Raw genomic sequence first — 56,532 nt, forward strand, 5'->3', positions numbered from 1 at the left:
AGTCAGCCCGACGAATTGCGGCAGGATGGTGGAACGGCGCGACCAGATCTTGATCACTTCGCTTTTCCCAGAGTCTTTCGCTTTCTCGGCCTTTTTCAGGACGTAAGCGTCAACGAAAGGGCCTTTCCAAACAGAACGTGCCATGGATCAGCGCCCCTTCTTCGCGTTGCGCGAACGGACGATGTACTTGTCCGTTGTCTTGTTCTTGCGGGTCTTGTTGCCCTTGGTCCCTTTACCCCACGGGGTAACCGGGTGGCGACCACCAGAGGTCCGGCCTTCACCACCACCATGGGGGTGGTCGATCGGGTTCATGGCCACGCCGCGCACCGTCGGGCGAACGCCCTTGTGGCGCATCCGGCCGGCCTTGCCGAAGTTCTGGTTCGAATTGTCGGGGTTCGACACCGCGCCAACCGTCGCCATGCATTCCTGGCGCACCATCCGCAGCTCGCCCGACGACAGGCGAATCTGCGCGTAGCCGCCATCGCGGCCGACGAACTGGGCATAGGTGCCCGCCGCGCGGGCCAGCTGGCCGCCCTTGCCGGGCTTCAGCTCGACGTTGTGGACGATCGTGCCGATCGGCATCCCCGAGAACGGCATTGCGTTGCCCGGCTTCACGTCGGTCTTGGCGCCGGCGACAACGGAGTCACCGATGGCAAGGCGCTGCGGCGCGAGGATATAGGCAAGCTCGCCATCCTCGTACTTCACCAGCGCGATGAAGGCGGTGCGGTTGGGATCGTACTCGATCCGCTCGACCACTGCCGCCATGTCGAATTTCGTGCGCTTGAAATCAACGATGCGGTAAAGGCGCTTTGCCCCACCGCCGTGATGCCACATCGTGACGCGTCCGGTATTGTTCCGGCCACCCGATTTCGTCAAACCCTCGGTGAGGGCTTTGACCGGACGGCCTTTCCACAGCTCCGAACGGTCGATCAGAACCAACCCGCGTTGGCCAGGCGTCGTCGGCTTATACGACTTGAGTGCCATGCTTTCTGTCTTCCGTCAGCTTGAGGGCCATTGCTGGCCCGGTGCAGGGCTCCGAAGATCCCCATGGATAAAATTCCACGGCCCCGGAAAACCCGGGGCCGCGAGATTCGCAGCGTTCTATCAAAGGCCGGTGGAAACGTCGATGCTGTTTCCAGCCTCGAGCGTGACATAGGCCTTTTTCTTGTCCGAGCGCACGCCGGGGCGGCCCTTGAACTTCTTGGTCTTGCCCTTGGTGATGGTGGTGTTGACCGCCTTAACCTTCACGTTGAAGATCGCCTCGACGGCTTCCTTGATCGCGGGCTTGGTCGCATCCATCGCCACCTGGAAGACAACCGCATTGGCTTCGCCAACCATGGTCGCCTTTTCGGTGATGATCGGCTTGCGGATCACGTCGTAATGTTCGGGTTTCACGGTCATTTCAGACGCGCCTCCAGAGCTTCGACACCCGCCTTGGTGATCACGAGCTGATCACGCTTGAGAATGTCATACACGTTGGCCCCCATCGACGGCAGCACGTCGATCCCTTCGATGTTGCGGGCGGCCAGCGCGAAGTTCGCGTCAACCTCCGCACCGTCGATGATCAGGACGCGCTTCCAGCCCAGTTCCTTGACGGCTTTCGCCAGGATCGAGGCCTTGGCTTCCGCCATGTTGACCGAGTCGATGATGATCAGTTCACCCGCCGCGGCCTTGGCCGACAGCGCGTGACGCAGACCCAGCGCCCGGAACTTCTTGGTCAGATCATGCGCGTGGCTGCGCGGGGTCGGACCCTTGACCACGCCGCCGTGCCGGAAGATCGGCGCCTTCTTGGAACCGTGGCGCGCGCCGCCGGTGCCCTTCTGGCGATAGATCTTCTTGGTCGAGTAAGACACTTCGGCGCGGGTCAGCGTCGAGTGGGTGCCGGCCTGGGCTTTCGCCCGCTGCCAGCGCACCACCCGGTGCAGGATGTCGGCGCGCGGCTCCAGGCCGAAAATCGCGTCGTCGAGGTCGATGGAGCCCGCAGTGCTGGCGTCCAGCTTGATCACGTCAGCCTTCATTGTTTTCGCCTCCGGTGGAGGGTTGTGCGGCAGCAACCAGACCCGCTTCTTCGACAGCAGCCTGTTCGGCGGCCAGCGCAGCGGCGTGTTCGGCTTCCGCGGCGGCAGCAGCGGCAGCAGCGGCTTCGGCAGCGGCATGTGCCGCGGCAGCAGCCGAGCGCAGGGCCGCAGGCATGATCACGTTGTCAGGAACCGGCTTCTTCACCGCATCCTTGATCGTGACCCAGCCGCCCTTGGAACCGGGAACCGCGCCCTTGATCATGATCAGGCCGCGGTCGCTGTCGGTCCGCACGACCTGCAGGTTCTGCGTGGTCGACCGGACGGCACCCATGTGGCCCGCCATCTTCTTGCCCTTGAACACCTTGCCGGGGTCCTGGCACTGGCCGGTGGACCCGTGCGAACGGTGCGAAACCGACACACCATGCGACGCCCGGAGGCCGCCGAAGTTGTGCCGCTTCATGGCCCCTTGGAAGCCCTTGCCGATCGAGGTGCCGGCCACGTCGACGAACTGACCCGCGAAGTAGTGGTCAGCCGTGATCTCTTCGCCCACGCCGATCATGCAATCCGGGGTGACCCGGAATTCCGCGATCTTGCGCTTCGGCGCGACATTCGCCTTGGCGAAATGGCCGCGCATACCTGCGGTCGTCCGCTTGGCCTTGGCCAGACCGGCGCCGAGCTGGACGGCGGTGTAGCCATCCTTGTCGGCCGTCCGCTGCGCCACGACCTGCAGGGCATCGAGTTGAAGAACGGTGACAGGAACCTGCTTGCCGTCTTCCAGGAACAGCCGGGTCATGCCCAGCTTCTTTGCGATTACGCCAGAGCGCATGGTCATGCCCTCCTTAAACTTTGATCTCGACATCCACGCCGGCCGCGAGGTCGAGCTTCATAAGCGCGTCCACGGTCTGCGGGGTCGGATCAATGATGTCGAGAAGACGCTTGTGCGTCCGGATTTCCCACTGGTCGCGCGACTTCTTGTCGATGTGCGGACCGCGCAGAACCGTGAACTTCTCGATCTTGTTCGGCAGCGGAATCGTGCCGCGCACTTGCGCGCCGGTCCGCTTGGCCGTGTTCACGATTTCCAGCGTGCTGGCATCCAGCACGCGGTAATCGAAGGCTTTCAGCCTGATACGGATGGTCTGTGTCATATGGTGCCCTCGGGCTTGGCGGGTAGCGGGGGCGATTTTTCGTAGAAAAATCGTGTCCCCCGCCCCTCTTCCAATTAAGCGATGATTTTCGAGACGACGCCTGCACCGACGGTGCGGCCGCCTTCACGGATGGCGAAGCGCAGTTTTTCTTCCATGGCGATCGGCTGGATCAGTTCCACGTTGAACTTCAGGTTGTCGCCCGGCATCACCATTTCGGTGCCTTCCGGCAGTTGCACGGTGCCGGTCACGTCGGTGGTGCGGAAGTAGAACTGCGGGCGGTAGTTGGCGAAGAACGGCGTGTGGCGGCCGCCCTCTTCCTTGGTCAGGATGTAGGCTTCGGCTTCGAACTTGGTGTGCGGCTTCACCGAGCCGGGCTTGCACAGCACCTGCCCGCGCTCGATGCCCTCGCGGTCGACGCCGCGCAGCAGCAGGCCGACGTTGTCGCCCGCCTGGCCCTGGTCCAAGAGCTTGCGGAACATCTCGACGCCGGTGCAGACCGTCTTCTTGTTCGGGCGAATGCCGACGATCTCGACTTCCTCGCCAACCTTGACGATGCCGCGCTCGATCCGGCCGGTGGCAACCGTGCCGCGGCCCGAGATCGAGAACACGTCCTCGACCGGCATCAGGAACGGCTGGTCAACCGCACGCGCCGGGGTCGGGATATACTCGTCGACCGCCTTCATCAGCGCGCGGACCGAGTCCTCGCCGATGTCCTTGCGCATGCCGATCATCGCCTGGTGGGCCGAGCCCTTGATGATCGGAATGTCGTCGCCCGGGTATTCGTAGGACGACAGCAGTTCGCGGATTTCCATCTCGACCAGTTCGATCAGTTCCTCGTCATCGACGAGGTCGATCTTGTTCATGTAGACGACCATGTAGGGAATGCCGACCTGACGGCCGAGCAGGATGTGCTCGCGCGTCTGCGGCATCGGGCCGTCCGAGGCCGCAACCACCAGGATCGCGCCGTCCATCTGCGCCGCGCCGGTGATCATGTTCTTCACATAGTCGGCGTGGCCGGGGCAGTCGACGTGGGCGTAGTGGCGGTTCTCGGTCTCGTATTCCACATGCGCGGTCGAGATCGTGATCCCGCGCGCCCGCTCTTCCGGCGCGCCGTCGATCTGGTCGTAGGCCTTGAACTCGCCGAAATACTTGGTGATCGCCGCCGTCAGCGTCGTCTTGCCGTGGTCAACGTGGCCGATCGTGCCGATGTTGACGTGCGGTTTGTTGCGTTCAAACTTTGCCTTTGCCATGATGGCCTCCTATTTTCGTTCGATGCGGCGGGTCGCCCCGCCCTACAGGTCTGGTAGGGCGGGGTTCACCCCGCCACACCGGTTAAGCGTATTTCTTCTGAATCTCGTCCGAGATGTTCTGCGGCACGGCATCGTAGTGGTCGAACGACATCGAGAAGTTGGCCCGCCCCGAGGACATCGACCGCAGCGTGTTGATGTAGCCGAACATGTTGGCCAGCGGCACCATCGCGGTGATGATGTTCGCATTGGCGCGGCTGTCCTGCCCCTGAACCATGCCCCGACGCGAGGTCAGGTCGCCGATGATGCCGCCGGTGTATTCTTCCGGGGTCACGACTTCGACCTTCATGATCGGTTCCAGCAGCTTGGCACCGGCCTTCTTCAGCCCTTCGCGCATCCCGGCCCGGGCGGCGATTTCGAACGCCAGCACCGAGGAGTCGACGTCGTGGTAGGCCCCGTCGATCAGCGCCACCTTGAAGTCGATCACCGGGAAACCGGCCAGCGGACCCGAATCCATCACCGACTTGATGCCCTTTTCGACGCCCGGAATGTATTCCTTCGGCACCGAACCGCCGACGACCTTGCTTTCGAACGAATAGCCCACGCCCGGCTCAGTCGGGGTGATCACCAGCTTGACGCGGGCGAACTGGCCCGTGCCGCCGGTCTGTTTCTTGTGGGTATAGTCGATCTCGGCTTCGCGCGAGATGGTCTCGCGGTAGGCCACCTGCGGCGCGCCGATGTTGGCCTCGACCTTGAACTCGCGGCGCATCCGGTCAACCAGGATGTCGAGGTGAAGCTCGCCCATGCCCTTCATGATCGTCTGGCCCGACTCGAAGTCGGTTTCCACGCGGAACGACGGGTCTTCGGCGGCAAGACGCGCAAGCGCGATGCCCATCTTCTCCTGGTCGGCCTTCGACTTCGGCTCGATCGCGATCTCGATGACCGGCTGCGGGAAGGTCATGGTTTCCAGCACCACCGGCTTTGCCGGATCGCACAGGGTGTCGCCCGTGGTGGTTTCCTTCAGACCCGCAAGCGCGATGATGTCGCCGGCAAAGGCTTCATCGATTTCTTCGCGGTTGATGGCGTGCATCATCATCATGCGGCCGACGCGTTCCTTGCGCTGCTTGGTCGCATTCAGCATGGCGTCGCCCTTCTTGAGCTGGCCAGAGTAGATGCGCGTGAAGGTCAGCGAGCCGACGAAGGGGTCGTTCATGATCTTGAACGCAAGGCCCGAGAAAGGCTGCGCGTCATCGGCGGAACGCTCGATGTTGCGGGTTTCCGTCTCGTCGCCCGGCGCGAAGCCGAGGTAGGGCGGCACGTCCAGCGGGGTCGGCAGATAGTCGATCACGGCGTTCAGCATCGGCTGCACGCCCTTGTTCTTGAACGACGACCCACACAGCATCGGAACGAACGAGATCGACAGGCAGCCCTTGCGGATCAGGCCGCGCAGGGTTTCCTCCGAAGGCTCGTTGCCCTCGAGATAGGCTTCCATGGCCTCGTCGTCCTGCTCGACAGCGACTTCCAGCAGGTTGTGACGCCATTCGTTGGCGAGTTCCTGAAGGTCGGCGCGGATCGGCTGGCGCACCCAGGAGGCGCCCAGATCGTCACCCTGATAGACCCACTCTTCCATCGTGATCAGGTCGACAATGCCTTCCAGCTTGTCTTCCGCCCCGATCGGAATCTGGATCGGCAGCGGGGTGGCCCCGGTGCGGTCCTTGATCATCTTGACGCAGTTGTAGAAATCGGCGCCGGTCTTGTCCATCTTGTTGACGAACACGATGCGCGGCACCTTGTAGCGGTCAGCCTGACGCCACACGGTTTCGGTCTGCGGTTCGACGCCCGCGTTGCCGTCCAGCAGCACCACGGCACCATCCAGCACCGCCAGCGAACGCTCGACTTCGATGGTGAAGTCCACGTGGCCGGGGGTGTCGATGATGTTGAAGCGGTATTTGTCTTTCGCTTCATGCACCAGGCCGGGATCGACCGTGCGTTCCCAGAAGGTCGTGGTCGCAGCCGAAGTGATCGTGATCCCGCGTTCCTGCTCCTGCTCCATCCAGTCCATCGTCGCGGCGCCATCATGCACCTCGCCGATCTTGTGGGATTTGCCGGTGTAGAACAGGATCCGCTCGGTCGTCGTGGTCTTGCCCGCGTCGATGTGGGCAATGATACCGAAGTTGCGGTAGCGGGTCAGGGGATATTCGCGTGCCATTGGGGTGCCTCAGGCTGAATGGATTACCAGCGGTAATGGCTGAACGCTTTGTTCGCGTCGGCCATCTTGTGGGTGTCTTCGCGCTTTTTCACGGCGGTTCCACGGTTGTTGCAGGCATCCGACAGTTCGGCGGCCAGGCGTTCTTCCATGGTGTTCTCGTTGCGCTTGCGGGCGGCGATGATCAGCCAGCGGATCGCCAGCGCCTCGCGGCGCTCGATGCGCACTTCGACGGGAACCTGGTAGGTCGCACCGCCGACACGACGCGAGCGCACTTCCACCGAAGGCTTCACGTTGTCGAGCGCCTCGTGGAACGCCTCGATCGGGGCGCGCTTCAGGCGCGTCTGAACCCGGTCGAGCGCATTGTACACAATGCTCTCGGCGACGGATTTCTTGCCGTCGATCATCAGGTTGTTCATGAACTTGGTCAGAACCCGATCACCATACTTGGCATCGGGCAGTACTTCGCGCTTCTCGGCGGCGTGACGACGGGACATCTGTCGCTCTCCTTATTTCGGACGCTTCGCGCCGTATTTCGAACGGCGTTGACGACGGTCTTTCACGCCCTGGGTATCCAGCACACCGCGCAGGATGTGGTAACGGACACCCGGAAGGTCTTTGATACGGCCGCCACGGATCAGGACAACAGAGTGTTCCTGAAGGTTGTGCTTTTCGCCGGGAATGTAGCAGATGACCTCGAAGCTGTTGGTCAGACGCACCTTCGCGACTTTCCGCATGGCCGAGTTCGGTTTCTTCGGCGTGGTGGTATAGACGCGCGTGCAAACGCCACGTTTTTGCGGGCAGGATTCCAAGTGCTGCGACTTGGACCTTTTCACGCGCGGCTCCCGCGGCTTGCGGATGAGCTGTTGAATCGTCGGCATCAGGTTCGCCCTTTGTTGCAACCCGTTCAATCGTCGCCCGTCAGCGACATTTCCGGGGGCATTTCGTTCGCAAGTGAATTGCGCGACCGCAAAACACCAAAACCGCATGCGCCCCCTTCGCAGGAGCGACGCGGTGGAATTACAGAGGATCGGGGCTTGCGCCCGGATCGTGACCACTTCGATTCTGAGACCCGAAGAACACAATGGTCCCCTCAGGTCGTGGCCGTATAGGGGGAGTCGCCGGGGTTGTCAACATGCGCCGGGGCCTTATCGGGAACGGCCTTGCTGCGGCTTGCGCCCGGTCAGCACCGCTCTGTGGTGCAATCGCTCCGGGTGCAGCAGCAGCGCGTAAAGCCCCAGCGCCACCGCGCTGACAAAGATCGCGGCAAAGGCCGTGTCCGACAGGAAATGCCGCCCCGTGGCGACCCGCATCCCCGCGCCGATCACCACCAGCGCGGCCAGCCCCGCCGCCACCTTGCGGCCGGGCCAAAGCCGACCGCTCCGGTAGGCCAGCACCACCAGCGCCGAGATCGCCAACGCCACCACCGCCGACCCTTCGCCCGACACGAAGGAACAGTTGCGCACGCATTGCCCGGTCCACTGCTGCACCGCCGTGAAGGGCAGCGCGCCGCCGAACTCGGTAACATCGGCGGGGCGCACCCGGCCCCAATGCGCCTTCAACACCAGGTTCACCAGAACCCCCGGCCCCAGAATGTATAGCGCCGCGACAAAGCCCCAGATCCGCGCGGGCAGGCCGAACACCATCCGCCCCCGCCACAGGCACAGCCCGAAGGCCAGCGCCGAAAGCGCCACCGTCAGCAGGCTGGCATCCCATATCAGATGCCGCAGTCGGGACAGCGGCCGACTATGTGTCAGCCAGAACCCGGCCTCGGGGTCGTGGAACAGGCCCGACACCCAAAGGTCAATCCCCGGCCAGGTTCCGAACAGCACAAGGCAGCCAAAGGCCACGGCAAGCAGCCAGAGCGACCAGCGCCGCAGGTCAGGGGCGGGCATCGCGGCAATCCTCGCTCAGCAGATACCCGGCCAGCGACTTGCGGGCATGTGCCCCGCCTGCGGTGTCGAACCGCACCACCGGTGCCAGGGGCGCACCCAGGCACACGGGGGCCGCCTCGCTGACCAGCAGCAGCGGGCCGCGTAGATCGTCCGGCAGCGGATGGGTCTGTTCATAGAAATTGCGCGGACGACCCTCGGGGCGCGGGGCATGGAAGGCAAGGCCGGTCCCTGCCCCGGTGTAGAACAGATCGGCCAGCAGGTCGCGGTTCTCCACCAGCACGGGCACCCCGCCCGCAGCTTGCGCCGCCGCAATGATCTGGCGGCTGAGGTCGGCGCGTCCCAGATACCGCTCCAGCAGCGGTGCGTCGCGGCCAAACCGCGCCTCGGGCATCAGGGTCAGCAACGGCAGCGCCAGCGCAATCGCCCCGTTCACCGCCAGCGACAGCCAGAGCAGACGCGGCGCCCGCGCGACAAGCGCCGGGACAACCACAAGAACCCCCCCGAAATAGGCCGCGACCGCCCAGTTGGCATAGGCTTTCTCCAGCAGCGCCTGCACGCAGACCACGGCCAACACCGGCAGCACGAAGGCCAGCAATGCCCGTTCGACGCCCGGGGCAGACCGCAGCGCCCGCCACAGCAGCGCGCCAAACAGCACCGGGCCGAAGACTGCAAACTGCGCGCCGAAAAAACCGGCCAGCCCCCCAAGGTTCAGCGCAGCACCGCCGCGCAGCCAGCCGACATTGTCCATCGTATGCTCGACCGTCGCCAGATCGTGACCAAGGTTCCACAGGATGTTGGGCAGGATCACCAGCCCGAAGGCCAGCAGCATCGCGCCCACCGCCCGCCACGGCAGCCGCATCGCCGGGCTGATCAGCGCCGCGAGCCCGGCCCCCAGCAGGAAATAGACCGCCGCATACTTCGCCAGAAACGCCAGCCCCGCAGCCGCCCCGGCCAGCGCGGCAAACCGCGCCTTGCCACTGTCCACCGCGATGAAATGGAACAGCAGCGCCGCGGCGAAGAACGGCGCCATGATCGTGTCGGTCGAGATCAGCAGCGACCCCACAGCAACCATCGGCAGCGTCACGTAGCTTGCCGCCACCCACACCGCCACCCGCGCCCCGTAAAGCCGCGCCGCCAGCGCCGCGAGGATCAGTGCCGTCACGCCGTGGAAAATCGCACCTGGCATCCGCACCCAGAACGCTGCATCCGACCCCGCCAGATCGGTCACCGCGCGGATCACCCAGGCGATCAGCGGCGGCTTGGAATAATAGCCGAAGTCGAGCGTCTGCCCCCAGAGCCAGTACTGGCTTTCATCGACAAACAGATCGGTGCCGTTGAACGCCAGTGCGGCCAGCCGCAGCACGGTGACGGCCCCCACCAGCAGCGCCGCAGGGAACAGCCAGCCGCTGTCAGACCGCTTCACGGGCTTCATTGCGGATCAGCCACAGGTTGCGCGCATAGATCACTACCCCCAGCGATTGCCCCAGGATGAACACCGGATCGGCGCGGTAGATCGCATACGACAGCAGCACCACCCCCCCCGCCATCGAGAAATACCAGAATGCCACCGGTATCACCGACTTGCGCACCCGCTCCGACGCGATCCACTGCACGATGAACCGACCCGAGAACATAAGCTGGCCGAACAGGCCAAAGCTGATCCAGGCCAACTCGGCAGGCGAGTCGACGTGGAAGATCGACATCAGTTTATCCATTGCGTTTCTCCGGCAAGGCCGCCGAAAGCTCGGCAGGATGGGCCTTCTTGCGCCGCTTCAGCAGCCACATCACACCGGCCAGATCGACGATGCCGACCAGCCCGCGCTGAAGGTTGGAATAGTTCGACTGCCCGGCGCCCCGCGCCCGGTGCGTCACGTCGACATGCGCCACCTGCCAGCCGTCGCGCGCGAACAGCGCGGGCAGGTAGCGGTGCATGTGGTCGAAATAGGGCAGCCGGAGGAAGGCCTCGCGGCGGAAGGCCTTCAGCCCGCAGCCGGTGTCGCGCGTGCCGTCGCCCAGCAGCCAGCCGCGCAGGCCGTTGGCAAAGCGCGAGGCCAGCTTCTTCGACCAGGTGTCCTGCCGCCCGACCCGCTGCCCCGCCACCAGCCCGATCGCCTCCGCCCCCGGCGCCAGCAAGGGCGCCAGCAGGCGGGGCAATTCTTCGGGCGGGTTCTGGCCGTCGCCGTCCAGCGTCAGCACCAGCGGCGCGGTTGCCGCCAGCACGCCCGACTGCACGGCGGCGCTTTGCCCGCCCGACCGCTCGTGCCGCAGCAGGCGCAGATGCAGCGCGGTCGCCATGCGGGCCTGCACAACGGCGGCTGTGCCGTCGCCAGACCCGTCATCGACCACGATCACCTCGTGCGCGCCGATGCCCGCCAGCGCCGCGTCGATGCCATCCAGAAGCGTGCCGATGTTTTCCGCCTCGTTCCGGGCCGGGATGACGACAGTGACAATGAACATCGGGGATACAGCCTTTTCGCCCGTCCGGGCCTTTTCACGCGCTTCTGTGTCGGAATTCCGTGTCAGTCAAGTGACATTGGCGGCAGCGCGATCACGCTTCGGCGGGGTTTGTTCCGGCGCGTGCGTGTTTCGCTTGATGGTGGGCATCGATTTCACGGGATCATGGGCAGTCATTTCGCGTGAAGCTGGGCACTGATTTCGCGGGATCGCGGGCAGGTCTGGTCGGCAAATTGAGGATAGTTGCGCCTTCAGGAATGAAGGGGTGGCTTGATGCCGACAGGACGATTGAACATGCGCCGGATACGAGATGTTTTGCGATTGAAGCTTGGGCAAGGCCTGAGCGAGCGGTCCATTGCCGCTTCCCTCGGTCTGAGCAAGGGGAGCGTCGGAAGCTACACCCAACGGGCGCGTCATGCCGGGCTCACGTGGCCCTTGCCGGAGGGGATCGATGACGACAGCCTTGAACTTCTTTTGTTTCCAGCCCCGCCCACGGTGCCGGACGCGGAGCGGCTTGTGCCCGACTGGGCGGAGATTGACCGCGAGTTGCGCCGCCCTGGGGTGACGCGGATGCTGCTCTGGGAAGAATACCGTGCCGCGCACCCCGGGGGTTTTGCCTATACTTGGTTTTGCACGCATTACGAGGCTTGGAAGGGTCGGGTGCGCCCGACGATGCGCCAGACACATGTGGGCGGCGAGAAGGTGTTCGTTGACTTTGCCGGCGACACCATCGACGTGATCGACCCCACGACCGGCGAAGCGCGGGCCATGAAGCTGTTCGTGGCGGCAATGGGGGCATCGAATCACACCTATGCCGAGGCGGTGGCATCGGAGGGGTTGGAAGATTGGATCCTCGCGCATATCCGGATGTTCGCCTTTCTGGGCGGCGTGCCAAAGGCGGTGGTTCCGGACAATCTGAAGTCCGCCGTGATCAAGGCAGACCGGTTTGATCCGGGGCTGAACCGGACCTATGCCGAGATGGCGGCGCATTATGGCACCGCCGTTCTGCCCGCCCGGCCGCGCAAACCCCGGGACAAGGCGAAGGTGGAAGTGGCTGTCCAAGTGGCACAACGCTGGATTCTGGCGCGGCTGCGGAACCACCGGTTCTTCTCATTGGCCGAGTTGAACGTGGCGATCCGGCGGCTGCTGGACGAGTTGAACATGCGCGTGATGCGCGGCTATGGCGCCAGCCGCGCCGATCTGTTTGCCACTTTGGATCGGCCCAATCTTCAGCCCCTACCGCCCGAACCTTATGTCTTCGCCCGCTGGAAGCGCGCCCGCGTGGCACCCGACTATCACGTTGAGGTCGACAGCTCATGGTATTCCGTGCCCTTCGCGCTGATCAAACAAGAGGTCGATGTTCGCACAAGCGGCCAGACGGTCGAGATATTCCATCGTGGTCAGAGGGTTGCGAGCCACGTGCGCACCCCGGGGCGGCGCAGCCATGTCACCGTGGCCGACCATATGCCATCGGCCCATCGTCGCTTTGCCGAATGGACCCCGGCCAGAATGCTGGCGCAGGCAACCAAGACCGGCCCCGCCGTCGCCGCCTTTTGCGAGATGGTGATGGCTGACCGCCCCCATCCTGAACAGGGGTTCCGCACCTGCCTGGGTGTGCTGGCCTTGGTCAAAACCTATGGGCCGGAGCGCGTTGATGCGGCCTGCCAGCGGGGTGTGACCATCCGGGCCCGCACCGTCACCTCCATTCGTTCGATCCTCAAGACCGGCCTCGATCGCGCCTTCCTGGAAGGCTCCGAAGAGGTCGCCCCCCTCCAGCACGCCAACATTCGTGGCGGCAGCTATTACCATTGAGAAAGGACTAAAATGCTGACCCATCCCACCCACGACCGACTGTTGGCGCTCGGCCTGACCGGCATTGCATCGGCGCTCGAAGAACAACGCAGGTCAACCGCCTTCGACGCCCTCTCGTTCGAAGAGCGTCTCGGCCTGCTGGTCGACCGCGAGGCTGCAGAGCGCGACACCAAGAAACTGGCCTCCCGGCTCAAGTTTGCGGCTCTGCGCCAAGATGCCAGCGTCGAGGATCTGGACCTGCGCAGCCCACGTGGTCTTGACCGCAGTGTCATGGCGCATCTTGCCGATGGCGGCTGGATCGCCCGGCACGAGAACCTGCTGATAACCGGGCCGACCGGTTTGGGCAAAAGCTGGATCGCCTGCGCCCTTGGCCACAAGGCGTGCCGGGATGGGCGGCCCGTCCTCTATCAACGTGCGCCGCGCATGTTCGAGGCCCTTGCTCTGGCCCGTGGCGATGGCCGCCATGAACGCATCCTCAAAACCATCGCCCGCATGGATGTGCTGATCATTGACGATTGGGGCCTCGCCGTCCTCACCGCCCCGGAGCGCCGTGACCTGCTGGAAATCCTCGAAGACCGCCACGGCCGCGCTTCCACCATCGTCACAAGCCAACTCCCCGTTGACCAGTGGCACGAAGCCATCGGCGACCCAACGCTCGCAGATGCCATCCTCGACCGCCTCGTTCACAACGCACACCGCCTCACCCTCTCAGGTGAAAGCCTGCGCAGGCGCTCCGCCGTCACAAAAAAGCTTGACCAAATCGTTCAAGCCTGACTCCATGAAAGCGTCGGCCAGCCTGCCCACGATCCCGTGAAATGACTGCCCAGAATGGCGCGAAACGCGTGCCCACGATCGCGCGAAATCAGCGCCCATTCTCCGCGAAATCCGCACCGGCGCGCAAGCGGCGTTCACGAAACATGGTGTAAAGCCCGCTGCCAACCACGATGCAGGCCCCAAGCACCGTCCAGTGATCCGGCAGCGTGCCGAACGACAGCCAGCCCAGCAGAATGGCCCACAACAGCGCCATGTAGCGGAAGGGTGCCACAAAGCCGATGTCGCCGACCCGCATCGTCATCACCACGAACAGATAGCCCACGATCACCGCGACCGCCGCCCCGCCCAAGAGCAGCGCCTCGCGCAGCGCGACCGGGTCCCAGCCGGTGAAGGCCGTGCCCGCCAGCCCCATCACCGTGACCCAGACAGCCGACCAGATCGCGACCGTGACAGACGGCACCCCGGCCGACAGCCGCCGGGTGACCAGATCGCGCACCACCACGCAGGCTACCGAGGCCAGCCCCATCACCGACCAGATGTCGAAGCCCCCCGTACCGGGGCGGATGATGATCAGCACCCCGACGAACCCCACCACGATCGCCGCCATCCGCCGCCAGCCCACCCTGTCGCCGAAGACCAGCGCACCGACCAGCGTTACCGCCAGCGGCAGCGACTGCATGATGGCCGAAAGGTTGGCCAGCGGCATGTGAACCAGCGCCGCCAGAAACAGGATCGTGGCCCCCACCTCGGCAAGCGACCGGATCACCACGATCCGCCCGTCGCGCCCGCCGGGGATCAGCCGCAACCCGCCCATCAGCGCCACGATGACCGCCAGCATCACCAGCGTTGCCAGCCCCCGCAGGCTGATCGCCTCGAACAGCGGCAAGACCTGGGTCACCGCCTTCATGCAGCTGTCGTTGATGGTAAAGGCGGCCATCGCGATGTTCATGTAAAGCGCGCCGCGCATGTTGTCGGAAATCTGCATGATGCCGCTGGCCCCTGGTCACTGCCGCACAGATCTATCGTCGCCCGGTGCCCGGCGGAAGGGCAAAGAAAACCCGCCGCATCAGTCGAGTGGCAAGGGTTGCCGAACCATGCGTCTGACAACGAACCGCTTTTCACCGTTGCCGTAAGGCACGGCCACCATGGCGCCTTGCGTGAAGCCCAAACCCGCCACGGTCACGCCCGGGGCGTCATCTGCGACGCCGAGAAGTTCGATGTCGGCAACCGGGGCATCATGGCCGACAAATTGCAGAACGTTCATCTTGCCGTTCTTCAATGACAGATTGCCAAGTAGCCAAATCGAGTCGGAAGCTACCACATCCCCGGGGCGGATGTGTGACAAGACCCTTGAAAAATCGGCATTCCGATAGCCCGGTGACACGAGGGAAGCATATGGCAGCGCAATGACGGCAAGAGCCCATAAACTGCAAAGAAGGAAAGATAGCCTTCCCTGCCCGCCAGAGTGAAGGTTTGCCCAGACTATTACCGTGAAGTACACCACCAAAGGCCAGGAAAACGGTACGAACCAACGCCCCTTGAATTCCGTTGCATTCACGGCAACGGACAAGATCAAGGCCAGGAGTATTGCAATCAAGGCAGTCCAGCGCAGCAACTCAGGTTTCATGATCGGCTGCGAGGACGACCATTTGCGCCTCGCGAAGGCGAAACCGAGCAGGACCGCTCCCGGCAGGGCATAGACCCCGGCAAGCGCATCAGCAAAGTCGCCCGAAAGATGTAGAAAGTTCGCGAAACTCCGATCGGACACGATCGACAGCTTGTGAACGCTTCCCATCGTTCCCTTCATCAGCGTGGCGTAAAAGTAAAGTGCCGGAGAGGCCACGCTGATCGCCACGATTGCCGTCAAGACAAGACGCTGCGGATTGATTGACGTGCGCAGATCTTTCAGAAGGATTGCCGCCCCCACCAGTCCACCGATCAGGAAAACGAAGTTGAACTTGGATATCACCCCCAGTCCAAGCACAGCTCCGAAGACCAGGTAATCTATCCGCCGCCCATGCTGCGCTACCCGCAGGAATGTCAGCAATGCCACCGCCGACAGGCAAACCGCCAATACGCTGTGGGTCAGGGCGCGTTGGGATTCCCACAGAATGTCGGGCATGAGACCAAGCGACAACGTCCCAATGCAGGCAGCAGCGGCGGCAATCCCGGAGCCGCGCAGAAACCTGAATATGCAAAATAGTGTCGCGCTTAGAATCGAAGCCTTGAGTGCCGCAACGCTGAACAGATTTCGGCCAAATAATTCAGAAAATCCCCATTGAATCCAGTTGTAAAGCGGCGGTTGCGGCCCATAGCCGAAGTCAAGCGTTTGCGATTGCCAGAATGTTTCGGCCTCGTCAAGCTCCAGCGTGGGACCGATTGACAATCTCATGGCAAGCTGAATTGAGAAGTATAGAACGATCACAGCCGGGAAATAGCGGTCAATTCTGCGGTCGCTCAGGCCGTCAAACATCTTTCCACCGCTTTCAGGCTTTCGTGGACAAATGACCCGGTTCGGGAAGTTGCGCATTCCGCCAGACGGCTTGTCAATTGATTGTCGTGTCCGCTTCGCGATGCGCGATCGGCCTGCGACCGAGGCCATGAATTCCACGAGAAGCTTCTCGGCAAAGAGCCCCGCACCTGGTCGGGCGGGGCTCCATTGTTCTCACATCTGTCAGGTCTCAGAGATCGCGGCTTTCGACGGTATCAACCAGACCGCTTTCGCCCTCGACATCCATCACCTCGATCACCGGGGCTGCCAGACGTGCGGCGGCTTCGGCTTCGCTGCGACGCGCCTCGACCACCTTCAGATCGCGGTCGGCGGCGATCTTCTTGATGCGGCTGGTCGCCCCGCCGGTGCCTGCCGGGATCAGCCGGCCGACGATGACGTTTTCCTTCAGCCCCACCAGTTTGTCGCGCTTGCCCTGAACCGAGGCTTCGGTCAGCACGCGGGTGGTTTCCTGGAAGGACGCCGCCGAGATGAAGCTGCGGGTCTGCAAGCTTGCCTTGGTGATGCCCAGCAGGATCGGCTCTGCCACCGCCGGGCGCATCCCCAGCGTCAGCGCCTTGGAGTTGTACTCGTCAAGCTCGGCCTTGTCGACATGCTCGCCCTTGAGCAGCGTCGTCTCGCCCGATTCCAGGATCTCGAACTTCTGCAGCATCTGCCGCACGATCACCTCGATGTGCTTGTCGTTGATCTTCACGCCCTGCAGGCGGTAAACGTCCTGCACTTCGTCGATCATGTAGTTCGCAAGCGCCTCGACCCCCAGGATCCGCAGGATGTCGTGCGGGGCCGGGTTGCCGTCCATGATGTAGTCGCCCTTCTGGACGAAGTCGCCTTCCTGAACCGGAATGTGCTTGCCCTTGGGCACCATGTATTCCATCGGCGCCAGCGTGTCGTCGACCGGCTCGATGGTGATACGGCGCTTGTTCTTGTAGTCTTTCCCGAAGCGCACATAGCCGTCGGATTCCGCGATGATCGCGTGATCCTTCGGGCGGCGTGCCTCGAACAGTTCCGCCACGCGGGGGAGACCCCCTGTGATGTCCTTGGTCTTGGCGCCCTCGCGCGGAATCCGCGCCACCACGTCGCCCGGCCGGATGTCCTGGCCGTCTTCGACCGACAGGATGGCATCCACCGACATCGGATAGGAAATCGGGTTGCCGCCTTCGTTGCGCACCGGGTCGCCGGTCGCCGGGTCCATGATGATGACTTCCGGCTTCAGGTCGTTGCCCTTGGGGGCAGAGCGCCAGTCCGACACGATCTTCTGTGTCATGCCTGTCGCTTCATCCGTGTCTTCGCGCACCGAGATGCCCGAAACGAGGTCCACAAACCGCGCCAAACCGCCCTTTTCGGCGATGATCGGCAGGGTGTAGGGGTCCCATTCGAACAGCTTGGCACCGCGCTTGACCGGCTGGCCATCCTTGCTGTGCACCTTGGCGCCGTAAAGCACCTTGTGCGTTGCCCGTTCCTGGCCAAGCTCGTCGATGATGGCGATGCTCATGTTCCGGCCCATGACGATGAATTCGCCATTGGCGTTTTCCAGCAGGCTGGCGTTGCGGAACTCGATCTTGCCTTCCTGGCTGGCCTCAAGGAACGACTGCTGGCCGCCCTGCGCGATGCCGCCGATGTGGAACGTCCGCATCGTCAGCTGCGTGCCGGGTTCGCCGATCGACTGTGCGGCGATGATGCCGACAGCCTCGCCCTGGTTGACCAGCGTGCCGCGGGCAAGGTCGCGCCCGTAGCACATGGCGCAGACGCCTTCCTCGGCTTCGCAGGTCAGCGGGCTGCGGATGCGCGCCGAAACCACGCTCGCCTGGTCGATCAGGTCGGCCCGGCGTTCGTCGATCAGCTCGCCCCGTGCCACGACCACCTCGTCGGTGCCCGGCACAAGGATGTCATCCGCCGCAACCCGGCCCAGCACGCGCTCGGCAAGGCTCGACACCACTTCGCCATCGTTGATCGCCGCAACCGCGGTGATGGCGTTTTCGGTGCCGCAATCATGGCTGCGCACGATGCAATCCTGCGCCACGTCCACCAGACGCCGCGTCAGATAGCCCGAGTTCGCCGTCTTCAGCGCGGTATCGGCCAGACCCTTCCGGGCGCCGTGGGTCGAGTTGAAGTATTCAAGAACGGTCAGACCTTCCTTGAAGTTCGAGATGATCGGCGTCTCGATGATCTCGCCCGAAGGCTTGGCCATCAGGCCGCGCATCCCGCCAAGCTGCTTCATCTGCGCAGGCGAGCCCCGCGCACCGGAGTGCGACATCATGTAGACCGAGTTCGGTTCCTTCTCCGCCCCCGCATCATCCACGTGCACCGCCGAGATGGCCGACATCATGTCGGCGGCCACCTTGTCGGAACATTTCGACCAGGCGTCCACGACCTTGTTGTACTTCTCGCCCTGGGTGATCAGGCCGTCCATGTACTGCTGCTCGAATTCCTTCACCTGATCGCGGACCAGGTTGACGGTTTCCCACTTGTTGTCGGGGATCAGCATGTCGTCCTTGCCGAAGGAAATCCCGGCACGGAAGGCTTCGCGGAAGCCCATGGTCATGATCTGGTCGCAGAAGATGACAGACTCCTTCTGACCGCAATAGCGGTAGACGGTGTCGATGACGTTCTGCACGTCCTTCTTCCGCAGCAGGCGGTTCACCAGGTCGAACGGTGCCTTCGCATTCAGCGGCAGCAGGTTGCCAAGGCGCAGGCGGCCGGGCGTGGTTTCATACCGCTTCCAGACCTCGTTGCCCTCTTCGTCGATCTGCTTGATCCGCGCCCGCACCTTGGAGTGCAGATGCACAACCCCGGCCGCCAGCGCATGTTCGACCTCGTCCACCCCGGCGAAGGCCATGCCTTCCCCGACCATGCCCTTGCGTTCCATGGTGGTGTAGTAAAGCCCCAGCACCATGTCCTGCGACGGCACGATGATCGGCGCGCCGTTGGCGGGCGACAGCACGTTGTTGGTCGACATCATCAGCACGCGCGCTTCCAGCTGGGCCTCAAGGCTCAGCGGAACGTGAACCGCCATCTGGTCGCCGTCGAAGTCGGCGTTGAAGGCCGAGCAGACCAGCGGGTGAAGCTGGATCGCCTTGCCTTCGATCAGGATCGGCTCGAACGCCTGGATGCCCAGACGGTGCAGCGTCGGCGCGCGGTTCAGCAGAACCGGGTGTTCGCGGATCACTTCATCCAGAATGTCCCATACCTCGGGACGCTCTTTTTCCACCAGCTTCTTCGCCTGCTTGACGGTGCTGGAAAGCCCCTTCGCCTCAAGCCGCGAATAGATGAACGGCTTGAAAAGTTCGAGCGCCATCTTCTTCGGCAGGCCGCACTGGTGCAGCTTCAGTTCCGGCCCGGTCACGATGACCGACCGGCCCGAGAAGTCGACCCGCTTGCCCAGAAGGTTCTGCCGGAAGCGGCCCTGCTTGCCCTTGAGCATGTCGGACAGCGATTTCAGCGGGCGCTTGTTGGTGCCCGTGATCACGCGGCCACGACGGCCGTTGTCGAACAGCGCGTCGACCGCTTCCTGCAGCATCCGCTTTTCGTTGCGCACGATGATGTCCGGCGCGCGCAGTTCGATCAGCCGCTTGAGGCGGTTGTTGCGGTTGATGACCCGGCGGTAGAGGTCGTTCAGGTCCGACGTGGCAAAGCGGCCGCCGTCCAGCGGGACCAGCGGGCGCAACTCCGGCGGGATCACCGGCAGCACAGTCAGGATCATCCATTCCGGGCGGTTGCCGGAATCGAGGAAGCTTTCCACGATCTTCAGCCGCTTGATGATCTTCTTCGGCTTCAGCTCGCCGGTGGCTTCCTTCAGGTCTTCGCGCAACTGCTGGGCGGTGCTGTCCAGATCAATGGCGGCCAGCATTTCGCGGATCGCTTCGGCGCCGATGTTGGCGGTGAAGGCGTCGGCACCATACTGGTCCTGCGCGTCGAGGAATTCCTCCTCGGTCATCAGCTGGCCATAGGTCAGGTCGGTCAGACCCGGCTCGATCACCACGTAGTTCTCGAAGTAGAGAATCCGCTCCAGATCGCGCAGCGTCATGTCGAGCATCAGGCCGATCCGGCTCGGAAGCGACTTCAGGAACCAGATGTGCGCGACCGGGGCGGCCAGTTCGATATGGCCCATCCGCTCGCGGCGCACCTTCTGCAAGGTCACCTCCACGCCGCATTTCTCGCAGACGACGCCGCGATACTTCATGCGCTTGTACTTGCCGCAGAGGCACTCGTAGTCCTTGATCGGCCCGAAGATCCGGGCACAGAACAGCCCGTCACGTTCCGGCTTGAACGTGCGGTAGTTGATGGTTTCCGGCTTCTTGATCTCGCCATAGGACCACGAGAGAATCCGCTCGGGGCTGGCGAGCGAGATCTTGATCTCGTCGAAGGTCTTGACGGGAGCAACCGGGTTGAACGGGTTGGTCGAGAGTTCCTGGTTCATTTCATCTTCCCAATTGAAGGGCTGCGGTCAGAGGGTGAGGGCCAAATTCCTTGAAAGGAATTTGCAAAAATCTTGAAAGATTTTTGGTCCTCACTCCTCCTCCGCATCCAGGAGTTCCATGTTGAGGCCGAGGCCACGCACTTCCTTGACCAGAACGTTGAACGATTCCGGGACACCCGCCTCGAAATTGTCTTCGCCCTTGACGATGGATTCGTAGACCTTGGTCCGGCCCGCCACGTCGTCCGACTTGACGGTCAGCATTTCCTGCAGGGTGTAGGCGGCGCCATAGGCTTCCAGCGCCCAGACCTCCATTTCCCCCAGACGCTGACCACCGAACTGCGCCTTGCCGCCCAGCGGTTGCTGGGTCACGAGGCTGTAGGGTCCGGTCGAGCGGGCGTGCAGCTTGTCGTCCACCAGGTGGTGGAGTTTCAGCATGTATTTCACGCCCACGGTCACCTTGCGCGCAAACTGCTCGCCGGTGCGGCCATCGAACACCACCGACTGGCCCGAGGTGTCGAACCCGGCCCGCACCAGCGCGTCGTTCACGTCGGCTTCCTTCGCCCCGTCGAACACCGGCGAGGCAATCGGAACGCCCTTGGTCACGTTGCTGGCCAATTCGACCAGATCGGCGTCGTTGCGGTCGGCGAAGGCGTCCTGATAGGTCTCGTCACCGTAGGCCAGGCGCATCGCTTCCTTGACCGGGGTCAGGTCGCCCGACCGGCGGTAGTCGCGCAGCGCATCGTCGATCTTGATGCCCAGACCGCGCGCGGCCCAGCCCATGTGGGTTTCGAGAATCTGCCCGACGTTCATCCGGCTGGGCACGCCCAGCGGGTTGAGGCAGAAATCGACCGGCGTGCCGTCCGCGAGGAACGGCATGTCCTCCATCGGCACCACCTTGGAGATCACGCCCTTGTTGCCGTGACGCCCGGCCATCTTGTCGCCCGGTTGCAGCTTGCGCTTCACCGCGACGAACACCTTGACCATTTTCATGACACCCGGAGGCAGATCGTCGCCACGGCGGACCTTTTCCACCTTGTCTTCGAACCGGTGCTCCAGCGCGCGCTTCTGCTGCTCGAACTGGTCGTGCAGGGCCTCGACTTCCTTGGCGTCGGATTCTTCACCCAGCGCCAGTTGCCAGTATTGCCCGCGCGACAGCGTGGAAAGCAGCTCCTCGTTGATCTCGGAACCGGCCTTCACGCCTTTCGGCCCCTTCACGGCAACCTTGCCCATGATGAGGGTCTTCAGGCGCGAATAGATGTTCCGCTCCAGGATCGCCAGTTCGTCGTCGCGGTCCCGCGCCAGACGTTCGACTTCTTCACGCTCGATCTGGAGCGCGCGTTCGTCCTTGTCGACGCCGTGCCGGTTGAACACCCGCACTTCGACGATGGTGCCGTAAGCCCCCGGCGGCAGGCGCAGCGAGGTGTCGCGCACGTCCGACGCCTTTTCGCCGAAGATGGCGCGCAGCAGCTTTTCTTCCGGCGTCATCGGGCTTTCGCCCTTGGGGGTGATCTTGCCCACCAGAATGTCGCCCGGCTGCACTTCGGCGCCGATATATACGATCCCGGCCTCGTCGAGGTTGCGCAAGGCTTCCTCGCCGACGTTCGGGATGTCGCGGGTGATCTCTTCCGGCCCCAGTTTCGTGTCACGCGCCGCCACTTCGTATTCCTCGATGTGGATCGAGGTGAACACGTCGTCGCGCAGGATGCGTTCGGAAATCAGGATCGAGTCTTCATAGTTGTAGCCATTCCACGGCATGAAGGCGACGACGATGTTCCGGCCAAGCGCCAGTTCACCCATGTCGGTGCAGGGGCCGTCGGCCACCACCTCGCCACGCGTCACCACATCGCCCACCTTCACCAGGGGGCGCTGGTTGATGCACGACGACTGGTTCGACCGCTTGAACTTGCGCAGACGGTAGATGTCGACGCCCGGTTCGCCCGGGTCCAGCATCTCGGTGGCGCGCACCACGATCCGCGTTGCGTCCACCTGGTCGATCACGCCGGCCCGGCGCGCCATGATGGCGGCGCCAGAGTCGCGGGCCACGACGGCCTCGATCCCGGTGCCGACGAACGGCGCATCCGATTGCAGCAGCGGCACCGCCTGACGCTGCATGTTGGACCCCATCAGCGCCCGGTTGGCGTCGTCGTTTTCCAGGAACGGGATCAGCGAGGCCGCGACCGAAACCAGCTGCTTCGGCGACACGTCGATCAGGTCGATGGCCTCCGACGGGTTCAGCATGAATTCCCCGGCTTTCCGCGAGGAAATCAGGTCATCGGTGAAACGCCCTTCGGCGTCCTGCGCCGCGTTGGCCTGCGCCACGGTGTGGCGCATTTCCTCGGTGGCCGACATGTAGACGACCTCGTCGGTCACCTTGCCGTCGATCACCTTGCGATACGGGGTCTCGATGAAGCCGTACTTGTTCACGCGGGCAAACGTGGCCAGCGAGTTGATCAGGCCGATGTTCTGGCCTTCGGGCGTTTCGATCGGACACATCCGGCCATAGTGGGTGGGGTGAACGTCGCGGACTTCGAAGCCCGCGCGTTCCCGCGTCAGACCGCCCGGCCCGAGGGCAGACAGGCGGCGCTTGTGCGTCACCTCCGACAGCGGGTTGGTCTGGTCCATGAACTGGCTAAGCTGGCTGGAGCCGAAGAATTCCCGCACCGCCGCCGCCGCCGGTTTGGCGTTGATCAGGTCTTGCGGCATGATCGTGTCGATTTCCACCGACGACATGCGCTCCTTGATCGCCCGTTCCATCCGCAGAAGGCCGACGCGGTACTGGTTCTCCATCAGCTCGCCGACCGAGCGCACCCGGCGGTTGCCGAGGTGGTCGATGTCGTCGATCTCGCCCTTGCCGTCGCGCAGTTCGGTCAGCGCCTTGATGCAGGCGATGATATCTTCGCGGCTCAGGGTGCGCTGCGTGTCGGGCGCATCCAGCACCAGACGCATGTTCATCTTAACCCGGCCCACGGCCGACAGGTCGTAGCGTTCGCTGTCGAAGAACAGCGTGTCGAACAGCTGGCTGGCGGCCTCGACCGTCGGCGGCTCGCCCGGGCGCATCACGCGATAGATGTCCATCAGCGCGGTGTCGCGACCCATGTTCTTGTCGGCGGCCATGGTGTTGCGGATGTAGGGGCCGACGTTGACGTTGTCGATGTCGAGCACCGGAATCTCGGTGATGCCCTGATCGAGCAACACCTTCAGCGTGCCACCCTTCACGCCGCCGTCGCGGTCGTATTCCATCGTCAGCTCGTCACCGGCCTCGACATAGATCTCGCCGGTCTGCTCGTTGATGATGTCTTTCGCCACATAGCGGCCAAGGATCTGGTCGAACGGCAGCAGCAGGTCGGCCACATTGCCCGCGTCGATCAGTTGCTTGACCATGCGCGGCGTCATCTTGTCGCCCGCCTTGCAGATCACCTCGCCGGTGGCCGCATCGACGATGTCATAGGTCGGCCGCGTGCCGCGCACCCGTTCGGGGAAGAACTTGGTGACCCAGCCCTTGTTCTTGACGTGGTGGAACATCACGGTTTCGTAATAGGCGTCCATGATCTGCTCCTGCCCCATGCCCAGGGCATAGAGCAGCGTCGTCACCGGCAGCTTGCGGCGACGGTCGATCCGGGCAAACACGATGTCCTTGGCGTCGAACTCGAAATCGAGCCACGACCCACGGTAGGGAATGATCCGGCAGGCAAACAGCAGCTTGCCCGAGGAATGGGTCTTGCCCTTGTCATGGTCGAAGAACACGCCGGGCGAGCGGTGCATCTGGCTGACGATCACCCTTTCGGTGCCGTTCACCACGAAGGTGCCGTTGGAGGTCATCAGGGGCATGTCGCCCATGTAGACGTCCTGTTCCTTGATGTCCTTGACCGACCGCGCGCCGGTGGTTTCATCGACATCGAACACGATCAGGCGCAGCGTCACCTTCAGCGGCGCGGCATAGGTCATGTCGCGGCTCTGGCACTCGTCAACGTCGTATTTCGGCTTTTCAAGCTCGTATTTCACGAACTCCAGAACCGAGGTCTCGTTGAAGTCCTTGATCGGGAACACCGACTGGAACACGCCCTGAATCCCGTCGCCATCGGTCGGCTTGGGGCCGTCGCCGGACTTCAGGAACAGGTCGTAAGAAGATTTCTGAACCTCGATAAGGTTCGGCATCTCGAGGACTTCACGGATTTTGCCGAAGTATCTGCGGATACGCTTCTGGCCGACGTAGCTCTGAGACATGCTCGAAGTCACCTTTCATCATTCGCGGGCGCGCACCGTCGGGGCTACGGGGCATCGCCGCTTGCGAAGCAGGGGGTAAGGTTCCATTCATGCCACCCGTCCCACCGGCTGGCTCCCGAACCTCGAACCGCGCCTTGGAAGGGGCTTGTGATCAAGCCGCTGCCAAAACCGGTTCCGTCAGACGCAGAAGGCCGGGCCCGAATTGCTTCGGACCCAGCCGGGTCTCAAAGGGTGGACGCCACCGGCATCCGCCCGATTACTTCAGCTCGACTTTCGCACCGGCGTCTTCGAGCTTCTTCTTGAAGCCTTCGGCGTCGGCTTTGGTGACGCCTTCCTTGACCTTGCCACCGGCTTCGACCATGTCCTTGGCTTCTTTCAGCCCAAGACCGGTGATCGCACGGACTTCCTTGATCACGTTGATCTTGTTCGGGCCGGCTTCCAGCAGCACGACATCGAATTCGGTCTGCTCTTCCACCGGGGCGGCGGCGGCAGCGGCCGGACCAGCGACCATCACGGCGCCGCCAGCGGCGGGCTCGATGCCATACTTGTCCTTCAGGATGGTTTTCAGTTCTTGCGCTTGCAGAAGGGTCAGACCGACGATGTCTTCCGCGAGTTTGTTCAGATCAGCCATTTTCTGTTCCGTTCCATTAAGATGGGTTCCAACGAGGTGGGGTCAACCCACGCAGGTCGTGAGATTGCTCAAGCGGCTTCCCGCTCCTCCAGGGTGGAGAGGATGCCGGCGATAGCCGCAGCAGGCGCGCCAATGGCCCCGGCGATGCTCGACGCGGGCGCACCGATGCACGAAACGATCTGAGCAAGCAGCTCTTCACGCGACGGCATGGCGGCCACGGCTTTCACACCGGCCGGATCCAGAACCACGTTGCCCATCGCCCCGCCAAGAATAACGAACTTTTCGTTGGTCTTGGCATAGGCTTCCGTGACCTTCGCCGCAGCGACGGGGTCCTCGGAATAGGCAAGCACGGTCATGCCCGTCAGAAGTTCACCCATGCCTTGGCCGGGTTTGCCTTCAAGGGCGATTCTGGCGAGCTTGTTCTTGGCGACGCGTACGGACCCGCCTACTTCACGCATCTTTGCGCGCAGGGCCTGCATCTGAGCAACCGTGATACCTGCGTAGTGTGCTACCACGACCACGCCAGAGCTTTCGAAGATCTGGCCGAGTTCGTCGACCACTTTCTCTTTCTGGGCTCTATCCACAGTTTCACTCCAAGGTTGGGGGTTTCCCCCCGGCTCATGTATGCCCCGGAAAAGGGGGCGTTCGGGTCCGTGACAAGGTCCCGAGGCCAGAACCACCCGAGGAAACCCCCGAACAATCCGTCTCGTTCCCCATCTCAGGCAGGAAATTAAGGCCGCATGGCCACCCACCGTCTCGGACAGGACAGGGCGGTTCCTTGCGGGCCGCCCCGCCATTCACCCGACCCGAGGGCCGGAGAATTTCGCAAGGTGCGCAATGCTGCGCACCCCTTGTGTCAGCGCGCGGTGGCCGACGTCAGGTCCACGGTCACGCCGGGGCCCATGGTCGAGGACAGCGACACCTTCTTGAGGTACGAGCCCTTGGCACCCGACGGCTTGGCGCGCGTCACGGCTTCCACGAAGGCGCGCACGTTCTGCGCCAGCTTGTCGTCGTCGAACGAGATCTTGCCGACACCGGCATGGATAACGCCGGCCTTCTCGACCTTGAACTGCACTTCGCCGCCCTTGGCATTGCCCACGGCGCCCGCCACGTCCATCGTCACGGTCCCGACCTTGGGGTTCGGCATCAGGTTGCGCGGCCCGAGAATCTTGCCCAGACGGCCGACCAGCGGCATCATGTCCGGCGTTGCGATGCAACGGTCGAACTCGATCTTGCCGCCCTGGATGGCTTCCATCAGGTCTTCGGCGCCAACGATGTCGGCCCCGGCCTTCTTGGCCTCGTCAGCCTTCAGGCCGCGTGCAAAGACCGCGACGCGAACCGTCTTGCCCGTGCCGTTCGGCAGGGTGACCACGCCACGCACCATCTGGTCGGCGTGACGCGGGTCAACCCCGAGGTTCATCGCGATTTCCAGCGTCTCGTCGAACTTGGCCGAAGCCGCCTTCTTGATCAGCGCCACAGCAGCCTCGACCGAGATCAGGTCTTTGGCGACAAAGGCTTCCCGCGCGACGCGGGTACGTTTTCCAAGCTTTGCCATGACTTACCCCTTGACCTCGATACCGCAGGATCTCGCCGAGCCCAGAATGGTCTGCATCGCGGCCTCGATCGAGGTGGCGTTCAGATCCTTCATCTTGGCTTCGGCAATGGCGCGGATCTGCGCCACGGTGACCGAACCGGCAACAGTATGCCCCGGCTTGACCGACCCCTTGGCGCGGTTGCGCTTGCCGACCTGCGGCAGGCCCGCGGCCTTCTTCAGCATGAACGAAGCAGGCGCCGTCTTGAATTCCAGGCTGAACGACTTGTCCTGGTAATAGGTGATGATCACCGGCGTGGGCGTGCCGGGTTCAAGGTCGGCGGTCTTCGCGTTGAATTCCTTCACGAAGGCCATGATGTTCAGGCCGCGCTGGCCCAGGGCCGGGCCGACCGGCGGCGACGGGTTGGCTTGCGCCGCCTTGACTTGCAGCTTCAGGCTGCCGATGACTTTCTTGGCCATGTGGCCTCTCCTCTTTTCACCGTTGTTCCGCGACTTGCGGAGACCCCGCGTATCCGGGATCAGGTTTAGTGGTCCGGTCCGTCATGGCCTTGCGGCCACGCTCGCCTCCCACGCGATGCACGTCAGGTGTTTTTCGACACCTGCGTGAATTCCAGTTCGACCGGGGTCGCCCGGCCGAAGATCGACACGGTCACCTTCAGGCGGCTGTGGTCTTCGTCCACATCTTCCACCATGCCCGAAAAGCCCTCGAACGGGCCGTCGGTGACCTGCACCAGCTCGCCGATCTCGAACCGGATCAGGTTGCGGGGCGCTTCAAGCCCTTCCTCGACACGGTTCAGGATAGCGTTCACCTCGGCGTCGCGCATCGGCATCGGCTTGCCCTGCGGACCAAGAAATCCCGTGACGCGGTTGATCGACGAAATCAGGTGATAGCCGCGGCTGCTCATTTCCATGCGCACCAGCACATAGCCCGGCATGAAACGGCGCTCGGACGTGACCTTCTTGCCGCGGCGGACCTCGATCACTTCCTCGGTCGGAACCATGACCTCTTCGATCTCGTCCTCGAGCCCGGCATCGGCCACGGCCTGCTTGATCTGCTCGGCGATCTTCTTCTCGAAGTTCGAGAGAACGCTCACCGAATACCACCGCTTGGCCATGCCTCAGTCACCTTTCCATCCAGAGGCACATCCCCCGGAGCTTGTCTTTTTCCAGCGGTTTATCCGCAAGTTTCCGGAACAAAAAACAGCGCGCAACCGAATCGCTGCACGCCTGTTCCCGTCAATGAGAGGCCCGGATACAGGTCCGCCCTCGCAAATTCAAGCGAAAAGGCGGCGGCCGTCAGCCGAAGCTGTTCAGCACGGCGCTCAGCCCGCTGCGGATCGCCAGATCCACCAGCGAAAAGAACGTGGCGGTCAGCGCGGCCATGATGAACACCATGATGGTGGTCAGAACCACTTCCCGCCGCGACGGCCAGATCACCTTGGCGATTTCGCCGCGCGTCTGCTGGATGAACTGGAGGGGGTTCGCCTTTGCCATCGTCTCGTCCTGACATCTCGTTCGTTCGGGGGCAGATACGTGCTTTCTCGGCCGGAATCAAGCCCGGCAGCCACCGCGGCCCGCATTGCGCATCTGACGGAAAGGCTTGGCAGGAGTTGGGGGACTCGAACCCACGACCCTCGGTTTTGGAGACCGATGCTCTACCAACTGAGCTAAACTCCTGTGCCTTCCCGCGAGGTATTGCACCCGCGCGGCGAAATCAAGGCCCAAGTTTTGCCCGCCCGTCGATTGCGACCTCAGGTCTCCATCGCGGCAATGTCGGCGGCGGCAATGGCGTCCAGCCGCGCTGCAATCCGTTCGGTCGGCCAGTGCCACCACGCCAGCGCCAGAAGCCGCGCGATCACCCCGGGCGCGAACCGCAGCCGGATCACCCGGGCCGGATTGCCCGCGACAATGGCATAGTCGGGCACGTCGCCCCCCCACCACGGCCCCCGCCCCGACAATCACGCCATGCCCCAGCCGCGCGCCGGGCAGAATCAGCGCGCCGTGGCCGATCCAGACATCGTGGCCGATCCCCGTATCGGGCAGATCGGTGAAGCCGACCTTGAACGGCTCCAGCGCGGCGGGGTCGAAGATCGCGAAAGGATAGGTCGAAAGCCCGCCCGTCGCGTGATTGGCCGAAGCGGTGATGAAGCGCACGCCATGGGCAATCTGGCAAAAGCGGCCGAGCTTCAACCGCTCCGGCGCGCCGGGATAGGTGTAGGGCGCCAGCCGCGCCGCCCAGTCGTCGGGCGGGTCGAAGTCATTGGCATAGCTGTGGTCGCCGACCATGATGTTCGGATGGTCGATCACCCGGTTCAGATGCACGATGCAGCGGTTTTCGCTGCCATCGGCAAAGCGCATCGGATGCCGCAGGGCGGGATTCAGGAAGGTCATGGGAGTCTCCGGTTCCGGTTTCGGGAAAATCAGAACGGAAAGTTCACCATTGTGGCCTCCATCGGATATCGGACCAGCCTGGCGCAAGCCGCACCGGCAGAAAAGAGGAAGGCGCGCGAGGTTGCCCCCGCGCGCCCTGACCGTCTGTCGCCGGTGTCAGGCGATGATTTTCGAGACGACGCCTGCACCGACGGTGCGGCCGCCTTCACGGATGGCGAAGCGCAGTTTTTCTTCCATGGCGATCGGCTGGATCAGTTCCACGTTGAACTTCAGGTTGTCGCCCGGCATCACCATTTCGGTGCCTTCCGGCAGTTGCACGGTGCCGGTCACGTCGGTGGTGCGGAAGTAGAACTGCGGGCGGTAGTTGGCGAAGAACGGCGTGTGGCGGCCGCCCTCTTCCTTGGTCAGGATGTAGGCTTCGGCTTCGAACTTGGTGTGCGGCTTCACCGAGCCGGGCTTGCACAGCACCTGCCCGCGCTCGATGCCCTCGCGGTCGACGCCGCGCAGCAGCAGGCCGACGTTGTCGCCCGCCTGGCCCTGGTCCAAGAGCTTGCGGAACATCTCGACGCCGGTGCAGACCGTCTTCTTGTTCGGGCGAATGCCGACGATCTCGACTTCCTCGCCAACCTTGACGATGCCGCGCTCGATCCGGCCGGTGGCAACCGTGCCGCGGCCCGAGATCGAGAACACGTCCTCGACCGGCATCAGGAACGGCTGGTCAACCGCACGCGCCGGGGTCGGGATATACTCGTCGACCGCCTTCATCAGCGCGCGGACCGAGTCCTCGCCGATGTCCTTGCGCATGCCGATCATCGCCTGGTGGGCCGAGCCCTTGATGATCGGAATGTCGTCGCCCGGGTATTCGTAGGACGACAGCAGTTCGCGGATTTCCATCTCGACCAGTTCGATCAGTTCCTCGTCATCGACGAGGTCGATCTTGTTCATGTAGACGACCATGTAGGGAATGCCGACCTGACGGCCGAGCAGGATGTGCTCGCGCGTCTGCGGCATCGGGCCGTCCGAGGCCGCAACCACCAGGATCGCGCCGTCCATCTGCGCCGCGCCGGTGATCATGTTCTTCACATAGTCGGCGTGGCCGGGGCAGTCGACGTGGGCGTAGTGGCGGTTCTCGGTCTCGTATTCCACATGCGCGGTCGAGATCGTGATCCCGCGCGCCCGCTCTTCCGGCGCGCCGTCGATCTGGTCGTAGGCCTTGAACTCGCCGAAATACTTGGTGATCGCCGCCGTCAGCGTCGTCTTGCCGTGGTCAACGTGGCCGATCGTGCCGATGTTGACGTGCGGTTTGTTGCGTTCAAACTTTGCCTTTGCCATAGCGGCGCCTCGCGGATTTGGGGGGCCCCGAAACAGGGCCTCGAACTACACCGCGCGGCACTTAGCCATGAAAGACGGGGAAATCAAGCCTCAGTTGGCCGGTACGACCAGCGGCGCCGGGGCAGGTTGCACTGCGGGTGCCGTGCGTGGCCCGGAAACCACCGTCGGCGCGGGTCCGGCGCTGGCGCTGGGGGTGGGCGGCAGGCCGAACCATTCGGGGTTCTGCAACAGCCACAGCTCCACCGACTTCACGGCGTTGTAGGACAGGGCCTCCATCTGCTGCGCCTTGGTGCGGGTGATTCCGGTGCCGATCACCGATTCCCCCGACAGGCTTTCGAACACGGTAAGCTGCTTGCCCTCGGGGTTCAGCTTCAGCTGCGCCGCGTCGTCCCAGATGTTGGCGGTGATCACCAGCACCGACTTCGGCGCCGCCACCACCGGAATCCCCGGAGGCGCCAGCGCATAGCCGTCGACCGAGATGCCGATGTTGTAAAGCTTGCTGCCGTCGTAGCGGCCGAACCGGGCATCGACCGCCTTTTTCATCACGGCCTCCCATTCCTCGACCGTGGCCTTGCGCGAGATCGGCACCATCTGCACATTGTCGGCAACGACGATGTTCAGCCCCAGGGCAAAATTGCCGAGGTTGGCGGTGGGTTCGGCAAGGTCGTTGTTCTCGCAGCCCGCCAGCAGCCCGAGGCCAAGGCACAGGGCCAGAATGCGCGTGTGGATCATGACGGTTTTCCTGAGGCAGCCGGGCGTGGCGCTTCCCGTCCAATAGCGGCTTGTCCCGCGCGGCGCAACCACGCCGACCTGGCAGCCGCCGACCGGCGCCCTACCTTCCCGGCATCGCGCCGGAGACCGCCATGACCGAACCCCTCCCCTACCCCGTCCGCGTGCCGCTGGGCACCCGACCGCTGGGCCTGCTCGGCTCGCTGAAAGCGGCGCGGCGCAATGTGCTGGAACTGATTCCGCAAAGCGCCACCCACCTGCCGCTGGTTTCCGGGCAGTCGGGCAAACGCTGGCACATGGTGATGGACCCGGCGACGCTTCGCCGCATCCTGCGCGACAGGGTCGAGGACTACCCGAAATCGGTGGTGACCCGGCTGATCCTCGAACCCGCCATCGGCGACAGCCTGTTCGTAGCCGAAGGTGCCGACTGGTTGTGGCAGCGCCGCACCGCCGCCCCTGCATTCTCGCAGCGCAACATCGCCGCGCTGGCACCGGTGATGACGGCGGCGGCAAGCAACGCCAGCGACAGGCTCGCCCGCGTGGCGCGACCCGGCGGCGCGCGCGCGGCAAACCTGTTCGACGAAATGGTGGCGGCAACCTTCGAGGTGATCTCGGACGTCACCTTTTCGGATGGCGAGGGCTTCGACCGCGCCGCGGTGCATGGCGCCATCGAGACCTACATCAACCAGATGGCGAAGGTCTCGCTGCTGGACATGCTGGGCGCGCCTTCGTGGGTGCCGCGCCCGTCGCGGGTGTTCGCGGGCAGCGGGATGCAGGACATGAAGCGCGCCGCCGATGCCGCGATCGACGACCGCCGCCGCCTCGGCGCGCGCCCGGTGCCCGACCTGCTCGACCTGCTGCTGGCAGGCGAGGACCCGCGGTCGGGGCGAAAGATGACCACCGCCGAATTGCGCGACAACCTGCTGACCTTCATCGTGGCCGGGCATGAAACCACGGCGCTGACGCTGGCCTGGGCGCTTTACCTCTGCGCCTTCGACCCGGCAGTGCAGGACGCGGCGCGCGCCGAGGCGAAGGCGGTGCTGGGCAGCCGCGCCGCCACGGCCGGCGACATGGCCGCCCTGCCACTGACCCGCCGCATCGTGGACGAGGCGCTGCGCCTCTATCCGCCCGCAGGCTTCCTGTCGCGCACCGCCCGAGCACACGACACGCTCTGCGGCACCGAAATCCGCCCCGGCGATACCGTGATGCTGCCGATCTACGCGCTGCACCGCCATCACCTGCTCTGGTCCGACCCCGACCGGTTCGACCCGAAACGCTTCGCCGACCCGAAGGCCATCGACCGCTTCGCCTACCTGCCGTTCGGCGACGGCCCCCGCATCTGCATCGGCGCGAATTTTGCCCTGCAGGAGGCAGTGATCATCCTCGCCACCCTGCTTGGCCGCTTCCGTTTCGCGCCGGTGCCGGGGCGCGCGCCGAGGCCGGTGATGATCCTGACCCTGCGCCCAGAAGGCGGCGTCTGGCTGACGGTCGAACACTGCTGAAAAATGCTGCCGTTTCTCTTTGGTCCAAATACCCCGGGGGTCCGGGGGCTGGCCCCCGGTGCCGGCCACAAGGACAAGACCGCAGATCCTTCGCACAGGAAGCCGGGGGCCAGCCCCCGGACCCCCGGGATATTTGAGCCAATGTGAAAGGCGAAAGGGGTTTGCCGAAGCACCTGTGCGGGATGGCCCCGGGTCAGGTGAAGCGGTTGTCTCTAGGAAAGCCGCGCGGGGCCATGCGGCCGGCCGTGGCGCGGGCGGCAAGCCATTCGGTCAGGTCGGCCTCGGTCCGGGTGCGCCCGGCCGGGTCTTTCCACGTCAGACCCTGCGCCAGGTTGAAGGTGATCGCGTCGATCAGCCCGCCATCCTTGTAGCGTTGCAGGCGCACGCCCTTGCCCTTGGCCATCTCGGGCAGGTCGGTCAGGGGGAACACCAGCAGCTTGCGGTTGTCGCCCACCACGGCGACGTGGTCGCCCCTTACCACCCGGCAAAGCGCCGTCTTCACGGCGTCGCGCACCGTCAGCACCGCCTTGCCTGCCCGGGTCTGTGCCACCACCTCGTCCGAGGCCACCACGAAGCCATCCCCGGCAGTCGAGGCGATCAGGAACTTCTCGCCCGGCCGCCAGATCATCAGATCGACGATTTCCGCCTCGTTGGGCAGATCGACCATCAGGCGCACCGGCTCGCCCATGCCGCGCCCGCCGGGCAGGTTGGCGCCGAGCAGGGTGTAGAAGCGCCCGTTCGACCCGACCAGCAGGATCTTGTCGGTGGTTTCGGCGTGGAACAGGAAGCGGCCCTCGTCGCCGTCCTTGAACTTGACCTCGGTATCCAGCGCGACATGGCCCTTCATCGACCGGATCCAGCCCATCTTCGAGCAGATCACGGTGATCGGCTCGCGTTCGATCATCGCCTCGTAGGGCACCTCTTCGGCGTCGGTCGCGTCGGCAAAGCGGGTGCGGCGGGCGCCATGGGTCGAGGTCTTGCCGAAGGCCTTCTGGATCTCGCGCAGTTCCGAGGCGATCTTCTTCCATTGCAGCCGGTCGTCGGCCAGCAGGTCGTCGAGTTCCGCCCGTTCGCGCATCAGGTCGTCGCGCTCGCGGATCAGTTCAAGTTCTTCCAGCCGCCGCAGCGACCGCAGGCGCATGTTCAGGATCGCCTCGGTCTGCACTTCGGACAACTCGCCCTCGCCGGGCGGGGGCGAGACATAATCCTTTTCCGACATGGCGCGCGGCTGCGGCCGACCCCAGTCCTGCGCCATCAGCGCGCGCTTGGGGTCTTCGTCATAACGGATGATGTCGATCACCCGGTCGAGATTCAGGAAGGCGATGATGAAGCCTTCCAGAATTTCCAGCCGGTGGTCGATCTTCGCCAGACGGTGGCGACTGCGGCGTTGCAGCACGTCGCGGCGGTGATCGAGAAAGGCGCGCAGCACCTCTTTCAGGCTGCACACCTTGGGCGTGCGGCCGTCGATCAGCACGTTCATGTTCAGGCTGAACCGGATCTCCAGATCGGAGTTGCGGAACAGCATCCCCATCAGCATGTCGGGGTCGACGGTCCTCACCCGGGGTTCCAGCACGATGCGCAGGTCATCGGCCGATTCGTCGCGCACGTCGGCCAGCAGCGGCACCTTCTTGGTCTGGATTATCTCGGCCAGCTTCTCGATCAGCCGCGATTTCTGCACCTGATAGGGAATCTCGGTGACCACGATCTGCCACATGCCCCGGCCGAGGTCTTCGACCGACCAGCTTGCCCGCAGACGGAAGCTGCCGCGCCCGGTGCGGTAGGCCTCAAGAATGTTGGCGCGCGGCTCGACGATCACGCCGCCGGTCGGGAAATCGGGGCCGGGCACCAGCGCCACCAGATCGGCGTCCGGCACCTCGGGCGACTTGATCATCACCTGGCAGGCGTCGATCAGTTCGTGCAGGTTGTGCGGCGGGATGTTGGTCGCCATGCCGACCGCGATGCCGCTCGACCCGTTGGCCAGCAGGTGCGGAAAGGCGGCGGGCATCACCACCGGCTCTTCCAGCGTGCCGTCGTAGTTCGGGCGGAAGTCGACCGCGTTTTCCGCCAGCCCTTCCATCAGGGCCTCGGCCATCGCCGTCAGCCGGGCCTCGGTGTAGCGCGAGGCCGCAGGGTTGTCGCCGTCGATGTTGCCGAAGTTGCCCTGCCCGTCGACCAGCGGGTAGCGCACGTTGAAATCCTGTGCGAGGCGGGCCATCGCGTCATAGATCGCCACGTCACCGTGCGGGTGGTAGTTGCCCATCACGTCGCCGGAAATCTTGGCCGACTTGCGGAAGCCCCCGGTCGGTGACAGTTTCAGCTCGCGCATGGCGTAGAGGATGCGACGGTGCACCGGCTTCAGCCCGTCACGGGCATCGGGCAGCGCGCGGTGCATGATGGTGGACAGCGCATAGGTCAGATAACGCTCGCCGATGGCGCGGCGCAGCGGTTCCGACAGCAGTACGGGCTCGATCTTGGGGTCTTCAGGCGTATCGGTCATGGATGTGGTGTAGTCGGGCCGCGCTCGCCGGTCCAGACGATATTGGGGGCGCAAAAGGCAAGGTCCTGCGCAATTTTCCGCCTACGCACAGGAAAGTCATGGTAAAGAAATATCATTCCGAGTGAATCAGGTGCCCCGATGCTGCGACTTACCGCCCTGTTGTGCGTGACGATGTTCCTGACCCTGCTGATCGGCGGGCGTGACTATGGGCAGCAGCGCCCCGGTCTGGCGGCAGCACTGCTCACGGCTGTGGACGCTCCCGCAGCGCAGCCGGTTGCACCACCGGACGCGGTGCAGGACGTGGTTCCCGCAGCCTATCTGCCACGGTCGCCGCAAGTGGTGACACCCCAGATCCCGGCCCCCGTCTTTGTGGCAACCCCCGCCCCCGCACCGGCCGCCGCGGCCACCCCGGTCTGGTATGTCACCGCAGGCGCGGTGAACGTGCGGGAAGGCCCGTCCACCGATTACGCGGTGGTCGGCAGGCTGACCCGGGGCGAGGCCGCGCTGGTGGTCTGGCACGAGGATGACGGCTGGGCCCGCATCCGCATCGAGGGCGACGGCATCGAAGGCTTTGTCGCAACCCGGTTTCTGGCACCCGAGTCGGCCCCCGGCAACTGACCCATCCGTTTGCCTCTGCCGCGCAAAAGCCCTAGCAAGCGGGCGAACAGCGCGGGAGAGACCATGACCAGACGCAGCATCCTGATCACCGGCTGTTCCTCGGGAATCGGCCTCGATGCGGCGCGGAGCCTGCAGGCAAGGGGCTGGCGCGTGTTCGCCACCTGCCGCCAGCAGGCCGATTGCGACAGGCTGCGCGCCGAAGGGCTGGAAAGCTTCGTGCTCGACTATGCCGACGAGGCCAGCATCGCGGCGGCGGTGGCCGAGGTGCAGGCCCGCACCGGCGGCACGCTCGATGCGCTTTACAACAACGGCGCCTTTGCCTGCCCGGGGGCGGTGGAAGACCTGCCGCGCGACGCCCTGCGCGCGATCTTCGAGACCAACCTGTTCGGCTACCACGACCTGACGCGCCGGGTGATCCCGCTGATGCGGGCGCAGGGGCACGGGCGGATCGTCAACTGCTCTTCGGTGCTGGGGCTGGTCGCGATGAAGTGGCGCGGCGCCTATGTCGCGACCAAGTTCGCGATGGAAGGGCTGACCGACGTGCTGCGTCTGGAAATGCACGGCACCGGCATCAGGGTGATCCTGATCGAGCCCGGCCCCGTCACCTCCTCGATCCGCGTCAACGCGATCCCGCATTTCGAACGCTGGATCGACTGGCGCGCCTCGGCCCGCGCCGACGAATACCGCGGCCTGCTCGACCGGCTTTACACCGCGCGCGGGCCGGACCGGTTCGAACTGCCCGCCTCGGCGGTCACCGCCCGGCTGATCCTGGCGCTTGAGCATCCGAACCCGAAGGCCCGCTATTTCGTCACCACCCCTACCATTGTGATGAACATCGCGCGCCGGGTGCTGCCGACTGCGGCGCTGGACTGGCTGATCCGCAAGGGGTGATGCGCGGCATTCCAGGCTTCCAACGAAGATTTCCGTGCCCCGCCGCCCCGGACCGTGCCAAAGTCCGGGTTCGCCTTTCGGGCGCAGCCTGCTACATCAGACCGGCAAGACAGGAGAGGCCATGCTCAGGGACCCGCTATTCATCGTTGCCGCCTTCGCCTCTCTGGGGGTGCTGGTGATCCTGCTGATCGGCATCGGCGGCTTCGCGCGCGGCGGCGAGTTCAACCGCAAGCATTCCAACCGCCTGATGCGCTACCGCATCGCGGCGCAGGCGCTGGCGGTGCTGCTGATCGTGGGCTTCGCCTGGGCCCGGTCCAAAGGGGGCAACTGATGGTCGTTCTGAACCGCATCTACACCAAGACCGGCGACGCGGGCGAAACCGCGCTCGGCAATGGCGCGCGGGTCGCCAAGCATTCGACCCGGGTCAACGCCTATGGCACGGTCGATGAAACCAACGCCTGCGTCGGCCTTGCCCGCCAGCATTCGGGCGGCGAGATGGACGCGGCCCTGCAACGCATCCAGAACGACCTGTTCGATCTGGGCGCCGACCTCTGCCGCCCCGACATGGAACGCGACGCCGATGCGGGCTACACCCCCCTGCGCATCATCGCGCCGCAGGTGGCGCGGCTGGAGGCGGAAATCGACACGATGAACGCCCGCCTTGCCCCGTTGCGCAGCTTCATCCTGCCCGGCGGCAGCCCGCTTGCCGCGCAGATGCACCTCTGCCGCACCGTCAGCCGCCGCGCCGAACGGCTGGTGGTCGAACTGGCCACGATGGAATCGGTCAACCAGGAGGCGGTGAAATACCTCAACCGCCTGTCGGACTGGTTCTTCGTCGCGGGCCGCATCGCCAATGACGAGGGCCGCGCCGACGTGCTCTGGGTGCCCGGCCTGACCCGGGGCTGAGGCCCCGGGCCCGAAAAACGCGGCGTCGCACCGCCGGTACCTGTCGGTTTTGGTCTGTTGCCCCCGGCGCGGGCCGGCTAATACCGCAACGGAATGCTTGCTTTGGCCCCGCCCCGGCGTGGCCCCCAACAGGAGATTTGCGCGGATGAAGGTTCTGGTGCCTGTCAAACGGGTGATCGACTACAACGTGAAGGTTCGCGTCAAGGCGGACGGGTCCGGGGTCGATCTGGCCAACGTGAAGATGTCGATGAACCCCTTCGACGAGATTGCGGTGGAAGAGGCGATCCGTCTGCGGGAAAAGGGCGTTGCCACCGAGGTGATCGTGGTGTCGATCGGCGTCAAGCAGGCACAGGAAACCCTGCGCACCGCGCTGGCGATGGGGGCGGACCGCGCCATCCTGATCCTGGCCGCCGATGACACGCAAACCGACATCGAGCCGCTGGCCGTGGCCAAGCTGCTGAAGGCGGTGGTCGAGGCCGAAGCGCCGGGCATCGTGCTTTGCGGAAAGCAGGCGATCGACAACGACATGAATGCCACCGGCCAGATGCTGGCGGCGCTGCTGGGCTGGTCGCAGGGCACCTTCTGTTCCGAACTCGCCATCGAGGGCGATCACGCGCTGATCACCCGCGAGGTTGACGGCGGGATGCAGACCATCAAGGTGAAGATGCCGACCATCGTCACCGTCGATCTGCGGCTGAACGAACCGCGCTATGCCAGCCTGCCCAACATCATGAAGGCCAAGAAGAAGCCGCTGGAGGAAAAGACCGCCGCCGACTACGGCGTCGATGTCTCCCCGCGCCTGACCGTGGTGAAGACCGCCGAACCGGCAGGCCGCAAGGCCGGCGTCCGGGTCGGGTCGGTCGATGAACTGATTGCAAAACTCAAAGACGAAGCGGGGGTGATCTGATGGCCGTTCTTCTGATTGCCGAAGTGACCGGCGGCACGCTGGGCGCCGACAGCACCGCCAAGGCGCTGACTGCGGCCAAGGCACTGGGCGACGTGACACTGCTGGTGGCGGGCACGGATGTCGCTGCGGCCGCGGCCGAGGCGGCAGGCTTTGTCGGCGTGTCGAAGGTGCTGGTGGCCGACGATGCCGCCTATGGCAACGGCCTGGCTGAACCGCTGGCCGACCTGCTGATGTCGCTGGCGCCGGGCTACAGCCACATCCTGGCCCCGGCGACCGCCGCCGCCAAGAACGTGCTGCCGCGCGTGGCGGCCCTGCTCGACGTGATGGTGATGACCGATGTCACCGCCATCATCGACGCCGACACGTTCGAGCGCCCGATCTACGCGGGCAACGCCGTGCAGACGGTGAAATCGTCGGATGCGACCAAGGTCGCCACGATCCGCACCGCGACCTTCGAGGCTGCGGCCAAGGGCGCTGCCGCCCCCGTGGAAAGCATCGCGGCGGCGGGCGACAAGGGCCTGTCGTCCTGGGTCGAGGACAAGGTCGCCTCGTCCGACCGCCCCGAACTGACCAGCGCCGGCATCGTGGTGTCGGGCGGGCGCGGCGTGGGTTCGGAAGAAAGCTTCGAACTGATCGCCAGCCTCGCCGACAAGCTGGGTGCCGCCGTCGGTGCCAGCCGCGCCGCGGTGGACAGCGGCTATGCCCCGAACGACTGGCAGGTGGGCCAGACCGGCAAGGTCGTGGCGCCGAACCTTTACATCGCGGTCGGCATCTCGGGCGCGATCCAGCATCTGGCCGGGATGAAGGACAGCAAGGTGATCGTCGCGATCAACAAGGACGAAGAGGCGCCGATCTTCCAGGTGGCCGACTACGGGCTTGTGGCCGACCTGTTCACCGCCGTGCCGGAACTGATCAAGAAGCTCTGACCCCGCACGGGATCGGCAGACCGGGCGCCCCGCAGCGGGCGCCCGTTTTCGTTACAGCATCTGCAACAGCGCATCGCCCAACCGCTGCGCCACCTCGCGGTGCACGGCCGGTCCCGGCACCTCTGCGGCGGCAGGGCGGTCCAGCGGGGCGAAGGCCATGCCTTCGGTCCCCGCCGCGCGGGCAGCAGGGCTGCTGATCACCTCCAGATAGGCGCTGGCATGGACCCGGGCCGCCGCGATCATCCCGGCATCCACCAGCAGCGGGTCGCGCGTCAGCTCCGCCCGCCGCCCCGGTGCATCCGGCGGATGCGCCCCCAGCCACAGCAGCAGCGACTTCCCCGGCAGCCGCTCCAGCAGCAGCGTCATCCGCGCCACCCACACGCTGCGCAGTTCTTCCGCGACGGTCTCGAATCGTTCGGCCGAGACCGACTGCAACGATTGCAGCATGTGGCGCGTGAAATGGAATTCGGTGAAATCGACCTCGCGATACAGATTGCGCAACAGCGGCGAGGCCCGCAGAAACCGGTCATTGCGGCGCGGATGCACCGCGTAGAAGCGGTTCGACAGATTCTGCGCCCCGACGATCTGAACGACGGTCACCTGCGCCTTCACCGCGATGTCGGTCACGGCCGGTTCGTTCACATAGACATCCAGACCCGCATTCACGCAGCCCAGATTCACCATGCGGAGCCCGGTCGCCGCCTCCACCAGCGCCGGATAGGGTTCCACCACGAATTTGCCATAGGTCTCCGTCCCCCCCAGGACCGCGACATACGGCCGCTCAAGATCGCGGCAGGGGCCGCGAAACAGCAGTTTCGACTTGCCATAACGGCATGGAAAATAATCCAGGGCCCCGCCGCCCGGATACGCATAAGCCATGTTACCCACCCAGATTCACTTCACCCGGGGCACAGCCTGACGCAAAGCCGTTGCCAAACAGCTAAATCGCGCATTCGTGCCGATTTTTACCCATTTCCCCGCTGCGGCCTTCCCGGACTTGCGCCCCGGCCCGCGGGCCGCATATGGTTCTGCCGACGCAACGCAGGGGTCACGACATGGAAATTCAATCGGTGGGCGTCGTCGGCGCGGGCCAGATGGGCAACGGCATCGCGCATGTCTTCGCGCTGGCGGGTTATGACGTGCTGCTGAACGACGTGAACCCCGACAGCCTGGCCAAGGCGGTGGCGCTGATCGACCGCAACATCGAACGGCAGGTGGCGCGCGGCAAGGTTTCGGCGGAAGACAAGGCCGGCGCGATGGCGCGCATCCGCACAACCGAGGTGCTGGCCGACCTGGGCCAGACCGACCTGATCATCGAGGCCGCGACCGAACGCGAAACCATCAAGCAGCAGATCTTCGACGCGCTGCTGCCGCACCTGCTGCCGCACACCATCCTGACCTCGAACACCTCGTCGATCTCGATCACCCGGCTGGCCTCGCGCACCGACCGGCCGGAAAAGTTCATGGGCTTCCACTTCATGAACCCGGTGCCGGTGATGCAGCTGGTCGAGCTGATCCGGGGCATCGCCACCGACGGGCCGACCTATGACGCGCTGCTCGCCGTGGTGGGCAAGCTGGGCAAGACCGCCGCCAGCGCCGAGGATTTCCCGGCCTTCATCGTCAACCGCATCCTGATGCCGATGATCAACGAGGCGGTCTACACGCTGTATGAAGGCGTGGGCTCGGTGAAATCCATCGACGAATCGCTTAAACTGGGGGCCAACCACCCGATGGGGCCGCTGGAACTGGCCGATTTCATCGGGCTGGATACCTGCCTTGCGATCATGAACGTGCTGCACGACGGGCTGGCCGATACCAAGTACCGCCCCTGCCCGCTGCTGACCAAATACGTCGAGGCGGGATGGCTTGGCCGCAAGACCCAGCGCGGATTCTACGATTACCGCGGCGAAACCCCGGTGCCGACCCGCTGACGCGATGCGGGAAAGCGACCGCCGGGGCTGGGAACCGGTGGCGGAAGCGGGGGCCAGCCCCCGCACCCCCGGGGTATTTTGGCCAATGAGAAGGGATGGGGCGTGGTTGTCTTCTCAGCAATCACATGACCACCGGCGCTCGGCACTGGTTGGTGCCTGCCGGGCGGCGACAGGCTTCAGGGCTGATCACCCAGCGCCAGCGTGCGCTCGCGCAGCCAGGCCATGAAGCCGCGCGGGTTGTCGGCCCATGGCCGGGTTTCCTCGCGCCCGATCGGGGTGCCGACCACCGGCGCCTGCGGCTTGTTCAGCGCATAGGCCACCTCGTGCAGCAGCAGGCCCTGCCGCACTGTCTTGGAAAGCTGGTTGGCGATCTGGTACATCCGCGAATTCTGACCCGGAAAATACACCGGCAGCACCGTGGCACCGCTGCGCTGGATCATCTTGGCGGTGAACGGGTTCCATTCCCGCTCCTCCGCCCGGCCCCACCAGCCGGGCGAGGCCGCGACCGCCCCCGCCGGAAACAGCACGATCACGCCGCCCGCCGCCAGATGCGCCATAGCCTCGCGGCGCATGTCGAGCCCGCGTTCCAGCATGTCTTCCTCATGCGGGAAGGGCACGGGAATCAGGAACTCCGACACCTCCCGGATGCCCGACAGCAGCGACCGCGTCAGGATCTTGTAGTCGGTCCGCACCTGCCCCACCAGTTCGGCCAGCACCATGCCATCGACCAGCCCGTGCGGATGGTTCGACACCACCACCAGCGGCCCGGTGGGCGGAATGCGCGCGATCTGCTCGGCCGGGGTCTGCACCGAAATGCCCATCAGCCGCAGCACCTTGCCCCAGAACGCCTGCCCGGTCACCCGCTCGCCGGCCTCGAACTGGCGCACAAGGCGCAGCAGGGTGATCTTGCCGGTCGTCCACTCCAGCACGCGGATGAAGCGCTGGTTCCAGACCCCGGGAAAGGTGCTGGAATATGACAGGTCGCGCATGTCGTAGGGGCGAAACCCCGGTTCGTCGGAAAAGCGGCTGGTCTGGGTATGTTCCGTCACGAAGCGTCAGCCTTTTATGATTCCCGCTTCAGTAGTCTTCACCGAACCGGTTGGCGACCAATGCGGCAAGCGCCTCTGCCAGCGCCTCGGCGTCGGCCCCGCTGGTGCGGACTTCAATAGAGGTTCCGCGCGAGGCTGCCAACATCAAAAGCCCCATGATCGAATCGCCCGAAACGCTCATCCCGTCCTTTGTGACCTCGGCATTGGCGTCATGTCGTTCGACCACCTCGACGAACTTGGCCGATGCGCGGGCATGGAGGCCCTTCTCGTTCACGATCTCAAGACAGCGCGCGTTCATTCCAGCCGGTCCCCCGCACCAAGATCCAGACTGTTGATGTACTTGCGCCCGGCCTCCTTGGCCAGATCCACCGCATCCGCCAGCGGAAGATCGCGCGACTTCGCCAGCTTGACCAGCATCGGCAGGTTCGCGCCATAGATCACCACCGGGCCGCGGCCATAGCAGGCCGCCATCGACAGGTTCGACGGCGAGCCCCCGAACATATCCGTTACCACCACCACGCCGGCCCCGCTGTCCACATTGCGGATCGCGGCGATGATTTCCTGCTGCTTGGCGCTGCGGTCGTGATCATCCTCGATCGCGATCGCCGCCATGTCGGCCAGCGGGCCCACCACATGTTCCAGCGCGGAAAGGTATTCCCGCGCCAGGCCGCCATGTGCCACAATCACGATGCCGATCACGCCCCGATCACCCTGCCTTGACGGGAGACGCGCCAGCCGCCCTGCGTTCCAGTTCCCGATGCCTTTTTGACACCGGCCAGCCCGCTTCCGCAAGCACGTTGCCCAACAATTCGGCGACGGCCACCGATCTGTGCTGCCCGCCGGTGCAGCCAAAGCCGATCGACAGATGCGCCTTGCCCTCGGCCAGTTGCGTCGGCAGCAGAAACTGCACGAGATCGTTCACCTTGTCGAAGAACGGCGCAAAGCGGGGGTCGGCGGCGATATGGGACGCCACCGCCGTGTCGCGGCCGTCCAGATCGCGCAGCGCCTCGGACCAGTAGGGGTTGCGCAGGAAACGGCAGTCGAAGATCATGTCCACCCCGCGCGGCACCCCGCGCTTGTAGCTGAAAGACTGCACCGAAACCGCCAGCCGCACCGCCTTGGACCGGTCGAACCAGCGCGCGATGTCGGCCTTCAGGTCGTGAGGCGACATGTCGGACGTGTCGATCAGATGGTCGGCCCGCACCCGCACCGGCGCCAGCAGGTCGATCTCGCGCTCGATGCCCTGGGCGGGCGTTTCCGCCGGGGCCAGCGGGTGGCGGCGGCGGGTCTCGGCGTAGCGGCGGATCAGCTCGCCCTGCGCACAATCCAGATACAGCACCTCCAGCGCCACCTGCGGGTCGCGGGTCAGCGCGTCGATCAGTTCGATCAGCGCCGAGGCGGCGAAATCGCGGTTGCGCACGTCCAGCCCCAGCGCGATCGGCCGCCCCAGCGGCGGGCCGTCGGTCAGGCGCGGGACAAGGCTCAGCGGCAGGTTGTCGATCACCTCGTAGCCCATATCCTCCAGCGCATTGATCGCGGTGGACCGTCCCGCCCCGGAAGGGCCGGTCACCAGCAGCAGCCGGTGTTCCTGTGTCTGGACTTCGGTCGTCATCTCGGGCTGTTCCGTCACACCTCGCGTCCCGCGAGCACATAGCGCAGGATCGCAGCAGGAAAATGGCCTCCATCGACCGACAGCACAAGGTCCAGCGCGCAGTCCAGCATCACAATGCTGCGTCGCGGCGGCAATCGGTCGCTCTCGGCCTGCCCCAGATCAACCGCCAGATGCAACGGCACCTCTGCCACCGGGTCGGCGCGCAGCAGGCCCACCCCCCGCGCCTCGATCAGCCCGACCAGAGGCGCCGGACAACTGGCCACCAGCCCCGCCCCGTCGCGGCGCAGCACGGTGCGGTCGTCCGCCACGAGTCGCGCGCCAAAGGCCATCAGTTGCAGCGCAAGGCCCGACTTGCCGCTGCCCGACGGGCCGAGGATCAGAACCCCCCGCCCCTCCAGCGCCACGCAACTGGCATGAACCACCAGCTCGCTGCCGGCGGCCGGCATCACACCGGCAAGCCGACCACGAAGCGCGCGCCCAGCGGGTCCGAGGTGATGTCGGCATGGGTCGGGCGGATGTTCTCGGCCCAGATCACGCCGCCATGGGCCTCGACGATCTGCTTGGAAATCGCCAGCCCCAGACCCGAATGGTTGCCGAAATCGCCGGTCGGGCGTTCGGAATAGAACCGCTTGAACACCTTGGTCAGCGCCGCCTCGGGGATGCCCGGCCCGGTATCCTCGACCACGATCAGCACGCGGTTGTCGCGCCTGCGCACCCAGACCCGCACCGCGTCGCCTTCCTCGCAGAACGACACCGCGTTGGTGATGAGGTTGACGAACACCTGCGCCAGCCGCGCCTCCAGCCCGCGGATGATGATCGGTTCGGGCGGCAGGTCGGTGATGAATTCCACCCCCTTCTCGGCCGCCTGCTGGCCCAGATACTCCGACAGGTTCGACAGGGTCTTCAGAAGGTTGAAGGGTTCCTCCTCTTCCTTGACCAGTTCGGAATCCAGCCGCGAGGCATTCGAGATGTCGCTGACCAGCCGATCCAGCCTGCGCACGTCATGTTCGATCACTTCCAGCAGCCTTTCGCGTTGATCGTCGCGCTTGGCGATCCGCATCGTGCCGACGGCAGAGCGCAGACTGGCCAGCGGGTTCTTGATTTCATGCGACACATCGGCCGCGAATTGCTCGTTGGCATCAATGCGGTCATAAAGCGCAGCCACCATTCCGCGCATCGCCACCGACAGCCGCCCGATCTCGTCGGGCCGCGCCGTCAGGTCTGGAATCCGCACCCGCCCGGGGGCCATCTTGCGCGCATCGCGGTCGCGCCCCAGTTCCGCCGCCGCCGCAAGGTCCGACAGCGGGTTGGCGATGGTCGAGGCCAGCACCAGGCTCAGCCCGATCGACACCAGCAGCGCAATCACGAACATCTGCAGCACCTGCTCGCGTTCATAGCGCACCAGCCGGTCGATCTCGCCCTCGGCGCTGGTCACCGCAACGACGCCCAGCACCTCGCCCGCGCGCCAGATCGGCGTGGCAACCGAGAAAAGCGCCCCGCCGTCGGGGTGGCGCCCGGTGTTCACGCTGGTCTCTCCGGCCCGCGCTGCCGGAAACAGGTCGCGCGCCAGCCCCTCGGCGTCGATCTCCGGCGCCTCGCGCTCTGCCGACGACAGCACGCCCGACACGCCGTCCCAGATCAGGTTCAGGAAATTGGTGATGATGGTCGACCGCGCCTGCCCCGGCAGGGAGCGCGGCGAGCCGCTGCCCGTGGCCAGCAGCGCACCGTAGGTGTCGAACACGAACACCTCGACCCCCGGCCCCAGGTCCACCTGCGCCAGCGTCTCGACCACGTCGATGCCATCGCCCGCCGCCATGTTGACGGCGCCGGTGCCGGGCATCCGCGCCTCGAACACGTCGGCGATCAGGCCGACCTCGGTCACCAGCCCCTGTTCGCGCTGCAGCACCAGGCTGTCGCGGAACGGGTTCAGGAACAGCACGCCCGACACCAGGATGACCAGCGCCATCATGTTGAAGATGATGATCTTGCGCGCCAGCGGCGAGCGGTTCAGCGCAACGATCCCGCGCCGCCCGCGCCCGGCACGCAGTTCGTGGTCCGCCAGGGCATCGGGGGTTTCCCAGTCCTCGCCCAGCAGCACGTTGCCGCTGCGGCCCGGCCGGGCAGGATCATCGACGTTGCTGCGGGACAGGACGGTCATGGCAGCCGTCATTCCTCGTTGTAGCGGTATCCGATGCCGTAGAGCGTTTCGATCGCGGAAAACTCGGGATCGGCGCTGCGCATCTTCTTGCGCAGCCGCTTGATGTGGCTGTCGATGGTGCGGTCATCGACGTAAACTTGGTCGTCATAGGCCACGTCCATCAGCTGATCACGGCTTTTCACGAAGCCGGGGCGCTGGGCCAGGGCCTGAAGCAGCAGGAATTCGGTCACGGTCAGCGACACGTCGTTGCCCTTCCACGCCACCGAATGGCGCAGCGGGTCCATCCGCAGGTTGCCGCGTTCCATGATCTTGGTTTCTTCGGTCACCGCCACCTCGCCGGTGGCGATCGCGTCCTGGCGGCGCAGCAGCGCCCGGATTCGCTCGACCAGCAGCCGCTGCGAGAAGGGCTTCTTCACATAGTCGTCCGCGCCCATGCGCAGCCCCAGCACCTCGTCGATCTCGTCGTCCTTCGAGGTCAGGAAGATGATCGGCATCTGGGTTCTCAGCCGCAGGCGCTGCAGCAGGTCCATCCCGTCCATCCGCGGCATCTTGATGTCGAGCACCGCCATGTCGGGCAGGCGGCGGTTGAAGGCGTCAAGGGCAGACTGGCCGTCATTATAGGTTTCCACCTCGAAGCCCTCGGCTTCCAGAGTCATCGAAACCGACGTCAGGATGTTCCTGTCGTCGTCCACAAGGGCGATCCTTGACATGGGTGGTTTTCCTATACTGCTATTTTTGCCCGATTTTTGCCACATGATCCCGTTTCCCCCCCCGAGAATCAACACTTAACTGCGAATCACCCGGCCAGACCCCAACAGGGAACGCGGAAAGTCCCAATAATTGACTAATTTGCCGCAGTCGTGCCGATGGCGGCGCCAAACCGCCATCTGGTTGCGCTAACTGCGCGAATGCGTCCTAGTCCTTCGCGGAAACGACATGTTATAGGGAACGTGACGGCACCGCCTGCGGAACTGTCCGGTATTCCTATTGGCCCAGGGTGCCGATTTCGAACCTGACGATAATGCCGCGCGAACGGCATCGGGAGCTTGCACATGACGATCGGACGGGTGAACCCAGCACAGCGGCTGGACCATCAAGGCATAACCGGACTGGGGACGGTCCACTACAACCTCAACGAACCGGCCCTGGTCGAGGCGGCGCTGCTGCGCGGCGAGGGCAAGCTTGGCATCGGCGGGGCGTTCCTGTGCTCGACCGGGCAGTTCACCGGACGGTCTCCGAAAGACAAGTTCGTGGTGCGCAGCCCGTCGGTCGAAGACACCGTCTGGTGGGAAAACAACGCCCCCATGGCACCCGAGGCGTTCGATCGCCTTCACGCCGACATGCTCGCCCACATGCAGGGCCGCGACTATTTCGTGCAGGACCTGTTCGGCGGCGCCGACCCCGAGCACCGGCTCGATGTGCGCGTGGTGACGGAACTTGCCTGGCATGGCCTGTTCATCCGCCACATGCTGCGCCGCCCCGCGCATGCGGAGCTTGACAGCTTCGTGCCGGAGTGGACGATCATCAACTGCCCCAGCTTCAAGGCCGACCCGGCCCGTCACGGCTGCCGCACCGACACGGTGATCGCGCTGAACTTCGACAAGAAGGTGATCCTGATCGCGCAGACCGCCTATGCGGGCGAGATCAAGAAGTCGGTGTTCACCCTGCTGAACTACATCCTGCCCGGCAAGGGCGTGATGGCGATGCATTGCTCGGCCAACCACGCCATCGGGAATCCGGACGATGCGGCCGTGTTCTTCGGCCTGTCGGGCACCGGCAAGACCACCCTGTCGGCCGACCCGTCGCGCACCCTGATCGGCGATGACGAGCATGGCTGGTCGGACAAGGGCGTGTTCAACTTCGAGGGCGGCTGCTATGCCAAGACGATCAACCTCAGCGCCGAGGCGGAACCCGAGATCTTTGCCACCACCCACACCTTCGCGACCGTGGTGGAAAACATGGTGTTCGATCCCGAGACGCTGGCTCTGGATTTCGACGACGACAGCCTGACCGCGAACACCCGCTGCGCCTATCCGCTGGAATACATCTCGAACGCCTCGGCGACCGGGATGGGCGGGCACCCGAAGAACGTGATCATGCTGACCTGCGACGCCTTCGGCGTGCTGCCGCCGATTGCCCGGCTGAGCCCGGCGCAGGCGATGTATCACTTCCTGTCCGGCTTCACCTCGAAGGTGGCGGGGACCGAGCGGGGCGTGACCGAGCCGCAGCCGACGTTCAGCACCTGTTTCGGCGCGCCCTTCATGCCGCGGCGGCCGGAAGCCTATGGCAAGCTGTTGCAGGCCAAGATCGCCAAGCATGGCGCGACCTGCTGGCTGGTCAACACCGGCTGGACCGGCGGCGCCTACGGGACCGGCCGGCGGATGCCGATCAAGGCAACGCGGGCGCTGCTTACGGCGGCGCTGGACGGGTCGCTGGCAGGGGGCACCTTCCGGCGCGACCCGAACTTCGGCTTTGACGTGCCGGTGGCGGTGCATGGCGTGGATTCCGGTCTGCTCGACCCGCGCTCGACCTGGGCGGATGCCGCGGCCTATGACCGGCAGGCGGCGAAACTGGTGGGGATGTTTGCCGAGAACTTCGGGCAATACGTGCCCTACATCGACGCGGACGTGAAGGCGGCGGCGATCGGCTGAACCGACGGAACCGGGGGGTTTCACACCCCCCCGGCGACGCCACGGGCGACGCGTTCCCCGCTGAAAACAGTCCACCGGACTGTTTTCCGGGCGCCTTTCACCCTGTGGGATATTTGTGCAAAGGTGAATGTGTGGCCGGATTTCACGCGTGAAACTCCGGTCATCATGTTGATCATGAATGATTTTCTTGAAGGAATTAACCTTCTGGCAAGGATCAGAGACCCAGTGCACGGCGCATCAGGTTGAGGCCGGTCAGCACCAGCAGCACCTGCGTCCAGCGCCGGAAGCGGGCCTGATCGAGGCGGTCCTGCACCGCGTAGCCGATCAGCAGGCCCGCCATGGCTGGCACCACCAGCGCGGCCGAGAACGGCAGGGTCGCGGCGTTCATCACCCCCGATTGCAGGTGGGCCAGCAGCAGCACGGTGGCGCCGATCAGGAAGATCACGCCCTGCACCCGGATGCTTTCGCGTTTGTCGGCCCCGATCGACAGAAGGTAAACCAGCACAGGCGGCCCCCAGACCCCCGACAGCCCGCCGTAAAGCCCGCCCACGACCCCCAGCGCCCATTCGGCGCGGGTGCGGTGTTCCAGTCGCAGCGCCAGCTGGCGGCCCGCCAGTTGCAGGGCGGCGAAGGCGGTGATCGGCAGGCCGAGCAGCAGCAGGAACACGTCTTGCGGGATGTCGCGCACGAACTGCGCCGAGACCATGATGAACACCACGGTGCCGGTGATCATCCGCCAGTAGGTCCGCACCGCCGCCCAGGCCGCCGCGGCGCCCTGACGGAAGGCCTGGCTGATGTTGGTGACAAGGGTGGGCAGGATGAGGCCCGCCAGCGCCACCTCGGGCGGCAGGAAGCTGGAGAAGGCCGAGATCATGATCATCGGCATGGCGAACCCCACCGCACCCTTCACGAAGCCGGAAAACAGCGTCACTGCCAGTGCCGCCCAGAACGCCGCGGGGGAAAGCCCCGCCATCACCAGATCCATGCCTGTTCCCTGTTGTTTTTCAAGCTATATGCCTTGGGCGGGTGCGGCGCACCCTCAATTCCTTGGCGACACTTTCGGTCGCAAGACCATGTCCGGACGAATATTTGTTGCGCTGCACCTGCAAAGGCCCTATCTGATCTCGCAATCGCAGCATTTGGAGACTCGCGCCATGGCCCATGATGGACAGCCGACCCGGCAATCGCCCGTGATGGCGGATCTTCTGGGGCTGACCGCAGCCGCCCTGCCGGAGGTGGAGGCGCTGTTCGTGCAGGCGCGCGAAGGCTTGCGCGGCCGGGTGACGGTGGCGGGGCGGATTTCCTCGGCGGCGCTGGAGGAACACCAGTTTGCCGCCCACGCGCTGGCCTGGCTGGCGACCTACACGGAATCGCTGCGCCAGATGCGGGCCTGGGCCGGACGGCTGGAGGCCGAGGGCCGCTTTGGCGAGATGGAGGCGTTGATCCTGCAGATCGCCTATGGCGAATACCTGTGCCAGATCAGCGGCGGCATTGCGATGAGCCAGGGGGAGGTTGCGCGTTTGCAGGACCTTGGCCTGCCCCCGGCCCAACCCGGGGCGGCGGCGGAGGCTCTGATGGCCCGGGGCAATACCGCTGCCGCCCGCACCCGGCTGGTGGAGCTGATGCGCGACAACCACGGGCGCGCGACCTTCGGCGCCTCGGGGCTGGACGAGGAACTGGAGATGATCCGCGACCAGTTCCGCCGCTTTGCCGACGAGAAGGTGGCGCCATTCGCCCATGGCTGGCACCTGCGCGACGAACTGATCCCGATGGAGATCATCGAGGCGCTGGCGGAAATGGGCGTGTTCGGTCTGACTATTCCTGAAGAATTCGGCGGGTTCGGGCTGTCCAAGGCGTCGATGGTGGTGGTGTCGGAGGAGTTGTCGCGCGGCTATATCGGGGTCGGCTCGCTGGCCACCCGCAGCGAGATTGCGGTAGAACTGATCCTCTGCGGCGGCACGGACGCGCAGAAGGCGCAATGGCTGCCCAAGCTCGCCAGCGCCGAGATCCTGCCGACCGCCGTGTTCACCGAGCCCAACACCGGGTCGGATCTTGGCTCCTTGCGCACCCGGGCGGTGAAGGTGGGCGAGGACTGGGAGGTGACCGGCAACAAGACGTGGATCACACATGCCGCCCGCACCCATGTGATGACCCTGCTGGCGCGCACCGACCCCGAGACCAGCGATTACCGCGGGCTGAGCATGTTCCTGGCCGAAAAGATGCCGGGCACCGATGAGGTGCCGTTCCCGACCCCCGGCATGACCGGCGGCGAGATCGAGGTGCTGGGCTACCGCGGCATGAAGGAATACGAACTGGCCTTCGACGGCTTTGCCGTGAAGGGCGAGAACCTGCTGGGCGGGGTGGAGGGCCAGGGCTTCAAGCAGCTGATGCAGACCTTTGAATCGGCGCGCATCCAGACGGCGGCGCGGGCGATCGGGGTGGCGCAGAACGCGCTGGAGGTCGGGATGCAGTATGCCACCGACCGCAAGCAGTTCGGCAAGGCGCTGATCGAGTTTCCGCGCGTGTCGGGCAAGCTTGCCATGATGGCGGTGGAGATCATGGTGGCGCGGCAACTGACCTATTTCAGCGCCTGGCAGAAGGATCACGACAAGCGCTGCGATCTGGAGGCCGGGATGGCCAAGCTGCTGGGCGCGCGGGTGGCCTGGGCCTCGGCCGACAATGCCTTGCAGATTCACGGCGGCAATGGGTTCGCGCTGGAATACCAGATCAGCCGCATCCTGTGCGACGCGCGGATCCTGAACATCTTCGAAGGGGCGGCAGAGATTCAGGCGCAGGTGATCGCGCGGCGCCTGCTCGACTGATCACTCGCCGGGCACGGTGCCGCCATGCGACGGGCGGCGCGCGCCCAGGCGCGGGTGCAGCCGACCGGCAATGGCAAAGGCCACGGCAAAGCCCAGACCGCTGGCGGCGAAAATGCCCGCCAGCGGCGCCGCCAGCAGCACCAGCCAGGCCGCCCCCGGCGTCAGGATGCCCGACACGTCGCGGAAGCTGGAATAGACGGCGGCCATCTCGGTCCGTTCCGACGGTTTGACCGCCATCAGGAAGGGCAGGCCACCCGCCGCATCCAGCAGCACCAGCCCGAACGACCCCGCCATCAACAGCGCCACCGTCGCCCAGGGCAGCATCGAGACCAGCGTGGCCCCGATGAACGTCGCGGCGCAAAGCGCGAAGGCGGCGCGCACCGCGATGCGGAGGGACCGGCGATAGACCAGCCGCAACATGAACGGTGTGGTGAACAGAAGGGCATTCGACAGCGACAGCGCGATGCCCCCGACCTTGTCGCTGAGACCCGCCTCGATGCAGAAGATCGGCAGGTAGACGACATAGACCCACCAGCCGCAAGAGCGCAGCACGGCGAACAGCCAGCCCGCGATCAGCCGCGGCTGGCGGAAGAACCGCCCGAGATAGGCCAGCGGGTTGGGGGCGGGCCCCCTGGCGCGGGCGATCTGCTTGCCGTTGCCCAGGCGCAGTATCCAGAACGCCGTCAGCAGCACGCAGGCGAATACTCCGGCCAGCACAAAGGGCGCAGGCTCCCACAGGCTGCGCAGCCAGACGCCCAGCAGCGGGCCGACCGCCCAGGGCGCCGCCGCATACAGCATCTGCGTCGACTGGCTGCGCCCCAGATCGGCGCGGGTGATGTAGTCCAGCACATAGGCGTTGAAACAGACGAACACCGTCGCCGTGGCCAGGGCATTGGCCGCCAGCGCCAGCGGCACCGCCACCGGCCCGCCGCTGATCGCCAGCGCCATGCCCACCAGATACAGGCAGGCCCCCGCCGTATACATCCAGCGCCGCGGCACATGGCGCGTGGCCCAGGGCACCATCAGCCCCCAGATCAGCGAGGCCACCCCCACCACGAAATAGATCTGCGACACGGCCCCCGCACCGCGCACAGCGTCGTAGATCGTCAGCGGCATCACCGAGATCAGGATGCCGCGCACCGCCGCCTCCAGCCCCGCCAGCAGGGCGAAGGACGCGACCCTCGGGGTCGGCGCGTGGCGCAGGAAAAGGGGGATGTATCTTGTGGCCATGGAGGTTCAGACCGCAGCATGGGGGGCAAACCGCCGCCCGCGTCTGGCCCCGCGGCGACATGCCGCGTCGTTTGCGGCCGAACGCCCGCGAAAGCTCAGCGCGCCAGCAGGTCCAGCAACCGCGCCCGCGCTTCGGGCAGGGGCTTGCCGTTCAGCAGCCCCAGTTCGCGGGTCAGGAAATGGCCGGTGACCGCCAGCCCCTGCCCGATCTCGGCCCGGCTGGCCGGTCCTTGCCCCAGCAGGCAGGCGGGCAAGGGCAAGAGCCGCGCCGCCCACTCCCCCGCCCCCGCCCGGCTGACCGCCCGCCCGGTGCGCGGGCTGACAAAGGCCAGATCGTCGCGCGCCCCGGTCACGGCGCAACGGCTTAGGTCGAGCCCGAAGCCCAGTTCCTCCAGCAGCAGCAACTCCCAGCGCAGATAGCGCGCGGGCCAGTCCGGGGCGGCCTCCAGCGCATCGAGCAGCGCCACGGTCGCCTGCCACAGCGCGGGGTAGGACTCGCGTTCCGGCAGCGCCGCGCGGGTCAGCGCGCAGATCGCGTTCAGCCCGGCCAGCGCCAGCCGGTCGCCCAGCACCCCGGCGCGCGACCGGACGGGCTCGGCGACATAGACCCCGATGTGATCATCCAGCCGCGCCCGCCAGCTGACATCCAGTTGCGCCCCCGGTTGCAGCAACGGCGACAGGCGGCGCGAGGCCCCGCCCCGCACCACCCCGGCATGGCGCCCGTGCGCCGCCGTGAACACCTCGATGATCGCCGCACTCTCGCCGTGCCTGCGCACCGACAGAAGCACGCCCTCGTCCCGCCAATCCATGCGCCACTATCAAGGCCCCGCCCCTGCCCCGCAAGGGCTCAGGCCAGCCCGTCCTCGTCCAGCAGGGTGCGCCCGGCGCGGTCCTCGACCTCGATCACCCAGAGGTCGGGGTCGTTGCGGCGCTGCCGGGCGATGGCGGCATCGACCGCGGCCTCCGCCCCCTCGGCCAGCACGATCCAGACCCGCTCGCCACTTGCCAGATCGAACGACCGCTGGAACGCCCGCGCCTGCCCGTCCAGCGTCGCAAGCTTCACCAGCACCGCCCCCGCCGTGGCATCGCCGCGCGCCGTGACATAGACCGGAATCCCCGCCAGCCGGAGCCGCGTGAGGTACGCCCGCACCCAGAAATCGGCCGTCAGCCGGGCCGTCAAGACCCGCCGGGCGCCAGTCGATCCCGGCGCCCCCCCTTCTTCTGTTTCCAAATATCCCCGCCGGAGGCACCCGCCCGCACCGCCTCACCGGCGGCCCAAGGCAAGAAGCCTTCAGTTGCCATCCTTGAAATCCAGCCCCATCCCGGCATAGCGCTCGGGTTCCTCCAGCCAGTTCGGGCGCACCTTCACTTGCAGGAACAGATGCACCGGCCGGTCGAGGAACTCCACCAGATCCAACCGTGCCGCCTGGCCGATCGACTTGATGGTTTCGCCCTTGTTGCCCAGCACGATGCCCTTGTGGCCGTCGCGGGCGACATAGATGATCTGGTCGATCCGCACCGAACCGTCGGGCTTGTCTTCCCACTGCTCGGTCTCGACGGTCAACTGGTAGGGCAGTTCCTCGTGCAGCCGCAGGGTCAGCTTTTCGCGCGTCACCTCGGAGGCGATCATGCGAAGCGGCAGGTCTGCGATCTGGTCCTCGGGGTAGAACCACGGGCCTTCGGGCAGCTCGCTGGCAAGCCATTGCTTCAGCCGGTCGACGCCATAGCCCTTTTCGGCGGAAATCATGAAGGTTTCCACGAAGGGGAAGGTGCCGTTCGCCTCCTCCGCCAGCCGCAGCAGGGTTTCGGCCTTGACCCGGTCGATCTTGTTGATCGCCAGCGCCACGGCCTGGCCGCGCGGAATACGGTCCTTCATGGCGTCGATGATCGCCTTGGTGCCCTCGGTCAGGCCGCGGTGCGCCTCGATCAGCAGCACGATGATGTCGGCATCGGCGGCCCCGCCCCAGGCGGCGGCAACCATCGCGCGGTCGAGGCGGCGGCGTGGGCGGAACAGGCCGGGGGTGTCGACGAACACGATCTGCGCCTGCCCCTCCATCGCCACGCCGCGAATCCGGGTGCGGGTGGTCTGCACCTTGTGGGTGACGATCGACACCTTGGCCCCGACCATGCGGTTCAAGAGCGTCGATTTCCCGGCATTGGGCTCGCCGATCAGGGCGACGAAGCCCGCCCGCATCCCTTCGCCGCTGGGCATCCGCGCGCCGTCTTCGGGTGTTGCGTCGTGACCCGGCAATTGGGGGTCCGCGTCGTCCTTCGGGTCGTGGTCAGTCATCTGTCGCCTCCATCCGCGCGAGAAGCGCCCGTGCCGCCGCCTGTTCCGCCTGCCGCTTGGTGCCAGAGCGGGCCACTTCCGTGGCGCCGTTTTCCAGCCGGACCTCGACGGTGAACACCGGCTGGTGGTCCGGCCCGTCGCGGCCCTTCTCGATATAGCTCGGTGGGGGCAGGCCGCGCGCCTGCGCCCATTCCTGCAGTGCGGTCTTGGCGTCGCGGGCATCGGGCGCCACCGCGTCGATCCGCCCCGACCAGAGCCGCAGCACCATGGCCCGCGCCGCATCATAGCCGCCATCCATGTAGACGGCGGCAATCACCGCCTCCATCGCGTCGCCCAGCAGCGCCTCCTTGCGCCGCCCGCCCGACATCATTTCCGACCGGCCGAGTTTCAGCACGTCGCCAAGGCCCAGATCGCGCGCCACCTCGGCGCAGGCCTCCTTGCGCACCAGCGCGTTGAAGCGCGGCGCAAGCTGGCCCTCCGAGGCGGCGGAGTCGGCGGTCAGCAGCGCCTCGGCAAGCACGAGGCCCAGCACACGGTCGCCCAGAAACTCCAGCCGCTGGTTGTCGGGCCGGGTGGAGGACGAGATCGAGGCGTGGGTCACGGCGCGCAACAGCAGGTCCGGGCTGCGGAAGTCATGCCCGATGCGGCCCGCGAAGGCCAGGAGGTCGGCAGACAGTTTCACACGGCGACCATCATTTCACGGCCTCGAAGAAGCGGTCGGCGCGCCAGGTCCAGAAGTACAGCATCCGCTTGCCGGCCGAGGAAAAGATGATCCGGTCGGCGCGACCGATCAGGTTTTCGGCGGGCACGAAGCCGACGCCGCCGACCGCCTGGCCGTAGCGGCTGTCCTGGCTGTTGTCGCGGTTGTCGCCCATGAAGAAGTAGTGGCCCGCAGGCACGGTGAAGACATCGGTGTTGTCGGCAAAGCCGTTGGTGTCGATGTTCAGCACATCGTGGGTGCGCCCGCCCGGCAGGGTCTCGGTGGACCGCGACTTGGTGCAGAGCCCGCCCTCACCGACCGGGCCGTTCTCGCAGCGCGGCACGTTGCCCATCGGGCCTTGCCGTTCATAGGTTTCCTCGAACACGCCTGCCGGGGTCTGCGGCACTTCGGCGCCGTTCAGGAACAGGATGCCGTTCTTCATCTGCACCGTATCGCCCGGCAAGCCGATCAGCCGCTTGATGAAGTCGGATCCGTTGACCGGATGG

General features: G+C 65.2%; 54 protein-coding genes, 1 tRNA gene and 1 pseudogene (2 of these 56 running past the window's edge). 12 read left to right on the forward strand and 44 right to left on the reverse strand.

The window, feature by feature from the left end; all coding sequences use genetic code 11:
- The 14 genes from rpsS to RNZ50_05425 form a co-directional block, all read right to left on the reverse strand.
- Positions 1–144: the 5' portion of a 30S ribosomal protein S19 gene (rpsS, locus tag RNZ50_05360; protein MDT8854467.1), read on the reverse strand. Its footprint begins 135 nt before the window's first position; 144 of the gene's 279 nt are visible here — the first part of the coding sequence; its start codon is at positions 142–144; its stop codon lies off the left edge, out of view.
- 3 nt (positions 145–147) lie between these two features.
- Positions 148–984 (reverse strand): 50S ribosomal protein L2, encoded by an 837-nt coding sequence (gene rplB / locus RNZ50_05365; GenBank protein MDT8854468.1) that lies wholly within the window; start codon positions 982–984, stop codon positions 148–150.
- A gap of 120 nt (positions 985–1,104) precedes the next feature.
- A complete protein-coding gene (locus RNZ50_05370) occupies positions 1,105–1,401 on the reverse strand; it encodes a 50S ribosomal protein L23 (protein MDT8854469.1) in 297 nt (98 codons plus the stop codon).
- A complete protein-coding gene (gene rplD, locus RNZ50_05375) occupies positions 1,398–2,018 on the reverse strand; it encodes a 50S ribosomal protein L4 (protein MDT8854470.1) in 621 nt (206 codons plus the stop codon). The genes RNZ50_05370 and rplD overlap by 4 nt, the downstream gene beginning before the upstream one ends.
- Positions 2,008–2,844, reverse strand: a complete 837-nt coding sequence (rplC, locus tag RNZ50_05380; GenBank protein ID MDT8854471.1) for a 50S ribosomal protein L3 — start codon at positions 2,842–2,844, stop codon at positions 2,008–2,010. Before rplC ends, rplD begins: the two co-directional genes overlap by 11 nt.
- 13 nt (positions 2,845–2,857) lie before the next feature.
- On the reverse strand, positions 2,858–3,163 hold the full coding sequence (rpsJ, locus tag RNZ50_05385) for a 30S ribosomal protein S10 (protein ID MDT8854472.1): 306 nt from the start codon (positions 3,161–3,163) through the stop codon (positions 2,858–2,860).
- Positions 3,164–3,237: 74 nt separating this feature from the next.
- Complete coding sequence (gene tuf, locus RNZ50_05390; GenBank protein MDT8854473.1) at positions 3,238–4,413, reverse strand: elongation factor Tu; 1,176 nt, start codon at positions 4,411–4,413, stop codon at positions 3,238–3,240.
- Positions 4,414–4,495: 82 nt separating this feature from the next.
- Positions 4,496–6,619 carry an elongation factor G gene (fusA, locus tag RNZ50_05395; protein ID MDT8854474.1) on the reverse strand — a complete coding sequence of 708 codons (2,124 nt, stop codon included), beginning with the start codon at positions 6,617–6,619 and terminating at the stop codon, positions 4,496–4,498.
- Between the two features lie 23 nt (positions 6,620–6,642).
- Positions 6,643–7,113, reverse strand: coding sequence for a 30S ribosomal protein S7 (gene rpsG, locus RNZ50_05400; protein MDT8854475.1), 471 nt, complete (start codon positions 7,111–7,113; stop codon positions 6,643–6,645).
- A gap of 12 nt (positions 7,114–7,125) precedes the next feature.
- A complete protein-coding gene (gene rpsL / locus RNZ50_05405; GenBank protein MDT8854476.1) occupies positions 7,126–7,497 on the reverse strand; it encodes a 30S ribosomal protein S12 in 372 nt (123 codons plus the stop codon).
- Between the two features lie 267 nt (positions 7,498–7,764).
- Positions 7,765–8,511, reverse strand: a complete 747-nt coding sequence (locus RNZ50_05410) for a phosphatase PAP2 family protein (protein ID MDT8854477.1) — start codon at positions 8,509–8,511, stop codon at positions 7,765–7,767.
- Entirely contained in the window at positions 8,498–9,943 is a 1,446-nt protein-coding gene (locus RNZ50_05415) for a glycosyltransferase family 39 protein (GenBank protein MDT8854478.1), read from the reverse strand. Before RNZ50_05415 ends, RNZ50_05410 begins: the two co-directional genes overlap by 14 nt.
- On the reverse strand, positions 9,921–10,226 hold the full coding sequence (locus RNZ50_05420) for a lipid-A-disaccharide synthase N-terminal domain-containing protein (GenBank protein ID MDT8854479.1): 306 nt from the start codon (positions 10,224–10,226) through the stop codon (positions 9,921–9,923). The genes RNZ50_05415 and RNZ50_05420 overlap by 23 nt, the downstream gene beginning before the upstream one ends.
- A complete protein-coding gene (locus RNZ50_05425) occupies positions 10,219–10,968 on the reverse strand; it encodes a glycosyltransferase family 2 protein (protein ID MDT8854480.1) in 750 nt (249 codons plus the stop codon). The genes RNZ50_05420 and RNZ50_05425 overlap by 8 nt, the downstream gene beginning before the upstream one ends.
- A 270-nt stretch (positions 10,969–11,238) precedes the next feature.
- On the opposite strand from RNZ50_05425, the gene istA reads away from it, so the two are divergent.
- On the forward strand, positions 11,239–12,777 hold the full coding sequence (istA, locus tag RNZ50_05430; GenBank protein MDT8854481.1) for an IS21 family transposase: 1,539 nt from the start codon (positions 11,239–11,241) through the stop codon (positions 12,775–12,777).
- Between the two features lie 12 nt (positions 12,778–12,789).
- Entirely contained in the window at positions 12,790–13,551 is a 762-nt protein-coding gene (gene istB, locus RNZ50_05435; GenBank protein ID MDT8854482.1) for an IS21-like element helper ATPase IstB, read from the forward strand.
- A gap of 88 nt (positions 13,552–13,639) precedes the next feature.
- On the opposite strand, the gene RNZ50_05440 is transcribed toward istB, so the two are convergent.
- The 14 genes and pseudogenes from RNZ50_05440 to RNZ50_05505 form a co-directional block, all read right to left on the reverse strand.
- Positions 13,640–14,536, reverse strand: a complete 897-nt coding sequence (locus RNZ50_05440) for a DMT family transporter (GenBank protein ID MDT8854483.1) — start codon at positions 14,534–14,536, stop codon at positions 13,640–13,642.
- Positions 14,537–14,617: 81 nt separating this feature from the next.
- On the reverse strand, positions 14,618–16,153 hold the full coding sequence (locus RNZ50_05445; GenBank protein MDT8854484.1) for a glycosyltransferase family 39 protein: 1,536 nt from the start codon (positions 16,151–16,153) through the stop codon (positions 14,618–14,620).
- Between the two features lie 79 nt (positions 16,154–16,232).
- Complete coding sequence (gene rpoC / locus RNZ50_05450; GenBank protein ID MDT8854485.1) at positions 16,233–20,477, reverse strand: DNA-directed RNA polymerase subunit beta'; 4,245 nt, start codon at positions 20,475–20,477, stop codon at positions 16,233–16,235.
- A 90-nt stretch (positions 20,478–20,567) separates the two neighbouring features.
- Positions 20,568–24,701, reverse strand: coding sequence for a DNA-directed RNA polymerase subunit beta (rpoB, locus tag RNZ50_05455; GenBank protein ID MDT8854486.1), 4,134 nt, complete (start codon positions 24,699–24,701; stop codon positions 20,568–20,570).
- Between the two features lie 256 nt (positions 24,702–24,957).
- A complete protein-coding gene (rplL, locus tag RNZ50_05460; GenBank protein MDT8854487.1) occupies positions 24,958–25,332 on the reverse strand; it encodes a 50S ribosomal protein L7/L12 in 375 nt (124 codons plus the stop codon).
- Positions 25,333–25,400: 68 nt separating this feature from the next.
- Positions 25,401–25,916: a 50S ribosomal protein L10 gene (gene rplJ, locus RNZ50_05465; protein MDT8854488.1), complete on the reverse strand. Its 516-nt coding sequence runs from the start codon at positions 25,914–25,916 to the stop codon at positions 25,401–25,403.
- A gap of 272 nt (positions 25,917–26,188) precedes the next feature.
- Positions 26,189–26,887, reverse strand: a complete 699-nt coding sequence (rplA, locus tag RNZ50_05470; protein MDT8854489.1) for a 50S ribosomal protein L1 — start codon at positions 26,885–26,887, stop codon at positions 26,189–26,191.
- Positions 26,888–26,890: 3 nt separating this feature from the next.
- Positions 26,891–27,343 carry a 50S ribosomal protein L11 gene (gene rplK / locus RNZ50_05475; protein MDT8854490.1) on the reverse strand — a complete coding sequence of 151 codons (453 nt, stop codon included), beginning with the start codon at positions 27,341–27,343 and terminating at the stop codon, positions 26,891–26,893.
- Between the two features lie 122 nt (positions 27,344–27,465).
- Entirely contained in the window at positions 27,466–27,999 is a 534-nt protein-coding gene (gene nusG, locus RNZ50_05480; protein ID MDT8854491.1) for a transcription termination/antitermination protein NusG, read from the reverse strand.
- Between the two features lie 181 nt (positions 28,000–28,180).
- The gene (secE, locus tag RNZ50_05485) at positions 28,181–28,378 is read right to left on the reverse strand and encodes a preprotein translocase subunit SecE (GenBank protein ID MDT8854492.1); all 198 of its coding nucleotides are present in this window, start codon (positions 28,376–28,378) and stop codon (positions 28,181–28,183) included.
- 107 nt (positions 28,379–28,485) lie between these two features.
- Positions 28,486–28,561 (reverse strand) — tRNA-Trp (locus RNZ50_05490).
- Between the two features lie 74 nt (positions 28,562–28,635).
- A pseudogene (locus RNZ50_05495) lies at positions 28,636–29,275 on the reverse strand (CatB-related O-acetyltransferase).
- Between the two features lie 156 nt (positions 29,276–29,431).
- Entirely contained in the window at positions 29,432–30,607 is a 1,176-nt protein-coding gene (tuf, locus tag RNZ50_05500; protein MDT8854493.1) for an elongation factor Tu, read from the reverse strand.
- A gap of 90 nt (positions 30,608–30,697) precedes the next feature.
- Positions 30,698–31,339 (reverse strand): hypothetical protein, encoded by a 642-nt coding sequence (locus RNZ50_05505; protein ID MDT8854494.1) that lies wholly within the window; start codon positions 31,337–31,339, stop codon positions 30,698–30,700.
- Between the two features lie 131 nt (positions 31,340–31,470).
- Between RNZ50_05505 and RNZ50_05510 the strand changes: the two genes are divergently transcribed.
- Positions 31,471–32,838, forward strand: coding sequence for a cytochrome P450 (locus RNZ50_05510; GenBank protein ID MDT8854495.1), 1,368 nt, complete (start codon positions 31,471–31,473; stop codon positions 32,836–32,838).
- Positions 32,839–33,031: 193 nt separating this feature from the next.
- Here the strand turns inward: RNZ50_05510 and RNZ50_05515 are convergent, their stop codons facing one another.
- Complete coding sequence (locus RNZ50_05515) at positions 33,032–35,335, reverse strand: DNA topoisomerase IV subunit A (GenBank protein MDT8854496.1); 2,304 nt, start codon at positions 35,333–35,335, stop codon at positions 33,032–33,034.
- A gap of 138 nt (positions 35,336–35,473) precedes the next feature.
- Here RNZ50_05515 and RNZ50_05520 point away from each other — a divergent pair, with 138 nt between their 5' ends.
- The 6 genes from RNZ50_05520 (at position 35,474) to RNZ50_05545 (ending at position 39,583) form a co-directional block, all read left to right on the forward strand.
- The gene (locus RNZ50_05520; GenBank protein MDT8854497.1) at positions 35,474–35,953 is read left to right on the forward strand and encodes an SH3 domain-containing protein; all 480 of its coding nucleotides are present in this window, start codon (positions 35,474–35,476) and stop codon (positions 35,951–35,953) included.
- A 63-nt stretch (positions 35,954–36,016) separates the two neighbouring features.
- Complete coding sequence (locus tag RNZ50_05525; GenBank protein MDT8854498.1) at positions 36,017–36,844, forward strand: SDR family NAD(P)-dependent oxidoreductase; 828 nt, start codon at positions 36,017–36,019, stop codon at positions 36,842–36,844.
- A gap of 121 nt (positions 36,845–36,965) precedes the next feature.
- Positions 36,966–37,175 carry a twin transmembrane helix small protein gene (locus RNZ50_05530; protein ID MDT8854499.1) on the forward strand — a complete coding sequence of 70 codons (210 nt, stop codon included), beginning with the start codon at positions 36,966–36,968 and terminating at the stop codon, positions 37,173–37,175.
- The gene (locus RNZ50_05535; GenBank protein MDT8854500.1) at positions 37,175–37,750 is read left to right on the forward strand and encodes a cob(I)yrinic acid a,c-diamide adenosyltransferase; all 576 of its coding nucleotides are present in this window, start codon (positions 37,175–37,177) and stop codon (positions 37,748–37,750) included. The genes RNZ50_05530 and RNZ50_05535 overlap by 1 nt, the downstream gene beginning before the upstream one ends.
- 145 nt (positions 37,751–37,895) lie before the next feature.
- Complete coding sequence (locus tag RNZ50_05540) at positions 37,896–38,657, forward strand: electron transfer flavoprotein subunit beta/FixA family protein (protein MDT8854501.1); 762 nt, start codon at positions 37,896–37,898, stop codon at positions 38,655–38,657.
- On the forward strand, positions 38,657–39,583 hold the full coding sequence (locus tag RNZ50_05545; protein MDT8854502.1) for an FAD-binding protein: 927 nt from the start codon (positions 38,657–38,659) through the stop codon (positions 39,581–39,583). Before RNZ50_05540 ends, RNZ50_05545 begins: the two co-directional genes overlap by 1 nt.
- 51 nt (positions 39,584–39,634) lie before the next feature.
- Here RNZ50_05545 and RNZ50_05550 read toward each other — a convergent pair whose 3' ends face one another.
- Positions 39,635–40,462, reverse strand: coding sequence for a DUF6473 family protein (locus RNZ50_05550; GenBank protein ID MDT8854503.1), 828 nt, complete (start codon positions 40,460–40,462; stop codon positions 39,635–39,637).
- 176 nt (positions 40,463–40,638) lie between these two features.
- On the opposite strand from RNZ50_05550, the gene RNZ50_05555 reads away from it, so the two are divergent.
- Positions 40,639–41,514 carry a 3-hydroxybutyryl-CoA dehydrogenase gene (locus RNZ50_05555; protein MDT8854504.1) on the forward strand — a complete coding sequence of 292 codons (876 nt, stop codon included), beginning with the start codon at positions 40,639–40,641 and terminating at the stop codon, positions 41,512–41,514.
- Positions 41,515–41,690: 176 nt separating this feature from the next.
- Here RNZ50_05555 and RNZ50_05560 read toward each other — a convergent pair whose 3' ends face one another.
- The 7 genes from RNZ50_05560 to RNZ50_05590 all read right to left on the reverse strand — a co-directional run bounded on the left by RNZ50_05560 (position 41,691) and on the right by RNZ50_05590 (position 47,043).
- Positions 41,691–42,503: a lysophospholipid acyltransferase family protein gene (locus RNZ50_05560; GenBank protein ID MDT8854505.1), complete on the reverse strand. Its 813-nt coding sequence runs from the start codon at positions 42,501–42,503 to the stop codon at positions 41,691–41,693.
- A gap of 88 nt (positions 42,504–42,591) precedes the next feature.
- A complete protein-coding gene (locus tag RNZ50_05565; protein MDT8854506.1) occupies positions 42,592–42,861 on the reverse strand; it encodes an HPr family phosphocarrier protein in 270 nt (89 codons plus the stop codon).
- Positions 42,858–43,262 (reverse strand): PTS fructose transporter subunit IIA, encoded by a 405-nt coding sequence (locus RNZ50_05570; protein ID MDT8854507.1) that lies wholly within the window; start codon positions 43,260–43,262, stop codon positions 42,858–42,860. The genes RNZ50_05565 and RNZ50_05570 overlap by 4 nt, the downstream gene beginning before the upstream one ends.
- A gap of 7 nt (positions 43,263–43,269) precedes the next feature.
- Positions 43,270–44,175 carry an RNase adapter RapZ gene (rapZ, locus tag RNZ50_05575; GenBank protein ID MDT8854508.1) on the reverse strand — a complete coding sequence of 302 codons (906 nt, stop codon included), beginning with the start codon at positions 44,173–44,175 and terminating at the stop codon, positions 43,270–43,272.
- Positions 44,176–44,189: 14 nt separating this feature from the next.
- On the reverse strand, positions 44,190–44,621 hold the full coding sequence (locus RNZ50_05580; protein MDT8854509.1) for an HPr kinase/phosphatase C-terminal domain-containing protein: 432 nt from the start codon (positions 44,619–44,621) through the stop codon (positions 44,190–44,192).
- Positions 44,621–46,333, reverse strand: a complete 1,713-nt coding sequence (locus RNZ50_05585; GenBank protein MDT8854510.1) for a sensor histidine kinase — start codon at positions 46,331–46,333, stop codon at positions 44,621–44,623. The genes RNZ50_05580 and RNZ50_05585 overlap by 1 nt, the downstream gene beginning before the upstream one ends.
- Positions 46,334–46,341: 8 nt before the next feature.
- Entirely contained in the window at positions 46,342–47,043 is a 702-nt protein-coding gene (locus RNZ50_05590; protein ID MDT8854511.1) for a response regulator transcription factor, read from the reverse strand.
- Between the two features lie 342 nt (positions 47,044–47,385).
- On the opposite strand from RNZ50_05590, the gene RNZ50_05595 reads away from it, so the two are divergent.
- On the forward strand, positions 47,386–48,984 hold the full coding sequence (locus tag RNZ50_05595) for a phosphoenolpyruvate carboxykinase (GenBank protein ID MDT8854512.1): 1,599 nt from the start codon (positions 47,386–47,388) through the stop codon (positions 48,982–48,984).
- Positions 48,985–49,198: 214 nt separating this feature from the next.
- Here the strand turns inward: RNZ50_05595 and RNZ50_05600 are convergent, their stop codons facing one another.
- Complete coding sequence (locus tag RNZ50_05600) at positions 49,199–49,969, reverse strand: sulfite exporter TauE/SafE family protein (GenBank protein MDT8854513.1); 771 nt, start codon at positions 49,967–49,969, stop codon at positions 49,199–49,201.
- A gap of 169 nt (positions 49,970–50,138) precedes the next feature.
- On the opposite strand from RNZ50_05600, the gene RNZ50_05605 reads away from it, so the two are divergent.
- Positions 50,139–51,806 carry an acyl-CoA dehydrogenase family protein gene (locus RNZ50_05605; protein MDT8854514.1) on the forward strand — a complete coding sequence of 556 codons (1,668 nt, stop codon included), beginning with the start codon at positions 50,139–50,141 and terminating at the stop codon, positions 51,804–51,806.
- Here RNZ50_05605 and RNZ50_05610 read toward each other — a convergent pair whose 3' ends face one another.
- The 6 genes from RNZ50_05610 to lepB form a co-directional block, all read right to left on the reverse strand.
- Positions 51,807–53,036 (reverse strand): MFS transporter, encoded by a 1,230-nt coding sequence (locus tag RNZ50_05610; protein ID MDT8854515.1) that lies wholly within the window; start codon positions 53,034–53,036, stop codon positions 51,807–51,809.
- Positions 53,037–53,131: 95 nt separating this feature from the next.
- Complete coding sequence (gene recO / locus RNZ50_05615; GenBank protein MDT8854516.1) at positions 53,132–53,845, reverse strand: DNA repair protein RecO; 714 nt, start codon at positions 53,843–53,845, stop codon at positions 53,132–53,134.
- Between the two features lie 38 nt (positions 53,846–53,883).
- Positions 53,884–54,216, reverse strand: a complete 333-nt coding sequence (locus RNZ50_05620; protein ID MDT8854517.1) for a DUF1491 family protein — start codon at positions 54,214–54,216, stop codon at positions 53,884–53,886.
- A gap of 111 nt (positions 54,217–54,327) precedes the next feature.
- Positions 54,328–55,230: a GTPase Era gene (era, locus tag RNZ50_05625; protein ID MDT8854518.1), complete on the reverse strand. Its 903-nt coding sequence runs from the start codon at positions 55,228–55,230 to the stop codon at positions 54,328–54,330.
- Positions 55,231–55,318: 88 nt separating this feature from the next.
- On the reverse strand, positions 55,319–56,008 hold the full coding sequence (rnc, locus tag RNZ50_05630; protein ID MDT8854519.1) for a ribonuclease III: 690 nt from the start codon (positions 56,006–56,008) through the stop codon (positions 55,319–55,321).
- Positions 56,009–56,018: 10 nt separating this feature from the next.
- A protein-coding gene (lepB, locus tag RNZ50_05635; GenBank protein MDT8854520.1) for a signal peptidase I crosses the window boundary here: on the reverse strand, positions 56,019–56,532 show its 3' portion. It continues 275 nt past the right edge of the window; the window shows 514 of its 789 coding nt (coding positions 276–789); its start codon lies beyond the right edge, outside the window; its stop codon occupies positions 56,019–56,021.

The organism is Paracoccaceae bacterium Fryx2, from assembly GCA_032334235.1.
In the GTDB taxonomy this organism is placed as follows: Bacteria; Pseudomonadota; Alphaproteobacteria; order Rhodobacterales; family Rhodobacteraceae; genus JAVSGI01.

What these genes read in the sequence shown, in the direction of transcription:
- RNZ50_05600 (MDT8854513.1), bottom strand. Translation starts at nt 49,969, where the DNA reads ATGGATCTGGTGATGGCGGGGCTTTCCCCCGCGGCGTTCTGGGCGGCA.
- RNZ50_05595 (MDT8854512.1), top strand. Translation starts at nt 47,386, where the DNA reads ATGACGATCGGACGGGTGAACCCAGCACAGCGGCTGGACCATCAAGGC.
- RNZ50_05445 (MDT8854484.1), bottom strand. Translation starts at nt 16,153, where the DNA reads ATGGCCTCGGTCGCAGGCCGATCGCGCATCGCGAAGCGGACACGACAA.
- RNZ50_05515 (MDT8854496.1), bottom strand. Translation starts at nt 35,335, where the DNA reads ATGACCGATACGCCTGAAGACCCCAAGATCGAGCCCGTACTGCTGTCG.
- rplB (MDT8854468.1), bottom strand. Translation starts at nt 984, where the DNA reads ATGGCACTCAAGTCGTATAAGCCGACGACGCCTGGCCAACGCGGGTTG.
- RNZ50_05540 (MDT8854501.1), top strand. Translation starts at nt 37,896, where the DNA reads ATGAAGGTTCTGGTGCCTGTCAAACGGGTGATCGACTACAACGTGAAG.
- rpsJ (MDT8854472.1), bottom strand. Translation starts at nt 3,163, where the DNA reads ATGACACAGACCATCCGTATCAGGCTGAAAGCCTTCGATTACCGCGTG.
- RNZ50_05530 (MDT8854499.1), top strand. Translation starts at nt 36,966, where the DNA reads ATGCTCAGGGACCCGCTATTCATCGTTGCCGCCTTCGCCTCTCTGGGG.
- RNZ50_05420 (MDT8854479.1), bottom strand. Translation starts at nt 10,226, where the DNA reads ATGGATAAACTGATGTCGATCTTCCACGTCGACTCGCCTGCCGAGTTG.
- rplD (MDT8854470.1), bottom strand. Translation starts at nt 2,018, where the DNA reads ATGAAGGCTGACGTGATCAAGCTGGACGCCAGCACTGCGGGCTCCATC.
- rplK (MDT8854490.1), bottom strand. Translation starts at nt 27,343, where the DNA reads ATGGCCAAGAAAGTCATCGGCAGCCTGAAGCTGCAAGTCAAGGCGGCG.
- RNZ50_05560 (MDT8854505.1), bottom strand. Translation starts at nt 42,503, where the DNA reads ATGCGCGACCTGTCATATTCCAGCACCTTTCCCGGGGTCTGGAACCAG.
- rplA (MDT8854489.1), bottom strand. Translation starts at nt 26,887, where the DNA reads ATGGCAAAGCTTGGAAAACGTACCCGCGTCGCGCGGGAAGCCTTTGTC.
- RNZ50_05585 (MDT8854510.1), bottom strand. Translation starts at nt 46,333, where the DNA reads ATGACCGTCCTGTCCCGCAGCAACGTCGATGATCCTGCCCGGCCGGGC.
- RNZ50_05525 (MDT8854498.1), top strand. Translation starts at nt 36,017, where the DNA reads ATGACCAGACGCAGCATCCTGATCACCGGCTGTTCCTCGGGAATCGGC.
- RNZ50_05565 (MDT8854506.1), bottom strand. Translation starts at nt 42,861, where the DNA reads ATGAACGCGCGCTGTCTTGAGATCGTGAACGAGAAGGGCCTCCATGCC.
- rpoC (MDT8854485.1), bottom strand. Translation starts at nt 20,477, where the DNA reads ATGAACCAGGAACTCTCGACCAACCCGTTCAACCCGGTTGCTCCCGTC.
- RNZ50_05590 (MDT8854511.1), bottom strand. Translation starts at nt 47,043, where the DNA reads ATGTCAAGGATCGCCCTTGTGGACGACGACAGGAACATCCTGACGTCG.
- RNZ50_05415 (MDT8854478.1), bottom strand. Translation starts at nt 9,943, where the DNA reads ATGAAGCCCGTGAAGCGGTCTGACAGCGGCTGGCTGTTCCCTGCGGCG.
- RNZ50_05545 (MDT8854502.1), top strand. Translation starts at nt 38,657, where the DNA reads ATGGCCGTTCTTCTGATTGCCGAAGTGACCGGCGGCACGCTGGGCGCC.
- recO (MDT8854516.1), bottom strand. Translation starts at nt 53,845, where the DNA reads ATGGATTGGCGGGACGAGGGCGTGCTTCTGTCGGTGCGCAGGCACGGC.
- rpsG (MDT8854475.1), bottom strand. Translation starts at nt 7,113, where the DNA reads ATGTCCCGTCGTCACGCCGCCGAGAAGCGCGAAGTACTGCCCGATGCC.
- RNZ50_05555 (MDT8854504.1), top strand. Translation starts at nt 40,639, where the DNA reads ATGGAAATTCAATCGGTGGGCGTCGTCGGCGCGGGCCAGATGGGCAAC.
- secE (MDT8854492.1), bottom strand. Translation starts at nt 28,378, where the DNA reads ATGGCAAAGGCGAACCCCCTCCAGTTCATCCAGCAGACGCGCGGCGAA.
- istB (MDT8854482.1), top strand. Translation starts at nt 12,790, where the DNA reads ATGCTGACCCATCCCACCCACGACCGACTGTTGGCGCTCGGCCTGACC.
- rplC (MDT8854471.1), bottom strand. Translation starts at nt 2,844, where the DNA reads ATGCGCTCTGGCGTAATCGCAAAGAAGCTGGGCATGACCCGGCTGTTC.
- RNZ50_05610 (MDT8854515.1), bottom strand. Translation starts at nt 53,036, where the DNA reads ATGGCCACAAGATACATCCCCCTTTTCCTGCGCCACGCGCCGACCCCG.
- RNZ50_05370 (MDT8854469.1), bottom strand. Translation starts at nt 1,401, where the DNA reads ATGACCGTGAAACCCGAACATTACGACGTGATCCGCAAGCCGATCATC.
- tuf (MDT8854473.1), bottom strand. Translation starts at nt 4,413, where the DNA reads ATGGCAAAGGCAAAGTTTGAACGCAACAAACCGCACGTCAACATCGGC.
- era (MDT8854518.1), bottom strand. Translation starts at nt 55,230, where the DNA reads ATGCGGGCGGGCTTCGTCGCCCTGATCGGCGAGCCCAATGCCGGGAAA.
- istA (MDT8854481.1), top strand. Translation starts at nt 11,239, where the DNA reads ATGCCGACAGGACGATTGAACATGCGCCGGATACGAGATGTTTTGCGA.
- RNZ50_05535 (MDT8854500.1), top strand. Translation starts at nt 37,175, where the DNA reads ATGGTCGTTCTGAACCGCATCTACACCAAGACCGGCGACGCGGGCGAA.
- RNZ50_05550 (MDT8854503.1), bottom strand. Translation starts at nt 40,462, where the DNA reads ATGGCTTATGCGTATCCGGGCGGCGGGGCCCTGGATTATTTTCCATGC.
- RNZ50_05605 (MDT8854514.1), top strand. Translation starts at nt 50,139, where the DNA reads ATGGCCCATGATGGACAGCCGACCCGGCAATCGCCCGTGATGGCGGAT.
- rapZ (MDT8854508.1), bottom strand. Translation starts at nt 44,175, where the DNA reads ATGACGACCGAAGTCCAGACACAGGAACACCGGCTGCTGCTGGTGACC.
- RNZ50_05580 (MDT8854509.1), bottom strand. Translation starts at nt 44,621, where the DNA reads ATGCCGGCCGCCGGCAGCGAGCTGGTGGTTCATGCCAGTTGCGTGGCG.
- rplL (MDT8854487.1), bottom strand. Translation starts at nt 25,332, where the DNA reads ATGGCTGATCTGAACAAACTCGCGGAAGACATCGTCGGTCTGACCCTT.
- RNZ50_05425 (MDT8854480.1), bottom strand. Translation starts at nt 10,968, where the DNA reads ATGTTCATTGTCACTGTCGTCATCCCGGCCCGGAACGAGGCGGAAAAC.
- rpsL (MDT8854476.1), bottom strand. Translation starts at nt 7,497, where the DNA reads ATGCCGACGATTCAACAGCTCATCCGCAAGCCGCGGGAGCCGCGCGTG.
- rpoB (MDT8854486.1), bottom strand. Translation starts at nt 24,701, where the DNA reads ATGTCTCAGAGCTACGTCGGCCAGAAGCGTATCCGCAGATACTTCGGC.
- RNZ50_05520 (MDT8854497.1), top strand. Translation starts at nt 35,474, where the DNA reads ATGCTGCGACTTACCGCCCTGTTGTGCGTGACGATGTTCCTGACCCTG.
- fusA (MDT8854474.1), bottom strand. Translation starts at nt 6,619, where the DNA reads ATGGCACGCGAATATCCCCTGACCCGCTACCGCAACTTCGGTATCATT.
- RNZ50_05510 (MDT8854495.1), top strand. Translation starts at nt 31,471, where the DNA reads ATGACCGAACCCCTCCCCTACCCCGTCCGCGTGCCGCTGGGCACCCGA.
- tuf (MDT8854493.1), bottom strand. Translation starts at nt 30,607, where the DNA reads ATGGCAAAGGCAAAGTTTGAACGCAACAAACCGCACGTCAACATCGGC.
- RNZ50_05505 (MDT8854494.1), bottom strand. Translation starts at nt 31,339, where the DNA reads ATGATCCACACGCGCATTCTGGCCCTGTGCCTTGGCCTCGGGCTGCTG.
- RNZ50_05440 (MDT8854483.1), bottom strand. Translation starts at nt 14,536, where the DNA reads ATGCAGATTTCCGACAACATGCGCGGCGCGCTTTACATGAACATCGCG.
- RNZ50_05410 (MDT8854477.1), bottom strand. Translation starts at nt 8,511, where the DNA reads ATGCCCGCCCCTGACCTGCGGCGCTGGTCGCTCTGGCTGCTTGCCGTG.
- nusG (MDT8854491.1), bottom strand. Translation starts at nt 27,999, where the DNA reads ATGGCCAAGCGGTGGTATTCGGTGAGCGTTCTCTCGAACTTCGAGAAG.